We start from the raw sequence: 57671 nt of genomic DNA on the forward strand, positions 1-57671 counted from the left end.
TTCCATACACGGCTACGCGAAATCTGTGAGATCGTCGGGGATCTCTCAGTCAGCGCGGAAGTTATTGCGCTCGACGCAGCGGGTATGGTGGAAGAAGGAAAGGAACTTGCGGCCATCGCGCCGAATATTACTGTCAAGGTACCGATGACGCCAGCAGGGATGGAAGCGGTCAATACGTTTTCACAGCTCGGCATCAAGACGAACGTGACGCTCATCTTTAACGCCAACCAAGCGCTACTCGCGGCTCGGGCCGGCGCGTCATACGTCTCGCCATTCATCGGTCGGTTGGATGATATCGGTCAAGATGGTCTCGACCTCGTTGAGACGATTGCCAATATCTTTGCCATCCATGGCATCGATACAGAAATCATCGCAGCTTCCGTTCGCCATCCGGTCCACGCGACGAAGGCGGCTCTCCTTGGAGCCGACATCGCCACGGTACCATACAAAGTCATCGAACAGATGATGAAACATCCGCTCACTGACAAAGGGATCGAGCAATTCTTAGCGGATTGGAACAACGCTCAATCCAAATAAGTTTGTCGCAGAAAGGTTTGATCTTCGTGGAAATTCTCCATATCGTAGGACAGCAAAAACTTGAAGGAACAGTTGACATCAGCGGTGCCAAACAGAGCGCCTTGCCTTGTCTCGTCGCAGCACTGTTGACGGAAGAACCGGTGACGATTGAAAACGTCCCCGTCATCGAGGACGTCGAAGTGATGCTCAGTCTATTACAAGAACTCGGCGTCGCGATTGAACGTGACGGGGAGCGGATGACGCTTCATGCGAAAGATGCCGTCGCCATGCCGCTACTCGGCTCAGAAACGCGTAAAGTCCGAGCCGCTGTCTATTTGCTCGGGGTGTTCGCGGCTCGTTTTGGGAAAGGGGCCGTCGGGCTTCCCGGTGGATATGCGATTGGTCCACGACCGATCGATTTACATTTGAAGGCGCTCGAACGTCTCGGGATTAAAGTCGAGAACGAGTCGGGCTTGTATCATGTGAACGCCGAAAAGCTGGAAGGAAATCGCATCTATCTCGATCTCCGTTCGTTCGGTGCGACGGTGAGCGCCATGCTCGCGGCCGTGCTCGCTGATGGGACGACCGTCATCGAGAACGCAGCCATCGACCCGGAAATCGTCGACGTCGCGACGATGCTCACTTCGATGGGGGCCCACGTCATCGGGGCAGGTACCGACGAGATTCGCATCAAAGGGGTCGACAAGCTCCATGGTTGTACACACACGCTCATTCCGGATCGGTTAGAGGCTGGGACGTTCATGATTTATGGCGCGGTCGCAGGCGAAGTGACGGTTCGGAACGTCATTCCGACGCACTTAGAAGGCGTCATTCAAAAACTATTGGATTACGGGGCCGACGTCGAAGTCGGGGAAGAGACAATCACGGTGCGGGCGAACGCCTTTAAACCAATCGATATCCGTGTCTTCCACTATTCGGGGTATCCAACCGATTTGCAGCCGATCATGTCGGCCGCACTGTTGAAAGCAAACGGGACGAGTATCGTCACCGATAAGCTGTATGCCCAACGATTCCGCCATATCGCGGAAATGCGGCGCATGAACGCGCAAATCACGCTCGAGGACGCTTCGGCCGTCATTCGCGGTGGGACAACGCTCGCCAATGCGGAAATGGAATGTGCAGACGCACGGAGTGGGGCAGCCCTCACCTTAGCTGGGCTTCAAGCGAACGGCGAATCCACGGTGATCCATGCGGAAAAACTGAACGATTCATATGTCGACTTCGTCGGCAAATTAAAACAACTCGGCGCGCTCGTCTGGGTCGATGAGGTGTCCGAGTAAAAAAGGGGAGAATTCGGGTGGAACGTAGTTTATCAATGGAATTGGTCCGAGTCACAGAAGCGGCAGCGCTATCTTCGGCTCGTTGGATGGGTAAAGGCTTGAAAGAAGAGGCAGATGACGCGGCAACGACCGCGATGCGTGAAGTGTTCGATACGATTCCGATGAAAGGAGTCGTCGTCATCGGCGAAGGTGAGATGGACGAGGCACCGATGCTTTATATCGGTGAGAAAGTTGGGAACGGCTATGGCTCACGCCTCGACGTCGCTGTCGATCCGCTCGAAGGGACGAGCATCGTCGCAACGGGGACGTGGGGAGCGCTTGCTGTTCTCGCTGTCGCTGACGCCGGTGACCTTCTTCACGCGCCGGACATGTATATGGACAAGATTGCCGTCGGTCCTGAAGCGGCCGGATTGATCAGTCTCGACAATTCGATTGAAGAGAATATCGCCATCGTCGCCAAAGCGAAGAACAAGAACGTCGAAGACGTCGTCGTCACGATTTTGCATCGTGACCGTCATGAAGAGATGATTCAACGCGTCCGTGCGACGGGTGCCCGCATCAAGTTGATTCCTGATGGAGACGTGGCCGCGGCCATCAACACAGCGTTCCCCAAAACGGGTGTCGATTTGTTGCTCGGCTCTGGCGGTGCGCCGGAAGGCGTCATCGCGGCCGTCGCCATGAAGTGTCTCGGCGGTGACTTCCAAGGTCGCCTGCTTCCTGAAGACGAAGCCCAAGAGAAGCGTTGCCAAGACATGGGCATCGCCGATACGGGCCGCATCCTCTTGTTGGATGATCTCGTCAAAGGCGAGGACTGCATCTTCGCAGCGACGGGCGTGACGGACGGGGAGCTCCTCCGCGGTGTCCAGTTCACCGGACAGGGCGGTCAGACGCACTCGGTCGTCATGCGTGCCAAGTCAGGGACGGTCCGCTTCGTCGAAGGCATCCACTCATTGAAGAAAAAACCGAAAATGGTCATGAAACCTTAATTCTCTCGAGCTGTGGACATCGCGTCCACAGCTTTTTTGATGTGTTCCTACATATTTAATATATGGCTAGAACGGGAATGGAAAGTCAGGAGGTGTGTGTGATGATTGAAGTGGAATCGCTCGTCAAAACGTTCGGGGACGTTCCTGCCGTCGATGGGATTTCGTTTTCGGTGCAAGAAGGGGAGATTTTCGCCTTCCTTGGACCGAACGGGGCCGGCAAATCGACGACGGTGCAAATGTTGACGACGCTCGTCCGTCCGACTGAGGGCAAGGCGCGGGTGAACGGGTTCGATGTCGTCAAACAAGAGAAAGACGTCCGGCTGTCGATTGGCGTCGCCCTGCAAGAGACCGGCATCGATAAAGTGTTGACCGGTCGAGAACTGCTCGTCCTGCAAGGTCGGTTATTCAAGATGACAAAACAAGAGGCGGAGACGCGCGCCGAGGAACTGCTCCGTGTCGTCTCGCTCACGGAAGCGGCTGACCGGAGAAGCGGTACGTATTCGGGCGGGATGCGGCGTCGGCTCGATTTGGCGCTCACGCTCGTCCATCGACCGACCGTCTTGTTTTTAGATGAACCGACGACCGGACTCGACCCGGCGAGCCGCATCGAGATTTGGAACGAAGTGAGACGGCTCAACGAGGAGTTCGGCACGACGATTTTTTTGACGACCCAGTACTTAGAAGAAGCGGATGAACTGGCCGACCGGATTGCCATCATCAATCATGGGAAAATCGTCAGTGAAGGGACGGCCGAGGCGTTGAAACGGCTCGTTGGCGGCGAGACGATTGCGATGACGTTCCACAGTAATCAAGAAGCGGCCGCAGCCGCTGCGCTGTTCGGTCATGCGGCGACCGGGCAAGACGTGGCGTTCGAGCTCGTCGACCATACGTTGATGGAAGTCGTGCGCCAGCTCGATGAACGGTCGCTCCAGCCGGAACGCCTGACCGTGAAACAGCCGTCGCTCGATGACGTCTTTTTGAAAGTGACCGGCGAATCATACGAAGGAGGTGTGCCTGATGTGGACTGAGACATGGCTCTTCACGAAGCGGAGCCTCGTCACGACGATTCGAAATCCGTTTTCGTTCATCCCGAACTTGATTATTTCGGTTTTCTTTTTACTCGTTTACACCAGCGGATTGTCGAGCGTCGCCTCGCTTCCTCAGTTTGAGGGAAGCGCATATTTGAACTTCATCTTGCCCGTCTCAATCGTGTCCGGTGCGGTCGGGGGCGCCGGGGGGACCGGTCAAGCGCTCGTCCGGGATATCGAGAGCGGGTATTTCGCTCGATTGCTCCTGACGCCGGCGACGCGAACGGCGATCGTGCTCGGCCCGATGATTGCCGGGATGCTGCAACTGCTCGTCCAGACGCTCCTCATCTTTGGCGTGGCGTTCTTGCTCGGCTTGTCAATCCCGGTCGGTCTGCCTGGCTTCTTGTTCACAGTGTTGCTCGCCATCGGGTTCGGGCTCGGTTTTGCCGGCTACTCGGTCGGTGTCGCGTTGAAGACACGTAACGCGCAAGCGGCTCAAGCCGGGACACTATTGTTCTTCCCGCTCATCTTCTTGTCGACGACGTTCGTCCCGAAAGAGTTGATTGAGGCGGAGTGGCTCAAAGTGGCGGCGACGTTCAATCCGACGACGTATATTTTTGAAGGGATGCGTGCCGTCTTGACGCAACCAACGATTGACTGGGGTGCGTTATCGGCCGGACTTGCCGTCGCCGGGGCGATGAGCGTCATCATGGTCGTGTTCGCGGCGACGAACGCGCGTGGTGCTTTGAAACAAAAATGACGAGCGGAATCATACCCGCTCGTCCTGGTCGATCATAAATGTGACAATCAAAAAGAGAACAAAACTGATTAACGAGACCGTGCCCCCGATGATGAAATAGACGAGAGTGACGGTCTCATTCCATTGGAACGGGTTCATCGTGTAGAACCACATCCCGCTCGTCAATCCGATTGATCCGATGACGGCTGTCCATCCGTGCATCGTGACGAGTAATTGGTTCCGGACCGCATATAAACGATAGAAGACGCCCCAGGCGAAGATCGATAACCAACCGGCAAGCAGAATATGGGCGTGAATTGGGCGAAAGGCATAACTGCCGGCACCCGACATATGCGACCCGAGCGCCGTCCCGATGACACCGAACAGCGCGGCGAGGCGAATCAAACGAAGACTCCAAATCTTTTCCATGGCATAGCACAACCCCTTCAACGTGATGACTTTATCGTATCGAAGCCAGATGAACGGAAGATGAACGAACACACAAAAAAACGACCCGGTTCCGATGAACCGGGTCGTTTGATCGTTTGAATTAAAGGTATGATCCTGCACCGACATAACGTGGTGCCCAGTAACCTGATGTGAAGCTTGCGTACTTAACGCCGCCTGTTTCAGAGTTGATCATTTGTGTTTTGCTGAGTGCCATTCCAACGTGTTGGATCGTGCTTCCGTTGTGTGAGAAGAACACGAGGTCGCCGGCTTGAATCGCTGACTTCGAAACTTTTTTCGAGTTCGCGTATTGCGAGCGTGAATCACGTGGGATCGATTTGTTGATGGCTTTCTTGTAAACGTGACCTGTGTAGCCTGAGCAGTCAAAACCAGAAGTTGTTGTTCCGCCGTAACGGTAAGGTGTACCAAGGTACTTCTTCGACTCAGCGACAAGTTTTGTACGAGCGCTTGATGCAGAAGCAGTTGTTACTTTCTTCGCAGTCGCTGTCTTCGTGTTTGCTTTCAAGTACGTGTAAGTAGATGAAGCTGAGATATAACGGTGAGTCCCTTTGTAGTTGATTTTGTAGAACGAACCAACTTTACCAAGGTATGTATAGCGTTGGCCTTTGTTCATCGTTGTCGTGACTTTCGAGCTGAGCGACGGTGCTGTGCGGATGTTCAAGCCGTTAACTTTCGAGTAAGCGAATTTTCCGGTAGCGGCTTCTGCTTGTTCACCTGTTGTGAAAGCAAGACCCGAGAAAGCGAGAGTGGCAGCGACAATGATAGATGCGAAACGCTTTAACATAGTGTATTTCCCTCCGTTTTTTAAAATAAAACCCTAAGTGGCTGTATATGATCGATGTGTGTTAACAAGATTAGAGCACAAGTTGCGGATATTACCCGGTTTCCTGTGCAAATAAACTATATCATGCGCAAGACCGATGGCATTTTTCAATCACAAGACAAAAACAGTTTTCTTGTAACATATTTGAAACAATATGCGAGAATAGAGACTTGTTTGTTACATACATCGCGAAAAGGCTGTTATGTTTTCAACAACAGGGGAATAGACTGACATGAAGCCGTTTTTCAAACAGTGACGGTTTGACAGAAGTGTGATTAGATGAATGAGGATTGAACGTTTGTTTTTGAAATATAGAATCATGAAAGACAGGTGACTTGAATGAGTCAAACGACTGAACCGGCTAAAAACTATACGCTTCGAGAACTCGAGACGAAGACGTTGAAAGAGTTATATGAAATCGCGAAAGAAGTGAACGTGCCTCAATATCGCGAGGCACGTAAGCGTGAACTCATGTTCCGGATATTGAAATCCCAGGCAGAATCAAAAGATCTTTATTTCCTAGAAGGAATCCTTGAGATTATTCCGCCCAACCCACAGTCGCAAAACGATGGCGGTTTTGGCTTCCTACGCCCCATCAATTACTCGCAATCGTCTGAAGACATTTATATCGCGGCTTCGCAAATCCGCCGCTTCAATCTCCGCAACGGCGACCTCGTGACGGGGAAAGTCCGGAAGCCGAAAGAGAATGAACGGTTCCAAGGGCTTCTCAGCGTCGAAGCGGTCAACGGAGAGACGACGGATTCGACGCGCAACCGGGACTACTTCCCGGCGCTCACGCCGATTTACCCGGAACAACAGATGGTGCTCGAGACGGAGCCGAACCATTTGTCGGTCCGTGTCATGGACATGATTGCTCCCGTCGGCTTCGGGCAGCGAGGGTTGATTGTCGCGCCGCCTAAGGCAGGGAAGACATCCCTCTTAAAAGAGATTGCCAATTCGATTACGACGAACCATCCGAACGTCGAGTTGATTATTCTGTTGATTGATGAGCGGCCGGAAGAAGTGACGGATATCCAACGTTCGGTGCCGGGCGCAGACGTCGCCTACTCGACGTTTGACGAGACACCGGAGAACCATGCCCGCATCTCAGAACTCGTTCTCGAACGGGCGATGCGCCTCGTCGAACACAAGAAAGACGTCGTCATCTTGCTCGACTCAATCACGCGTCTGACGCGGGCGTACAACTTGTCCGTCCCGCCGAGCGGACGGACGCTCTCCGGCGGGATTGACCCGGCCGCGTTCCATAAACCGAAGAAATTCTTCGGGGCGGCTCGTAATATCGAGGACGGCGGCAGTTTGACGATTCTTGGCACGGCACTCGTCGACACGGGTTCGCGCATGGATGACGTCATCTATGAAGAGTTCAAAGGAACAGGCAACATGGAGCTGCACCTCGACCGCAAACTGGCAGAACGCCGGATTTTCCCGGCCATCGACATTCGTCGCTCGGGAACGCGCAAGGAAGAATTGTTGCTCGGCAAAGGCGAACTCGATTCGCTTTGGACGATTCGTCGCACGATGAACGAGTCGCCAGACTTCGTCGATCAGTTCTTGCGCCGTGTCCGCGAAACGAAAACGAACCTCGACTTTTTTGCGGCGCTTGAAGCCGATAAGAAAAAGAGTCGACGCCCGGTGAAAAAAACGAAAACGGACTTGTAAATCCGTGAACCGGGTGCTATTATATTCTAGTGAACTTTCTCTAGGTTGAAAGAATACTTAGGGCAGAAGGAGTTGAAAAGCAATGAAACAAGGAATCCACCCAGAATACCGTAAAGTCGTATTCATGGACTCGACGACTGAGTTCAAATTCATCTCTGGTTCGACTCGTTACTCTAACGAGACAATCACGATGGAAGATGGTAACGAATACCCACTCATCCGTGTCGATGTATCTTCTGACTCGCACCCGTTCTACACAGGTCGCCAGAAATTCGCATCTGCGGACGGTCGTATCGAGCGCTTCAACAAGAAGTACCAACGTTAATCGTCAACTTGTATGCACACCGCCTAGGGATTGCCCTTGGCGGTTTTTATTTTTTCTAGATAGAAGTCAACCCTTTTTCTTCGAGAAAAAGATGGGTATAATCGGGAAGCGATTAACGAAGGAGAGGGCGAAGTAGAATGATGCATGTGACGAACCGTTACGGTTGGATAGAAGTGATTTGTGGGAGTATGTTTTCTGGGAAATCGGAGGAACTGATCCGCCGTGTCCGTCGGGCGCACTACGGGAAAATCCCTGTCCAAGTGTTTAAACCGGCAATCGACGATCGGTACCACGAAGAGAACGTCGTTTCCCACAGTGGCAACTCGGTCGTGGCTGTGCCGATTCAATCAAGTCAAGACTTATACGATGCGGTACGTGAAGAGACGCAAGTCATCGCCATCGACGAGGTTCAGTTTTTCGACGAAGGGATCGTCGACGTAATCGAGCAATTGGCGTCAGAAGACAAACGTGTCATCTGCGCAGGCCTCGACATGGACTTCCGAGGTGAGCCGTTCACGATGATGCCAGAGCTGTTGTCGCGTGCCGAATTTGTCACGAAGCTGCAGGCCATCTGTCTATCATGCGGGGCGCCAGCTTCTCGGACACAACGATTGATTGACGGTGAACCGGCGCGTTTCGAAGACCCGGTCATCCTGGTCGGCGCTTCCGAGTCGTACGAACCGCGTTGCCGTCATTGCCACGACGTCCCGAATAAACCACGCCCAGTCCGCCATACAGTGGCCGACTGACGTTAACGGACCGCCCTTGGCGGTTCGTTTTTTGCTATAATGAAGACAGTTCGATTTGACGGAGAAAGGACGGATCATCATGTTTGACCGTTTGAGCGTATTAGAAGAACGCTATATGCAATTAAATGAGATGCTCGCTGACCCTGAAGTGCTCAGCGACGCGAATAAATTACGACAATATTCAAAAGAACAGTCGCAACTCGAAGAAACGGTGCAGGCGTACCGTCACTATAAAGAGACGAGCACGGCGTATAAAGAAGCAAAAGCGATGCTTGAGGACCGCACGCTCGATGCCGATATGCGCGAGCTCGCCAAAGAAGAGATGTCACTCCTCGAGCCGGAAGTGAAGGCGCTCGAGGCGAAATTACGCGTCTTGCTGTTACCGAAAGACCCGAATGACGACAAGAACGTCATCGTCGAGATTCGTGGGGCGGCCGGCGGGGACGAGGCGGCACTGTTCGCGGTCGATTTGTACAAGATGTACACGCGGTTCGCCGAACGCCAGAACTGGAAGGCCGAATTGATTGACGCCAACTATACAGAACTCGGCGGTTTCAAAGAAGTGACGTTCCTCATCAACGGGACGGGTGCCTATTCGAAACTGAAGTTTGAGAACGGGGCGCATCGGGTCCAACGTGTCCCATCGACCGAGTCGGGCGGACGCATCCATACGTCGACGGCGACCGTCGCCGTGTTGCCAGAAGCAGAGGACGTCGAAGTGCACATCGACATGAAAGACGTCCGTGTCGACACGTTCACATCATCGGGACCGGGCGGCCAGTCGGTCAACACGACCCAATCGGCCGTGCGCTTGACGCACATCCCATCGGGGCTCGTCGTCTCGTGTCAGGACGAGAAGTCGCAACATAAAAACAAAGACAAGGCGCTCAAAGTACTCCGAGCCCGCCTGTATGACAAGATGCAAAGCGAACACCTACAAGAACTGTCGGCGCAACGCAAATCGGCCGTCGGGACGGGAGACCGCTCAGAGCGGATTCGGACGTATAACTTCCCGCAGAGCCGTGTGACCGACCACCGCATCGGGCTGACACTCCAAAAGCTCGACCGCGTCCTCGCCGGGGAACTTGAAGATATCATCGACGCCCTCGTCATGGACGAACAGGCCCGTCTGATGGAGGATGTCGATTGATGCGGATCGCGGCGAGGCTGAAACAAGCAGAACGGGAGCTCGCGCTCTCGGGTCGCGACGTCTCGATGGCGGAGTGGTGGCTCATGCACGTCCTTGACGTCGATCGGACGGAACTACTCATCCGTTTGTCCGATGAATTGACGACGGAAGAGGCGAAGTCGTTTGACGCCGGGTTCGAGCGTCTCTTGGCAGGTGAACCGGTCCAACACTTGATTGGTCACGCCCCGTTTTATGGACGGATGTTCGAGGTCAATCGTGACGTCTTGATTCCGCGTCCGGAAACGGAAGAATTGATTGAATGGGTCGTCGAGCATGTGCATAATGTCTCCGACGATGAGATCGTCGACATCGGGACGGGCAGCGGCGCAATCGCCGTCACACTCAGTCTCGAGCTAGGTGTCCGTGTCCAAACTGTCGATATTTCCCGGGAAGCAATCGCTGTCGCCGAGCGTAATGCAGCGGCCCTCGGGGCGGATGTGTCCTTCCATGAAGGAGATTGCCTCGCGCCGATTGCCGACAACTCGATTCGCGTCCTCGTCTCAAATCCGCCTTATATCGAGGCGGACGAACTGCTCGATGAGACGGTAGCGGGCTTCGAGCCTCACCTCGCCTTGTTCGGCGGAGCGGACGGGCTCGACTTTTATCGAACGATCATCGCCGACTCGATGCGCGTCCTGTGTGCCGATTGGCAATTGATTGCATTTGAAATCGGGTATAATCAAGGACAAGTTGTGAAATCGTACCTGTCCGAACGTTATCCTGAAGCAGAAACGGGTATTTTAAAAGATATAAACGGCAAAGACCGAATCGTCTACGCCGTGAGGGAAGGGATTGCGCATGGAAACGAAATGGATCAAGCCGACAGAAGTTGAGGAAGGGGTACGTCTCTTGAAGGCTGGCGAGGTGATTGCCATCCCGACGGAGACTGTCTACGGACTCGCCGGAGATGCGACGAACGATGTCGCCATCAAAAAGATTTTCGAGGCGAAAGGAAGACCGTCGGATAACCCGCTCATCGTCCACGTCGCCACGGTCGAACAGGCCGAACATTTCGCGCAAACCATCCCGCCGGTCGCGAGACGCTTGATGGAAGCGTTTTGGCCCGGTGCCTTGACCATCATCTTACCGTCGAACGGTCGGGCGTCGTCACTCGTAACGGCTGGTCTGGATTCGATTGGATTGCGGATGCCGGACCATCCGGCCGCACTTGACTTGATCCGCACGTCCGGTCTTGGACTGGCAGCACCAAGTGCGAACCGTTCGGGACGTCCATCACCGACGTCGGCCCGGCACGTGGCAGATGATTTGACCGGTCGGATCGCGGGTATTATGGATGGGGGACCGACAGGCATCGGCGTCGAGTCGACCGTAATCGATTGCACGGCAGAACCGGCGACGATTTTACGTCCGGGCGGCGTGACGAAAGAAGCGATTGAAGCGGTTATTGGCCCGGTCATTCTCGATGCCAACTTGAGCGATGAAACAGCTGCGCCACGATCACCAGGAATGAAGTACACCCATTACGCCCCGAGCGCACCCCTGTATTTAGTCGAAGGGGGACGTGAAGACCTCGTCCGTGTCGTCATGGCGCGGCAGGAAGCGGGCAAGCGAGTTGGCGCACTCGTGTTCGATGAAGCGACGACCCCGGCTGACGTCACCCTCTCTCTCGGCACTTCGATGGAGACGGCGGCCCAGCGTCTATACGAGGCGTTGCGTAAATTTGATGAGACGGATGTAGAAGAGATTTACGTGAATCGGATTGAACCGACGGGAGTCGCTCTTGCCGTTTATAACCGCCTCTACAAGGCGGCCGGCGGTAAAGTCATCCGTCCATAGGAAGAGGCTTAAGGACATAGAGGAGGATCACGCGATGTCGATGAAACGCGTATTATTCATATGTAGTGGGAACACATGCCGAAGCCCGATGGCGATGGCCCTGCTCCGTTCGAAAGTGACGGGGGACGAGTTCGATATTCGTTCAGCCGGACTTCGGACGATGCAAGGGTTTGACGCATCAGAAAATGCACTCCAAGTGTTGCGTGAACGAGGAATTGAGCTCGAGCACGTGACGCAAACGTTTGACGACGTCCTCGGACGCTGGTCGGACGTCATCTTGACGATGACACGGGCGCATCGTGAACAGATTCGGGATACGTATCCGGATTTGGCCGATCGCACATTCACATTATATGAGTTCGTCACGGGACTCGAGCGCGATATTAACGACCCGTTCGGAGGGTCGATGAACGTCTACCGCCAAGTCCGAAACGAACTCGAACCACTCGTGAATCGACTTGTGCTAAAATTGACGAATGACGGGTCAAAGGTGACGAAACCACCGAGACGCCTACCAAAGAAGACGGGGGAATGACGGAATGAAAATCGCAATCGGCGCCGATCATGGCGGATTCAATTTGAAGAAAGACATCATCGGATTATTGGAAGAGCTTGGACACGAGTATAAGGACTTCGGGACACACTCGGCCGAGTCAATCGATTATCCGGACGTAGCCATTCCAGTCGCCGAAGCAGTCGCGGCTGGTGAGTTCGACCGTGGCATCTTGATTTGCGGGACTGGAATCGGCATCGGCATTGCCGCCAACAAAGTGAAAGGCATCCGGGCGGCACTCGTACACGATTCGTTCAGCGCAAAAGCGACACGTCAACATAACGACTCGAACATCATGACGATGGGCGAGCGCGTCATCGGACCGGGTCTTGCACTCGACTTAGTGGCGACATGGCTCGATACGGACTTCGAAGGCGGACGCCACTCGAACCGTGTCGACAAGATGAGCGCTTACGAAACGAAGTGACGACGATGAAGGCGGAGCTTTTGAACTTATTGACGGAGTTGCATGAACGGTTTCCGTTAGATGAGGAAAAGATGCTCGTCATCGGTTGTTCGACGAGCGAGGTCGTCGGCAAGACGATCGGGAAAGCGGGTTCGATTGATGTGGCGTCGGATTTGATCGAGGCGTTCCTTGCGTTTCGGGACAAGACCGGCGTCCATCTCGCCTTTCAAGGCTGCGAACATATCAATCGCGCCCTTACGATCGAGCGACGGACCTTGAAACAGTTCGGGTTGACGGAAGTGACGGTCGTCCCGGTCCGCGCGGCGGGCGGGGCGATGGCCGAGAAGGCGTACGAGCGTTTCGACGCCCCGTGCGTCGTCGAATCGATTCAAGCGGACGCCGGCATCGATATTGGATCGACGCTGATCGGCATGCATTTGAAGCCGGTCGCGATCCCGGTCCGGTTGTCGGCGAAGCAGCTCGGTGAGGCGTACGTCACGTTCGCCATCACGCGACCGAAATTGATTGGCGGCCCACGGGCCCACTACCCAGCAAAATAAAGAAAGCCGGTCTGCGCGACCGGCTTTCTTTTGCGTTATAACTCTTCACTGAACAAATATGAGATGACCATCGGGAACCGATCGCGCCAAGCGAGCTCGTTATGGACACCTTCCTCGATGACCTCGAAGCGGATATGTTCGACCTTGTCGCGCAACAGGGCGTAGACACGCTCGCTCGACTCGAGATACATCTCGTTCGTCGGACCGTCCGCTGACGGCTGTTCGACTTCTTTGCGGCCGACGTCCATATACAGACGTTCGACGCCGTTCAAATCACTCGCGTCGATCAATTGCTCAAGCTCGGTCTGGTTGAACCAGAACGCCGAGGACAATGAAGCCACGCGCTTGAAGACGTCGGGATAGACGCAAGCGGCGTAAATCGAAATCAAGCCGCCCATCGAGCTGCCCATCATCGCCGTCTCGTCCGGCTTCGTCCGATAGTTCGCGTCAATCATCGGCTTCAACTCTTGGGCGATGTATTCAATGTAGGCTGATCCTTGTCCGCCGAGCGTCACGTCTTGACCGAGCAAGCTCTCGCCGATGTACGGGTTCTCCCACGGACCGTACTCGTCGAGTCGCATCTCGCCGGGGGCGCTGTCGATGCCGACGATGATGATGTCGCGCTTCGAGGCGTCCATATACTCACCGGCGCGCCAGCTCATCTTATAGCTCGCGTCCTCGTCGGCGAACACGTTCTGTCCGTCATGCATATAGAGCACGGGATAACGTTTATCCGACATGTCGTAATCGGCCGGCGTATAAATCCGAATCGTCCGCTCGCGCTCGAACGGGGTGATGGTAATTTGTTTTGTCTCAATCATAAGTAGCCTCCTCTGATCGTCTTCTTTCATATGATACCCGACTTGCCCGTGGATTAGACGATACCCAAAAAAAGAAGCATATGTTACGATGGGGGTGTTGATTTTTAGACATTCAGAGGGGGTTTCAACATGGTAAACACGACGAAGTTGAAAGTACAGGATGCGGAATTGTTTGAAGCGATGCAACACGAGCTCGGTCGCCAACGCGAGAACATCGAACTCATTGCCTCGGAGAATTTTGTCTCAGAAGCAGTCATGGAAGCGCAAGGCGGCGTGCTCACGAACAAGTACGCGGAAGGTTATCCAGGCCGTCGCTACTACGGCGGTTGTGAGTTCGTCGACGTGGCCGAGAACTTGGCCCGCGACCGCGCCAAGGAGCTGTTCGGTGCAGAACACGCTAACGTTCAGCCGCACTCGGGTGCCCAAGCGAACATGGCCGTTTACTTCACAGTCCTTGAAGCCGGTGACACGGTGCTCGGCATGAACTTGTCGCACGGTGGCCATTTGACGCACGGAAGTCCGGTCAACTTCTCAGGCGTTCAGTACAATTTCGTCGAATACGGTGTGGACAAAGAGACAGAACACATCGATTATGACGTTGTCGCAGCCCTCGCGAAAGAACATAAACCAAAACTCATCGTCGCTGGTGCATCGGCGTACCCGCGGACGATCGACTTCGCTAAGTTCCGTGAAATCGCCGATAGCGTCGGTGCCTACCTCATGGTCGACATGGCCCACATCGCGGGTCTCGTCGCGGCCGGTCTTCATCCGAACCCGGTCGAGCACGCGCATTTCGTGACGACGACGACGCACAAGACACTTCGCGGTCCACGCGGCGGCATGATTCTCTGTAAAGAAGAGTTCGCCAAGGCGATCGACAAGTCGATTTTCCCAGGGATTCAAGGTGGTCCGCTCATGCATGTCATCGCGGCGAAGGCCGTGGCGTTCGGGGAAGCGCTCCAACCTGAGTTCAAAGAGTATCAGGCACAAGTCATCAAGAACGCACAGGTGCTCGCGCAAGGGTTAGAAGAGGAAGGGCTCCGCATCGTATCGGGCGGTACGGATAACCACCTTCTCCTCGTCGACCTCCGCGGCATCGACATCACCGGGAAAGCGGCCGAGCATGCGCTCGACGCAGCCGGCATCACGGTCAACAAGAACACGATTCCATTCGATCCGGCATCACCGTTCGTCACGAGTGGGATTCGTCTCGGGACGGCCGCGATGACGACGCGCGGATTGAAAGAGGACGATATGCGTGAAGTCGCTCGCTTGATCGGACGCGTCTTGACGAACCATGAAGATGAAGCAGTGCTCGCGGAAGCGCACGAAGCAGTTCGCGCGTTGACGTCGAAGTTCTCGCTCTATCCTGAACGAGGCTGACGAATGGACGTACGGACACTCGCAGATCGGGAACTTGCGGAACTGCCGCTCATCGATATGACGGAATGGCTCGTCCGAAAAGGCGAGCATGACCCGACGTTTCGCCTCGTCGCGAACGAGTTCGGGGTCGTGACGACGCTACTCGACCACGGGTATTATATCGAGGCAAGTGAACGGATTGTACCGCTTCTCGGAATGAAAGTGCCGGCGGCGTTTCATCGGCTCGGGCTTGCGCTCGAAGTGAAGGCGAACGGAAAGAAGGCGGCCAAGCGCCGCTTTCGTTCGTTCTCGCCGGCTGTCACCGGTCATGCGGACTTGTCGGCTTGGCGTAACGCCTTCAAATGGAACAAATCGTGGCTCGGTCTGCCGCTCGTCGTTGGTCTCGGTCTAGTCGCACTCCTCTTTTGGCCGGATTCGAAGCCGCCGCCCGTGACGCCGACCGCATCAAACGAACGGGTCGAAACGGTGACGGAGGACGAGGCGCTCGCGAAACGGTTAGAAGAGCTCGAACAAGAAGTTGCTCGACTCGAGGAAGCGAACGAGGCGCTCCAAACCGAGGACGAGACGACCGAAGCTCCTGAGGCACCGGCCGTCATCCCGCTCGGTGAAGTCGAGACGCTCGTCTCGGACAAACGGTACGAGGAAGCCGATGCGCTCCTCGTCGGCAAGGCGAAAGCCGGTCAGGAACAGGCCGTCGGGTTTTATCGGTTGCTCGTCGACAATAAACTCGGCGAAGCGGACATCGTCGATTATGCCGCCTATGTCGAGACGTACCCAGAATCGGGATATAAAGCTGACGTCTTATGGATGAAAGGCATCGCCGAGAAGAAGGCTGGGGACGACACGTACCGGACGACGCTCGCCGAAGTCGCCGCCATGGACGGGACGTATTGGGCTCCGATTGCCAAATCGGTGCTCGAGGAAGAATGAGGTCGCAGCGCGCTGTGACCTTTTTTCTCATCAAATTTTAATCTGTTTCACCGCACTTTCTCAGCTCGCTCCCGTACAGTAAAGAAAAAGGATAAGGGAGAGGGACATATGCGCTCAACTAGCAGAGGAAAGATTGGAAGATTGATTCGAGGAGTGGCCGTCGGTGCGCTCGCATTAACACTCATGGCGGCAGGTGTCGCCGGGTTCTTATTATTCACCTTGACCGGCAACGCGTGGCTCGACCAAATCGCACAAGTCGGGACTGATTTGGCGTTTCAGGCGGAAGGGATTGAAACGACGTTTGACCGGATGGGCGATTCACTCGAATTGCGCATCGAACAAGCGATTCCAGAAGCAGTTCGTCCGTTTTTTGACTGAGGAATCCGGGAACACATAAATGATGCGTCGGGCGGACTGCTCGGCGTTTTTTTGAGAAAGGATGAATGGAATGCCTACGATTCTCGTCGTTGAAGACGATGCTAAAATTGCCAGATTACTCGAACTTGAACTCATGCATGCCGGTTATCAAGTCGAGGTCGCCCATGACGGGCGGGCCGGGCTCGACCGGGCACTCACTGGTGGGATTGACCTCATGTTGCTCGATGTCATGCTGCCGCAGATGAGCGGTCTTGAAGTCGTGCGTCGCGTCAAAGAAGAGCAGCCGCTTCTCCCGGTATTGATGGTGACGGCACGCGGGGACCGCTACGACAAAGTGAGCGGTCTCGACCTCGGGGCCGACGATTACATCACGAAACCGTTCGAGATGGAAGAGTTGCTTGCGCGGATTCGGGCGTTCTTGCGGATGCGGCAACACGTCCAAGTCGATACGAGCGAACGGGTCTTATCTTATGAAGGGTTGACCGTCGACGTCAATCGTCATGAAGTGATCTGCGAGGGGCAAAAAGTCGACTTGACCCGACGTGAGTTCGATTTGCTCGTCTATCTGCTCGAACATCCCGAACGCGTGCTCACACGCGACCAACTCGTCGAGCACGTCTGGGGCTTCGATTATTACGGGGACACGAACGTCGTCGATGTGTACGTCCGCTATGTCCGGAAGAAACTCGGCGGTTCTTGGATTCAGACGGTCCGAGGCGTCGGCTATATGTTGAAGCGTGGTGAATAAGATGAAGCTACGGACGAAGATTGCCTTGGCGATGGCGGGGTTCATGTTGTTCCTCTTAATCACCTCGTTCGGTGTCGCCTGGCTCGTCTCGCGTCAACAGATCGTCGACGCCCGCTATGATGTCTTGCGCCAAGCACTCAGCTTGCTCGAGGAAGACGAGCGGAACCAACAAGCCGTCTTGTCGTTACACGAGGACAGTGTCGTGCTCGAACGGCAAGCGAACGGCGATTGGGGCATCATCGGCGGACAGGCCGAAGAGAGTTTACGTTTTCCCGTCAACTTCGGAGAACCGGCGCTCGTCGATGATTGGTTCGTCATCGCGACGTCGAACGGGCTCGGCTACGCGTTTCAAGACGCGGCCGTGAGCGAGACGCTCCAGACGCTGGCCACGATTTTTCTCATCATTTTCTTGATTGCGGTGGCGATGACGTTCCTCGGTAGCCTATGGATCGTCAGGCAAGGGCTCGATCCACTCCGCCGTCTCGAGTCGACGATGGAACGGATCACCGAGTCGGGTACGCTCGAGACGATTGATGTCGGGACGAACCGAGACGAGGTCTCGACGCTCGCGACCGGCTTCAACCAGATGATTGACCGGGTCGAAGGGTCGATGGAGCAACAGCGCCGCTTCGTCGCCGATGTTTCACATGAACTGAAGACGCCGCTCACCGTCATCGAAGGGTACGCCAAACTGCTCCGGCGCTGGGGACAGAGCGACCCGGCCGTTCGTGACGAGGCCATCGACCACATCTTGACCGAATCGCGGCAAATGCGCGAGGACTTGATTGAACCGATGCTCGAATTGAGCCGTTTCTCTTCGCTCAAAGAAGTGGAGACCGAGGCGATCGGGTTGACTGAGCTGGCCGAACAATTGACCGAACGGTTCGAACGATCGCACGGTATCCACGTACCGATCGAGGCGATGGGTGAGTGGCACGGTCATCGTGATTCGTTGCAACGGCTTGTCGTCATCTTCATCGATAACAGCTTGAAGTATGCGACTGACACACGCGTGACGATGACGCCGGACCGCATCGAAGTACGCGACCATGGGACGACGCTCAATGAGGAGGAACGGGCACGGTTATTTGACCGGTTCTATCGACTCGATGAGGCACGGGACCGGAGCGGCAGCGGACTTGGTCTTGCTATCGCCAAAGAAGTGGCGGATTTGAACGGTTGGACGGTCGGCAGTTATGCGAACGCGCCGGACGGCAGCGTCTTCTACGTCACAAAATGACAAAACTTTCGCAGATTCTCATCATTTTCTAATGGAATCCTCGTGGTGCTCTAAGGTCACCGTTCTATGATGAAGATGTAGAACAAGTTCACCACATGAAACGAGGAGGAAACATCATGAAACTAATCGGATGGATTTTAGGAGTCGGGTTGGCGGTACTAGCCGTCGCCGGGATTGGGTTGTATGTCGCGAACGACAAGACGGACACGGTCATCGTCCCGCGCGCGGTCGATAGCGTGAACAGCGGAACCGATGATGCCGCAGACGATGCGCAAGATGATGCGAGTCAAGAAGCAGCCACTTCGTCAGAAGGATCAGTATCGAACGATACGCCGGTCCGTTCGGTCGATGACGATGATTATGAATTGTATGGTACCCTCGTCAGCCTATCAGACCGTGACGTGACGATCAGCTTCAGCGGTAAAGAATCGACGTATCCGCTCGCGGCCCGTCATGAGATTGACGACGACACACCGAAAGCCGGTGACCGCGTCAAACTCGAATTCAATCAAAACGAAGAAGTGAAGGAAGTCGACCGTGAAAGTGACGACTTCGACATCTATGGCACGTTCGTCAGCCTGTCGGATCGTGACGTGACCATCGAACGTGAGGGCAAGTCAGAGACGTTCAAACTCGCGAGCCGCTACGAGCTTGACGACGAGGCGCCAAAAGCCGGTGACCGGGTCAAACTCGAGTTGAACCTTCAACAGCAAGTGAAAGAGATTGAACGCGACGATGACCGGGATGACCAAGACGATCAAGATGATCAAAACGACGATCAAAATGATGACGACCAAGATGACGACCGTGACGATGATCAAGATGATGATCGCGACGACGACTAAAAAAATGCCACGCAAGTGGCATTTTTTGTTTATTCTTCTAACAAGAGTCGTAAATATTATTGTATGATAAGGTGAAAATGAAAATTTTAGGCGATTCAAACCAAATAAATGTGAAAGGAGGGGACGGGATGAAAAACGTCATCGGACTGATGAGTATAGCCGTCATACTGTTAAGTGGATGCGGGACGAATGAAATCAATGCGCTCAATTTACGACCGCTGTCGACGTATGCGATTCAACAAGACCAAGACATTCCGTTGACGTCTGCGTTGAAGACGCGACTGTTGAATTACTGTGAGCGGCAACCGACAGACGTGTTGCCGACGCGTCGGGCCGAATTGGCGGCCATCACATTCCGCCACCCCTTCTATGACGAATTAGGTAGCAAGACCGTCAAATATTGGCGGAGCGGGGACGAGCGTTACGTCTCTTGTTTGAACAGCAACGAACAAAATGAGCGCGTCTTCCGTACCGATGGAATCGAGGCGTTCGAGTCCGCGGCCGGTTCAGGGCCGAGGGAGGTCGATGTCGGGAGCACGTTATCGTTCATTCCTGAACCAGACATCACGACCGTGGCGCGCGCCTTCGCGGTCAACGAGACGCATGAGACGATTGTTCCGGGTTCGGTCTTCCGGTATCACACACCGGACCGTGGTGCGCTTCATGTCACCTATCACGTCTATCAAGACGGTGCCGAGACGGGACAGTTGATTGAACCGGGACTGTTCGTCTTCGAGAGCGGTAAGAATGAAGGCGTGGCGTTCTTGACCCAGTTGGCCGATCAACGGATCACCCTCCAGATGGGTACAGAACAGGCGTGGGACCGAACCGTATTACCCAGTTCGCTGTCGAGTGAGTACGTGCAAATTGACTCGATGGAAGCTGTCTTCAATTTAGATGCCGAAGGACGTAGGCTCTTGAAACGAATCGTGCTCGCGGATGAGCCGATCGAGGACGTCTCGGAGCAGGACTCGGCCGTCTTATCGACTCGTTATGATACCGTGATCGAGGTATGGGGGACCGTCCAACGACCAGGCGCCGGTGAATTGACGATCACATCGGAGCAAAAAGAGGCGATGCGGTTGGCGACGTACGAGACGGAGACGAAGACGGCCCACCTCGGCGGCCCGAACACGCACGAACTGTTCGAGCTGTTGTCCCGCGTGAAGACGACGAGTGCCGCACCGACGGGCGAACGACGTGGGACGCTCGCGTTATATGAGCAGTTGACCGAGCAACGGTTCGACGTTTGGACCGAGGAAGGGAAAGATACCCTTCAACTGATGGACGTCGAGACGAAGCGGGTCTATTTGATTGATCAACTGGAATTAGAGGAATTATTGGACACCTACATATAAGCTAAAAACTAATCCTTTTCCCGTTTCATGACACTTTCATGTCGTGAGACGGGTTTTTGTTGTCAAATTGACACTATGTTTTCGTAAAAAACTATCCTATAATTTTTTTTGCGAAGGTTCAACATTACATACACGAATCCGATACATCCATAAAACACACAGCACTAACCTTCTCGTCATTTGAATATAAGAAAAGGGGGAGCAACGAGACACAACTCCATTCAACCATCATCGTCCGTCACCACGTTTTGTCAGTCATCAGGAGAGGAATAGGTAGTGAAATTGAAAAAGTTAATTATGTCTCTAACGGTAGTGTTGTTGATTGTTAGTCTGAACATGTCTAAAACGGGGGCACAAACCATGAACCCACTCGACGGTGTGAAGAACTATCAAGTGTATTATGGCCATCCAACGGCAGCGATTTTGAAAGATATGCAAAACTATGACCTCGTCATCATTGAACCGCTCCATTATACGAAAGCGCAAGTGGAGCAAATCAAAGCACGCGGGACAAAAGTACTCGGATATATTAGCGTCATGGAAGTCGCGACATGGAACACGGGTCTCATGTCAAAACTTCAGTCAGGTGACTTCTTTACGCGTAACGGACAACGTGTCCATTACTCGGAATGGGATTCGTACTTGACGAACATCGCCTCACCGCACTTCCAAGGGTTGCTCCTCACGGAAATCCAGAACCAAGTCGTCGCCAAAGGCATCGATGGCGTATTCATGGATACGGTCGGTGATATCGATAACGAACATTTGAACAATCCGACCGTGCTCAAGCAGCAACGTGACGGACTCGTCAACTTCTTGAAGCAAGCACGGGCCCGCTATGGTGAGATCGCCATGGTCCAAAACTGGGGCTTTGACACGTTGGAAACGTCAACGGCACCTTACGTCGACGGCATCATGTGGGAGAGTTTCAACGCCGACACGATCAAGAGCGACGCTTGGTCACAAAACATGATTAAGAAATTACAAGCGGTCGACGCGAAGCATTCAGTTAAGACGCTCACGATTTCGACACGTCTTAGCGCGGACAGCCACAAGCTCGCCAAAGATTCTGGATTCATCCACTTCCACGAAGCGGATGCTTACGTGAACTGGAACGCAGGTCTCGTGACGCGCACACAGGATACGGCACCGGTCGCAGTAGCACCGACGACGAAGCCAGCTACGACGACAACGACGAAGCCAGCTACGACGACAACGACGAAGCCATCTACGACGACAACGACGAAGCCAGCTGCGACGACAACGACGAAGCCAGCTGAAACGATAACGACGAAGCCAGCTGAAACGACAACGACGAAGCCAGCTGAAACGACAGCAACGAAACCGGCTGCGACGACAGCAACGAAACCGGCTGCGACGACAACGACGAAACCTGTGACAGAAACGGCGACAAAGCCAGTCACAAAGCCAGTCTCAGCTCCGAAAGCAGATGCCTCGACGGACAAACCGACCGAGTCGAAACAAAAAGCAAAAACTGACTGGAAGCAAGAGAAGAAAGACAAAAAAGAGAAGAAGAAGGCGAAAAAGCATGCCAAAAAACATGCTAAAAAGCATGCCGCCAAGCACAGCTCGTCTAACGACCATCACGCCGCCAAAGGAAACATGTGCGGAAAAGTGAAACACAAAACGGCCGGTTTCCTAAACTTCTTCAAATTCTAAACCATGTGTCACCTGAACCCCGAGGGATCGATTTCGTTCCTTCGGGTTTCGTCTGACCTCTTAAAAAACAGAAGTTGACCCTACCTTTCTCAGAAAAGTTAGGGTACAATGCTCAAGAGAGATTGAGAGAGGAGTGAAGCATGATGGGCAAAGTACACGTTTATGACCACCCATTGATTCAGCACAAGATGACGATTATGCGTAAAGTAGAGACGGGGACGAAGCAGTTCCGTGAACTCGTAGACGAGGTTTCGTCACTCATGGCATATGAAATTACACGCGACCTTCCGCTTACTGATGTGGAAATCGAGACACCGGTCTCTGTATCGACACAGAAGATGATTGCCGGCAAGAAATTGGGAATCGTCCCAATTTTACGGGCAGGCCTCGGCATGGTGGATGGCTTCCTCAAAATGATGCCGAACGTCAAAGTCGGTCACATCGGTTTATACCGTGACCCAGAGACGCTCGAGCCGCACGAATACTATCTCAAGTTGCCGACGGACGTCACAGAACGTGACTTCATCGTCGTCGACCCGATGCTCGCGACAGGCGGTTCAGCAGCCGACGCGATTGCCGCGCTTAAAAAGCACGGTGCCAAGTCGATCAAGCTCGCTTGCCTCTGTGCAGCCCCTGAAGGTGTGGAACGTGTTCAAGCCGAACACCCGGACGTCGAAATCTATCTCGCCGCACTTGACGAGAAGTTGAACGACCACGGCTACATCGTACCAGGACTCGGTGACGCAGGTGACCGTCTGTTCGGAACGAAATAAGCATGAACCCGATGAGAGGATCCTGGTGATCCTCTCTTTTTTGTGGGAATGTGCACCAATCGATTCAAATTAGTTGAGACGATCGAAGAGACGGCCGATAGTAGAAGAGGAAGAGACCGTAAGTCGGTCCGATGTCGGGATAAGGGAAGAGACACGATGAAGACTAAATTCTCGCTACTGCAAAGATACTTACTCATCTCCTTGATGGCGTTGTTTTTAACGAGCGTCTGGAGCTATAGCGCGTTTCAGGACATCGAGCAGGAAAATCGACGAATTGTCGAGGAAGCCATCCCGATTTCGAACGCCGCCTCGGAGCTGTTTCGGTTACTGCTCGACCAAGAGCTATCGGTCCGGGGCTATACATATAACCAAGACACGCAGTCGCTCGAACAGTATGAGGCGACGAAACAATCATTGGAGGAGACGATTCGTATTATTCGTGAACTCGACGAGCGTCATCCGATCATGCAGGAATTGATTCAAGACGAGGCGTTGCCGCTCATTCAAAAAATGGAGGCGTTCCATGCGTCGCAAATCGAACTCATCGAGGCGGGGGACGTCATCGCCGCGAACGCGCGTCGCTATAGTGGCATCGATTATATCAACCAGTTCCGAGACGTCGATGCGGCCCTTCGTGAAGACATCGACAACATCATCCAACAAGCCACGCTTCGGAGTGAAACTGCCTCGAATTCAGCGAAATGGGTCATCTTCATCGTCGTCGGCATCGCATTGTTGCTGTTGATGACGTTCATGCATACGTTCCGGCTCGAGCGCAGCAAACAAGCGCTCATCCATCGCTCGCTCCATGACGCCTTGACCGGGATTTGGAATCGTCGAGCTTTTGACGAGAAGTTAGAACGGATGTGGGACGAAGCGACCGATACCGGAGACGTGCTTGCGCTCCTCTTGCTTGATATCGATGCGTTCAAGACGTATAACGACACATACGGCCATTTGGCCGGAGACGCTTGCCTCGAACGGGTGGCGAACGCGATTGACAAGGCGGTCGGGGAAGACGGCATGACGGCCCGCTATGGAGGCGAAGAGTTCGCGGTGCTCCTGCGGCCACGCCACGCGCGGCAACCGAAAGAAATCGCGGAACGGATTCGGCAGGCGGTGCTCAAACTGAACATCGCGCACGAAATGTACACCCCGTTGCGAAAAGTGAGTGTCAGCATCGGCGTCGCCGAACATGCGCCAACGCCAAGTGGCGATAAGACCGACTTGATTGAGGCGGCCGACCAAGCCCTCTATCAAGCAAAACAGAGTGGGCGCAACCGCGTCTCGGTCGGTCAGGCGACGAACGTAGGTTAAAATCGGCCACAGAAAAAAGACGACCTTCCCGATTCGAACGGGAGGGTCGTCTTTCGTATAGGTTTATTGTTCAATCAATCCTTCTTGGATAAGGAAGTCGCGGGCGACTTTCTCCGGACGTTGTTTCTCGACGTCAGCAAGATAATTGAGCTCTTGCATCGTCTCGTCCGTGATTTTCCCGCTCAGCAAGTTCAATACGTCCGCGAGCTCAGGATGCTCGGCGAGCGTCTCTTCGCTGACGATTGGGACCGCGTAATACGGCGGGAAGAACTGTTTGTCGTCCTCGAGGACGGTCAAATCAAAGCGTTTAAGCAAGCCGTCGGTCGAGAAGCTGTCGATGGCGTTACTCTCATTGTTCATGAGTGCCGTATAGCGGAGTCCGCCGTCGACCGGTTTCACGTCCTGGAAGTTGAATGGATACGCTTCTTTCAAGCCGAGGTATCCGTCTTCCCGGTTCGAGAACTCGATTGTCGGACCGAAGACGAGCTCGTCACTCACCGCAGCGAGATCTGAGACGGTCTTTAAACCGTATTTGTCGACGTCTTCTTGTTTGACGGCGATGGCGTAGGTGTTATTGAAGCCGATCGGGTCGAGCGTGCGGATATCGAAACGTTCGTTCACTTGTTTCACGACTTTGTCGTAGACGACGTCCGGGTCGTTCTCGACTTCTTGCTTCAATACATCGACGAACAACGTGCCCGTATATTCGACGTACGTATCAATCTCACCGGTCCGTAGGGCACTGAAAGCGACCTGGGTCCCGCCGAGGTTCAATTGACGTTTCACATCGAGGTCTGTCTTGTCTTCAATCAAGTCGGCGACCATGTTCCCGAGAATCAATTGCTCGGTAAAGTTTTTCGATCCGACGACAATCGTGTCGTCTTCACGGGTGAAGGCGTAAATTGAACCGGCGAGGAGTAGGACGAACGCCGTCGCGATGACGATGAGTGGTTTCGTGACTTTCTTCGCCGAACGACGCGTCTTTTTCTTCATCCGGCCATCCGCTAGGACGATGCCGTTCGGTGCGACCTTGTACTCGATGCGGCTGACGATGAAATCAATCAACAGTGCGAGCAGACCGGCCGGGATGGCACCGGCAAGGATTTGGTTGTTGTCAACGGTCTGAATCCCGGCGAAGACGAGATAGCCGAGACCACCGGCTCCGACGAACGCGGAGATGGTCATGAGTCCGACGGCCGTGACCGCCGAGATGCGAATCCCGGCCATGATGATCGGGAGCGCGAGCGGGAGCTGAATCTTACTCAAAATCTGACGGTCGGTTAGGCCGATCCCTTTAGCTGACTCGAGCGTATCACCCGGGATGCTCGAGAGGCCCGTGTACGTGTTCTTCACGATCGGGAGGAGCGAGTATAAGACGACCATGATGATGGCCGGCGTCGACCCGATTCCGATGAACGGGATGAGGAAACCGAGGAGCGCCAAACTTGGTACGGCTTGGACAACGCTCGTCAGCCCGAGAATCGGTTTCGCGAGGCGCGGAATCCGTAAGATGAGAATCCCGAGCGGTACCCCTAACAGCACCGCGAGTGAGACGGCGAACACCGTCAGTTGTAAGTGTTCGAGCAAGAGCGTCCCGATTTGATCGGTGTTGCTCGTGAAGTAATCGAAAAATGATTGAATGGCGTTCATAGCGTTTCCTCCTCTTGCATGAATTGCTCACTGAGGACGGAAAGCAAACTGCTGCGTGTAATCAAGCCGTGAAGTATTGAACCGTCGACGACAGGGAGGTACCCTTGGTCGCTCGTGTTCATGACGTCTAAAATGTCGAGAAGCGAGTCCTCGATTGAGACGAAGGCGTAATTCGTATTCATGACTTCCTCGAGTCGCTTCGTCTTGTCTTGGATGCTGTGGACGTCCTTCAATTTGATGAGTCCTTGGAGGACGCGATCACGGTCGGTGATCAACAGGCTGTCGACTTTGCGTGAACGCATGATTTCAATCGCTTGAAGCACTGTCCGTTTCCCGCTGATGGATACCGGATCGGTGATCATGATATCTTTCGCTTTGATGAATTCAGGACTGTTCCAAATTCGATTTTTCCCGATGAACGATTCGACGTACTCGTCTTTCGGGTTCCGAAGGATTTGTTCCGGGGTATCGAACTGGACGATTTCCCCGTCGCGCATGATACAAATGCGATCGGCCAGCTTGATCGCCTCATCCATATCATGGGTGACGAATACAATCGTCTTTTTCACTTCTTCTTGCAGGTTGAACAGCTCTTCTTGGAGGTCGTTTCGCGTGACAGGATCAAGGGCGCTGAACGGTTCATCCATCAAAATGACTTCGGGATCGTTCATGAGGGCACGGGCGAAACCGATGCGTTGTTGTTGCCCACCGCTCAATTCGCTCGGATAGCGATCGATGAACTGATCCGGGTCGAGACCGACCATACGGAGAAGGTGTTCGGTGCGTGCGTCCATGTCTTGTTCGGCATGTCCTTCGAGGCTCGCAATCAATTGAATGTTTTCACGAATCGTCATATGCGGAAAGAGGCCGGTCTGTTGAATGACGTAGCCCATCTGGCGCCGCAATTCGATCGGATCCATTTTTCGTGTGTCTTGGCCGTTGACGATAATCGTGCCTTCTGTCGGCTCGATCAAGCGGTTAATCATTTTCAATGAGGTCGTCTTCCCACAGCCGGACGGGCCGATAAAGACGACGAGCTCACCTTTGTTGATCGTGAGATTCATCTCTTTCAAGACGGTCGTTTGTTTGAACGTTTTCTTGACTTGTTTAAACTCAATCATGCAGTCACCCTTTTCAGTAATTATTTTCACATAACCTTATATGCCCGTTGTTAGATGATTGTAAACATTTTTTTCGAAAAAAGCGTTTGAACCTTTGATAAAGCGGGGATTATTATTATCTTTTTTATTCGAAATGAAAAAGAGAGGAGGACACGTGTAGCCAGTGTCTTCCTCTCAATACGTTAGTTTGCATGATTGTCCATCGCCTCGACGAGTAAATCTGCCAAATGGACAGCTCGCATCGAGTCGGTCCCGTGTTCTTGAATGCCGAGTTGCATCTGCATGTGGCAGCCCGGGTTCGATGTCACGATCGTTTGTGCCGCCGTGGCGTTCACGTGACCCATCTTCATCTCGAGGATGTCGTTCGCGATCACCGGTTGCAATAGATTGTAGACGCCGGCCGAGCCACAGCAGTGATCGGCATGCTTCTGTTCGATATAGACGGCGCCTTCGATTGCCTGGAGCAATACCCGCGGGGCGAGTGCCCCTTTTTGTACGTTGCGGAGGTGGCACGAGTCTTGGTACGTGATGAGTTGCTCCGGTAGGGAGAGCGGTACGCGGTCGAGGAAGCCGACCTCAATCAAAATCGAGGCGAAGTCTTTAATCTTGGCCGTGAACCGTTCCGCGCGTTCGGCCCATTCCGGGTCGTGCTTTAACAGATGGTCATAGCCGACGAGGAACGCACCGCAACCGCCGGCGTTCGTGATGATGTAATCGACGTCCTCGGCCTCGAACGCTGCGATATTCTGCTTGGCGAGCGTGATGGCACCCGTCTGTTCACCGGCATGACCATGTAAGGCCCCGCAACACTGTTGCGTTTTCGGGATGACAATGTCGCAGCCCGCCGCTTGGAGCAGTTTAATCGTGTTGGCATTCGTCTCATAGAACATCGTGTCCATCAAACAGCCGCTGAAGAAGGCGACACGGGCCGTTGTCGCTCCCGTCGCCGGGATTCGCTCCGGGCGTCGACGTCGCTCCGTCTTCGGCGGGACCGTCGGTAAAATCGTCTCCATCTTCTGGAGCTGGTCCGGGAACCAATCGAGGATGCGGAGCTTGTGAGTGAGCGTCTGGACGCCAGACTGTTGATAGAAGCGGAGAAAGCCCGTCGCCGTCTCCATCTTCGCCTTATTCAAGAACAGCCCGTCAAAGACGACTTTCCGGACGAGCCGCTCGCGGACCGGCATTTGTCCCGTCGCACGTTTATGTTCGGTGATGGCGGCGCGTGCGTCCTCGAGCAGGACGCTATAGCGTACCCCGGCCGGACATGCCGGCTCACAGGCGAGACAACCGAGACATTCGTTGAGCGTCTTTTCGACGCCCTCGTCCGGTTCAATCAATCCGTCGACGACACCTTTCATGATGGCGATGCGACCGCGCGGGGAGGCGGACTCGTCTTTCGAGCGGATATACGTCGGGCACGTCGGCAGGCAAAAACCGCAACGCATGCAGCCGAGCATCTCTTCATAGTCGAGCTTCTCGGTCATGCGGGTGGCGAGTTCGGGCGTCTGTTTCATGATTTACCTCCTTGGACGATGCGTTTTTTCGCCGCTTTGGCGAACATCTTCTGCGGATTCATGATGCCGTGCGGGTCGAAGGCGAGCTTGATGCCTTTCATGACGTCTATCCCGGCCGGACCGAGCTTCCATTCGAGATACGGTGCTTTCATCGCCCCGACCCCATGCTCGCCGGTGATCGTCCCTCCGAGGTCGAGCGCGGCAGCGAAAATATCGGCGAACGCCGCCTCGACACGTTCCATCTCCTCATGATTCCGGGCATCGGTCGCGACCGTCGGATGCAGGTTGCCGTCCCCGGCATGACCGAACGTGGCGATTTGAATGTCATACGCCCGTCCAATCGCTTCGATGCGCCGGACCATCTCGGCAATCTCGCTCCGTGGCACGGTCGCATCCTCTAAAATCGTCGTCGGGCTGAGTCGGGCGAGGGCGGACAAGGCGATGCGCCGGGCGTAGCGGAGCGTCTCGGCATGCGCCTCGTCTCGGGCCACTTCGACCGACAAGGCACCTTCTTCTAAGCAGACGGCATGCATCGCTTCGATATCTTGTCGGACGACGTCACGCGGGCCGTCCTGTTCTAATAGAAGGAGAGCGCCGACGTCAGTCGGCAATCCGATGTTCGCATACGCCTCGACGACCTCGATTGTCTTCTTGTCCATGAACTCGAGCGTCGCCGGGATGACGCGATTCTCGATGATGCGGCTCACTGTTCGGGCCGCGCTGTCCAAGTCCTCGAAATAAGCGAGCATCGTCTGTTTTGTCTCGGGGAGCGGGATGAGCTTGAGTGTCGCTTGCGTAATGACGGCGAGTGTCCCTTCCGAGCCGACGAGGAGACGCGTCAAATCGTACCCGGCCACGTCCTTGGCGAGCTTGCCGCCCGTATGGAGGACATCCCCGTTCGGGAGCACCGCCTCGAGCGCGAGCACGTAATCGGCCGTCACACCGTATTTCAATCCGCGTAACCCACCTGAGTTCTCGCTGATGTTGCCGCCAATCGTCGAGATTTTCATCGAGCTCGGATCCGGTGGATAGAACAGTCCTTTCGCCTCGACGGCTTGCGCTAGATGGGCAGTGATGCAACCCGGCTCGACCGTCACCGTCAAATTCTTCTCATCAATCTCGAGGATGCGGTCCATATGGCGGAAATCCATGACGACACCACCAGAAAGCGGCGTCGTCCCGCCAGCAAGGTTCGTCGCCGACCCACGGGGGACGACCGGGATGCGGTATGTATGGCAAAGTCGTAGCACAGCCTGAACATGCTCGGTCGAGCGGGGGGCGACAATGGCGTCGGGCATCGCCTGATAGTTCGGTGTCGCGTCAAACGAATAGGCGAGTCGAGTCGTCGGGTCCGTGAAGACGACGTCGGCACCGATTTCCTCACGTAATTGATTCATCCAGTCCATGGTAGTTCCTCCTCACACGCATCAAAATTTTCATGATGCGGGCGTCGGTTTCGAAAGTCACAAAATCGACACATTTTTAGATAGCGCTTACATCGTAATCGTAGCCATTCGAACTGGTATTGTCCACCCATTTCGGCTTGATGGGAAGGGATTTCCAGACGTGTGGCCGATAAAAATCGCCCTGTGAGATTCATCACTACAAATTCGTCAGAACCCCTCGACATGACAAAAAGATAATCGGTATACTGATACAGGACGATGAAAACGATTTCAAAATCGGGTCAACGTCCGTTTCAAAACCTTTTGTGAACGTAAGCCGTTTGTCATTGTGTTTTCCAAAACGTGGAGGTATAACTGAACTATTCTTCATCTGATTCGCAATGTGAAATGTTATAAAGTCAACATTTTTATTTCACCGTTTCTTCATACTTTTTTAAAATTTAGCGATTTTAATTTAGTTTGTGAACTGCGTAAAAGCCTTGATACACCTTGATTTAAAGCGCTTTTATAATTGTGAAATTCATTGACTTCTTATGCCATTTCCAGTACTCTGAACTTGTGTGACTTTTGATGGTCACGCGAGTGTGAATTCGATGGAGAAGACGGAAAGCTCGGCAGCTCGAAAGGAGGATCAGGATGACGAAAAAAGACAATCGTTACCTATCCTACGCCTCGCTCGCCTCTCAAATTTCGACCGCGCTCGCTGGACCGATCGTCATCGGTTATCTCGTTGGCCAATACGGGGCGAGACGTGAGTTTTGGGGCACGTTTGGTTGGAATGTGTCGGTGTTTCTGGGGATGGCTCTCGGAATCACGGCGCTTGTTCTCACCCTTCGAAGTTTACTGACAGGAGAGGACGAATGAAGCTAGAACAAACGGAACTACAACAAGTGCAAGCAGACAGAAAAGCACAAAAGCAGTTGATGAAACGCTATACGAAGTGGTTTATCGGATGGTTCGCCATTCTCCTCATCGGAGCGCTCATCGTCCCTATGTACAAACCGGTATTTCTCGGCTTGTTCCTAGGTGGGGTCGCCAGTCTCATTATTCTACATATGCAGAATCGAAGCGTCATTCGTATGTTTGACGTCATCGAACATGGACGACGCCCAAAGTCGCACGGGACTGTTTCAAGAATGGCAGTCGGTGCACTAGCCGTGATAGTCGGTCTCTTTTATGAGGATCGAGTATCGCTGATTGCGGTGGTAACTGGTCTAATCGCCGGCCACATCATACAATTTGGCGAGTTCACACTTGCCCAGCTCAGCAGGAAAAGAGGTGAATACTAATGGGTCATGAGTTTCCCACATATTCTCTACAACTCGGAGATTATACGTTATATGGGAGCTGGACGAACGTCATTACGGTGCTGATCGCATCACTACTCGTATTTACGTTTGCCGTTTGGGGAACGCGACGCTTGGCTATGAAGCCGACTGGTAAGCAGAACTTAATGGAATTCTTCGCAGAATTCACACGCGGGATTATCTCGAGTGCGATGGACTGGAAGACTGGGGGCCGTTTCATCGGGTTTGGAATGACGTTGATTTTGTTCATTCTCTTCTCGAACTTGATGGGTCTACCGTTTAACGTCATTTCTGGTCACTATCTATGGTTCAACTCACCGACGGCCGATCCTTACGTCACGTTGGCATTGTCGACACTCGTCGTTGCAATGTCGCACTATTACGGCGTGAAGCTACACGGTTTGAAGCACTACTCGGCGGAATTCGTGAAGCCGGTCTGGTTCTTATTGCCGATCAAGCTCATCGAGGAGTTCGCGAACACCTTGACGCTCGGTCTGCGTCTTTACGGTAACATCTTTGCCGGTGAAATCATGATTACCATCATCTTGGGACTCGCAATTACCGCAGAAGGGGCACTTAACCCACTCGGTGCTGTGTTCGCAATTCTCCCAATGATTTTATGGCAAGGCTTCTCAATCTTTATCGGGGTTATCCAATCCTACATTTTCCTGACGCTTGCAATGGTGTACATCGGGCATAAAGCTTCTGCCGAGCATTAATTCGGGCAGGTCTCGCCAAAGCGTTGAACAAAAAAACTATTTACTTAACTTTTAGGAGGAATATACACAATGGAACAAATGAATCTTCTCGCAACAGCACTCGTTATCGGTCTTGGAGCACTCGCGGCTGGTATCGGTAACGGTCTCATCGTATACGGAACAGTACAAGGACAAGCACGTCAGCCAGAACTCAAAAACGAACTTCGTCAAACAATGTTCATCGGTATCGGTTTGGTTGAAGCCCTCCCGATCATCGGTGTGGCTGTCGGTTTCCTTCTCCTCAACTCTTGATTACGAGTTAACGAGAACAACGTAAGAGGGAGCGTGTCTCCCTCACTTATTTAGTCAAGAGGAGGGTATGCATGGATACGATGATGATTGCAGCTGGTGCTGGTGGCGAAGGCCTCCGCATCCTGGATATGATCTTTACACTTTTCACATTCCTCGTACTCTTGGCCCTGTTGAAGAAATTTGCTTGGGGACCACTCCTTGGAATGATGAGACAGCGTGAAGAGTATGTAGCGAACGAAATTGAGCTCGCTGAAAAGAGCCGCAAAGATGCGGAAACATATGTAGTCGAACAACGTGACGCATTAAGTGCAGCACGTACAGAATCGAAAGAAATGCTTGATTCAAGCCGTCGTCAAGCAGAAGCGGAACAAGCACGCTTGGTGGAGCAGGCGCGTTTGGAAGCCGAACAAATCAAGATCGAGGCGGGTAAAGCGATCGAACGTGAGCGTGAGCTCGCGAAACAATCGCTCCAGACCGAAGTCGTCACACAGGCGCTCTCGGCCGCACGCCACGTCCTTCAGTCAGACCTTAAAGGCGACGAAGTGAAACAACGTGCCCTCGTTACAGACTTCCTGTCTAAAGCGAAAGGTGCTAACTGATGAACACATCGTTAGCAAAACGCTATGCCAAAGCGCTCTTCGACTTAGCGCGGGAACAAGGCACGCTCGACCAAGTCGAAGCGGAAGTGCGTCTGCTCGATGAAGTGCTCCACGCGACTCCTGAACTCACGGATCTCTTAACGAATCCGGCAATCAGTGACAGCGAGCTTGCACAGCTTTTAACACATAGCTTTGGTGACATGACAGATATCGTGCTCAACACACTTCTCGTCATGGTCGAAAACGACCGTGCGAGCGAAGTTCGCGGCTTGTCGCGCTACGTCCTTGATTACATCAACGACTACCGTGGCATCGCCGAAGGGTTCGTCACGAGTGCTTACCCGTTGTCGGCAACAGAGTTGAAAGAAGTCGAACTCGTCTTCGGTCAGAAGATGAACAAGACGCTTCAATTGAAGAACGTCGTCGATGAAGACGTCATCGGTGGACTCCGTGTCCAGATCGGCTACACGACGTATGATGACACAATCGAAAACAAACTAACACGCCTCGAGCGTGAATTGTTGAATGCGTAAGAAATAGGGGTGAATTCAATGACGATCAAAGCTGAAGAAATCAGCGCCCTGCTAAAAGAGCGGATCGCTTCGTACGGTTCTGAAATCGAAGTCAGTGAGACAGGTACAGTCATTCAAGTAGGTGACGGTATCGCTCGTGCATACGGACTCGATAACGTTATGGCGGGGGAACTCGTAGAGTTCTCTAACGGCGTAATGGGCTTGGCGCAAAACTTAGAAGAAGGTAACGTCGGGATTATCATCCTTGGCGACTACAAAGGCATCAAAGAAGGCGACTCGGTAAAACGTACGGGCCGCATCATGGAAGTTCCAGTCGGTGAAGCGCTCCTCGGACGCGTCGTCAACCCACTCGGACAACCAATCGACGGTCTCGGACCGATCGTGACGGACACATACAACCCGATCGAGCGTAAAGCTTACGGCGTTATGGCCCGTAAGTCAGTTCACGAACCGCTCCAAACTGGGATTAAGGCGATTGACGCCCTCGTACCAATCGGTCGCGGACAACGTGAGCTCATCATCGGTGACCGTCAAACTGGTAAGACTTCGCTCGCAATCGATGCGATCATCAACCAAAAAGAAGAAAACATGGTCTGTATCTACGTCGCAATCGGTCAGAAAGAATCGACTGTCCGTGGCGTAGTTGAGACGCTCCGTCAAAACGGCGCCCTCGATTACACGATCGTTGTTTCGGCATCGGCTTCACAGCCAGCCCCACTTCTTTACCTCGCACCATTCGCTGGGGTATCGATGGGTGAGTACTTCATGGACCGCGGACAACACGTCCTCGTCGTATATGATGACCTCTCGAAACAAGCGGCAGCTTATCGTGAGCTCTCGCTTCTTCTCCGTCGTCCTCCAGGCCGCGAAGCCTACCCAGGGGATGTCTTCTACCTCCACTCACGCCTTCTTGAGCGTGCGGCGAAGTTGAACGACGAACTCGGCGGCGGTTCATTGACAGCACTTCCGTTCATCGAGACACAAGCGTCGGATATCTCGGCTTACATCCCGACGAACGTTATCTCGATCACAGACGGTCAAATCTTCCTTCAGTCGGACCTCTTCTTCTCAGGGGTACGTCCTGCGATTAACGCCGGTCTCTCGGTATCGCGTGTTGGTGGTTCGGCTCAAGTGAAAGCGATGAAGAAAGTTGCCGGTACGCTCCGTCTTGACCTCGCGTCATACCGTGAGCTCGAAGCGTTCGCCCAGTTCGGGTCGGATCTCGACAAAGCGACACAAGCGAAGCTCAACCGTGGACAACGTACCGTTGAAGTCTTGAAACAAGACTTGAACGCACCGCTCTCGGTCGACAAGCAAGTCATCATCATCTACGCTCTCACGAAAGGTCATCTCGATGACGTCCCAGTCGAAGACATCCGTCGTTTCGAAAAAGAAATGAACGCATGGCTCGACCAAAACCGTGCGGACCTCTGCCGTGAAATCCGTCAAACAGGAAACCTTCCTGCTGACGAGGCGATGGTCGATGCACTTACGGAATTCAAAAAGACGTTCTCGCCATCGGTTTAATCCGGTGACGAGCGTCTATTAAGGTGGTGAATCGAAATGGCATCATTACGTGAGATCCAGATGCGGATCACCTCGACCCAAAGCACGAAGCAAATCACGAAAGCGATGAACATGGTGTCGGCCTCGAAATTGAACCGCGCTCAAGGGAGCAACGCCAACTTCAAGCCGTACATGACCAAGTTGCAGGAAGTCATCTCGTCGATTGCCGGCGGTACTTCAGGCGCAACACACCCGATGCTTCAAGTCCGTCCCGTCAAACGGACCGGCTATATCGTCATCACGTCAGACCGCGGACTTGCTGGTGGATACAACGCCAGCGTCCTTCGTGACGTGTATCGCGAGTTGAAAGCCAAACACGGTTCAACAGACGAGTATCGTCTGTACGTGATCGGGAAGGTCGGCGTTCAGTTCTTCAAGGCACGTAACATTCCGGTGTACAGTGCCATGACAGGACTCAACGACCAGCCATCATTCGTTGAAGTCGCAGAGATCGTCAAACAGACGGTCGGCGCGTTCAGTGAAGGCGAGATTGATGAATTGAAGCTTTGCTACAACTCATTCATCTCTGTCATCAGCCAAGAAGTGAAGATTGATCGATTGCTTCCGCTTGGGAATATCGAACAGACCGCATCTAATGTGATGTATGAATACGAACCAGAAGAAGAAACGATCTTAGCAGCGCTTCTCCCGCGTTACGCGGAAGGACTCATCTACGGCGCGCTCCTCGATGCGAAAGTATCGGAGCACGCGGCTCGGATGACGGCGATGTCGAACGCGACAGACAACGCGGATGAACTCATCCGTGGACTCAAGCTCAAGTTCAACCGCGCGCGTCAAGCGGCGATCACACAAGAAATCACAGAGATTGTCGGAGGTGCGGCTGCGCTTGAATAAGCGCACGCCCTCTAGATTGTAGGAGGCTAACACGATGAACGAATACGGCATGAAAGGCCGCGTAGTCGCAGTCATGGGCCCAGTTATCGACGTTAAGTTCGACAACCACTTACCGAACATCTATAACGCCCTTAAAGTCACGCACGTGGCTGAATCGGCACAAGATGTCAGTGTCGACTTGACGCTCGAGGTGGCGATTCACCTTGGGGATGACACGGTCCGTACGATTGCGATGGACTCAACGGACGGCGTTCGCCGCGGCATGGAAGTACTTGACTTAGGTTCACCGATTTCAGTACCGGTCGGAGAAGAGACGCTCGGTCGTGTCTTCAACGTACTTGGTAACCCGATTGACGATAAAGAAGTGTCACCGACTGTCCGTCGGTCACCGATTCACCGTCTCGCACCGACGTTCGATGAGTTGTCGACAAAAGTTGAGATCTTGGAAACAGGAATCAAAGTCGTCGACCTTCTCGCACCATACATCAAAGGTGGTAAAATCGGCCTCTTCGGTGGTGCCGGTGTAGGTAAAACCGTTCTCATTCAGGAACTCATCAACAACATCGCGCAAGAGCACAGCGGGATTTCTGTATTTGCAGGAGTCGGTGAGCGTACGCGTGAAGGAAATGACTTGTTCCACGAGATGACGGACTCAGGCGTTATCAAGCAAACGGCGATGGTCTTCGGTCAGATGAACGAGCCGCCTGGCGCGCGTCTTCGCGTAGCCTTGACGGGTCTTACAATGGCAGAATACTTCCGCGATGAGCAAGGACAAGACGTTCTTCTCTTCGTCGATAACATCTTCCGTTTCACACAGGCAGGTTCGGAAGTATCGGCCCTTCTCGGTCGGATGCCATCTGCCGTAGGTTACCAGCCAACACTCGCAACGGAAATGGGTATGCTTCAAGAGCGAATCACGTCAACAGCTAAAGGATCGGTCACATCGATTCAAGCGGTTTACGTACCAGCCGATGACTATACTGACCCGGCTCCAGCGACAACGTTCGCTCACCTTGATGCAACGACTAACTTGGAGCGTCGTCTTTCGGAGATGGGGATTTACCCAGCCGTTGACCCGCTCGCATCGACTTCACGTGCCCTCTCGCCTGACATCGTCGGACCTGAGCACTACGAAGTAGCCCGTAACGTCCAGCAGACGCTTCAGCGTTACAAAGAGCTTCAAGATATCATTGCAATCCTCGGTATGGACGAGTTGTCTGAAGACGATAAGCTCACGGTTCACCGTGCCCGTCGTATTCAGTTCTTCTTGTCACAAAACTTCCACGTGGCTGAGCAGTTCACAGGCCAAAAAGGTTCGTACGTACCAGTTAAAGAGACAGTTCGCGGCTTCAAAGAGATCCTCGATGGTAAACACGACGATCTTCCAGAAGATGCATTCCGTCTCGTTGGTCCAATCGAAGACGTCATCGAAAAAGCGAAGACGTTGGTCTAAGACCTACACGGAAGGGGGAAACTAGACGATGAATACTCTTCACGTCAACGTCGTCACCCCGGATGGTGCAGCCTATGAGGGCGAGGCACGGATGGTCGTCGCCAAATCGGTGACCGGTGAACTCGGTATCTTACCGAAACACATCCCGATGGTGACACCGCTCGATATCTCAGTTCTCAAACTGCGCCACGAAGATGGTGGACGCACGCTGATCGCACTCAGCGGCGGTTTCATGGAAGTTCGTCCCGACACGGTGACGATCTTAGCTGAAACAGCCGAAATGGCGGATAAAATCGACTACGACCGCGCTTCTGCGGCGAAAGTTCGTGCCGAGCGTCGTCTTCAAGACACGAAACTCTCGGACCTCGAATTCCGTCGTGCGGAGCTCGCGCTCAAAAAAGCGATTAACCGTTTGAGCATTCGCGATATCAAAGAATAACCGACATCTCTCCTGCAGCCGCAGGGGAGATTTTTTTGTGGATGGACCGAATGAATCACGTTCCTTCTATATATATAGGTCCAAAGCATCAAAAGTTTTACGCCCAAATAGTGGAAGACAGACATCTCTTATCCGATAATATAGGTGGGAACTACGGTAAAGGAGACAATGGGATGAAAGTTTATGTTGCGCGCCAACCGATCTTTGATCAAAAATTACGCGTCTGTGGCTATGAACTGTTATATCGCCGCAGCGAGAAAAATATATTTGAACATGTCGATGACGCACTTGCGACCGCCGACGTGATTCATAACGCCTATCTCGTGTTCAACTTCCGGGAGTTGACGGAAGGGACGAGGGCGTTCATCAACTTTCCGCAAAATTTGATTGAGAGCGAGGTCCCGGCTTTGTTGCCGCGGCAGACGCTCGTCGTCGAGGTACTCGAACACGTCGAACCGACGGAGAAAGTCTTGGCGGCGTTACGTTCGTTACGTCGGAAAGGCTATACGATCGCCCTCGACGACTTCGTGTTCGAAGAGAAGTATCGACCGCTCATCGGCCTTGCCGATATCATCAAAATCGACTACCAGGCGACACCGATCGACCAACAGAAACGGCTCATCGACGCCCTCGGTCATCGCGTCGAATTTCTAGCGGAGAAAATCGAGACACCGTTCGAATATGAGATTGCCAAGAAGCTCGGCTATCACATGTTTCAAGGCTATTTCTTCAGTCGGCCGACGGTCGTCCACGGCGCCGAGGTCCATCCGCTCCGGCATACGCTCGTCGAAGTGCTGAAGGAACTTGATAAGCCGGAACCGGACTTTCGGCGGATTGCGAGTCAAATCGAACGAAGCGTCGACTTGTCGTATAAGATGTTGCGCTCGGTCAACACGGTGTATCAAAAGGGACGTCACACGATTCAATCGATTGAACAGGCCGTCGCGCGCATCGGGCTCGATGAGATGCGGCGTTGGTCCTACTTGATGTTGTTGCGTGAGTTGCAGACGTCCGAATCGAAAGAATTGATTAAACAGAGTGTCATCCGCGGCAAGATGATGGAACTGATCGCGGCCGAGACGCTGCCGCACGTGACGGCGTTCGACGCGTTCATCACGGGTATCTTCTCGTCGCTTGACGTCATCTTGGACGAGACGATGCATACGCTCGTCTCGGAGCTTCCGGTCGAACCGGTCGTCAAAGCGGCGCTTCTCGGGGAAGACAACGAGTTGCGCGGTTTGCTCGATACGGTGCTCGCCTATGAGCAGTTGACGGTGGACGTCGATGAGACGATGCCGGACTTGTCTCGTTACTACGTCGAAGCCATCCGTTGGAGCCAAACTTATGATGCTGAAGTGAATAATGTTTGAAATGTTGAAGGGACGTCAATTACTGTACTAAGGCCATGCGCCGGTTGACGTTCCTTTTTTGTATGCGGTTTATGGAGAGAAAGCGAGTTGATCGGATGAACCCATTCAACCACTCACTTGAACGCTAAGTCTTTTTTTCTCTGACGCGTCATGCTATGATTAAAAATGGTACGAATTTTTGAAAAGAGGGGAATCGTCGATGCTGAACACCGTATTATCGCTCGTCATCTACGTCGTAGCGATCTACGTCGCTTGGTGGGCGCTCATGCCGGTCAAATGGGACCGCTTGCTCAATCAAGTGAGGAGTCCGCAAGCTGCTGTCTTGCGCGTCCTCGTGGCCGTCGTCTTCGGTTCACTGATCGCCCAGTTCTTTTTGGAGTATATCCGATTGGCTCAGGCACTCGCACCATTACAGTAGGCAGGGAAATGATTACTAAACTGTAATCCTGCTGTAACGTATCGTATATGTTTATCGTGATAGGATAAATTCGTCTGACATGACGAAATTTTTCATCAGAATTTTATGGTTGCTTTTATTATTATTTTTCTCTCTGATGAAGCGTCACGTAATACAAACCATCATAGTAATCGACACAACCACATCCGGTAACGGATATCGACGTATAAAACAAAAAATCAACGAAGTTGGAGGACAAAGAGAGATATGAAGGATTTGATTGTAGTCCGTGGAGGACGTAAATTGTCAGGTACTGTGCGTGTTGAAGGAGCTAAAAACGCCGTACTCAAAACATTGGTTGCCACTCTATTAGCAGGTGAAGGAAAATCGGTACTTCAAAACGTGCCACGCCTCGCTGATGTGTACACGATTAACAAAGTGCTTCGCCACCTCGGTGCAGAGGTTTCATTTGACGAAGCGAGTAATGAAGTCACTGTCGATGCGTCGGGCACAATCAAAGACGAGGCGCCACTCGAGTACGTACGTAAGATGCGTGCTTCAATCCTCGTCATGGGTCCTCTTCTCGCTCGCCTTGGCCACGCACGTGTTGCGATGCCGGGCGGATGCTCGATCGGCTCACGTCCGATTGACCTCCACTTAAAAGGCTTCGAGGCGATGGGTGCGAAGACGGTCATTGGCAACGGTTTCGTTGAAGCTTCAGTTGACGGTCGCTTGAAAGGTGCGAAGATCTACTTGGACTTCCCATCTGTCGGCGCGACAGAGAACATCATGATGGCTGCCGTCCTCGCAGAAGGCACGACGATCATCGAGAACGTCGCCAAAGAGCCTGAAATCGTTGACCTCGCCAACTTCTTGAACGGTATGGGCGCACACGTGCGCGGTGCCGGTACAGAAACGATTCGCATCGAAGGTGTCGATAAGCTTCATGGCGCTGAGCATTCAATCATTCCTGACCGCATCGAAGCCGGTACGTTCCTCGTCGCAGGAGCCATCACAGGCGGCGACATCGAAGTCATCGGCGCTGAGCGCGAGCACCTTCGTCCGCTCATCTCGAAGATGGAAGAAATGGGCGTCAAGTTCGAGGATACAGCAGAAGGCATGCGTGTCATCGCACCGGATGAGTTAAAGCCGGTCGACGTGAAGACGATGCCACACCCTGGTTTCCCGACAGACATCCAAGCCCAAATGATGGCGCTCGTCTTGAAAGCAGGCGGCACATCGGTCATCACCGAAACAGTGTTTGAGAATCGCTTCATGCACGTGGAAGAGTTCCGCCGCATGAACGCAGACATCAAAATCGAAGGCCGTTCGGCCATCATCAAAGGTGGCGTTCGCCTCCAAGGTGCTGAAGTCGTATCGACTGACCTTCGTGCCGGTGCTGCTCTCGTCCTCGCTGGACTCATCGCGGACGAAGAGACACGCGTGGGCGATCTCTACCACATCGACCGTGGCTACGTTGACTTCCACAAGAAATTGCAAGCTCTCGGTGCTGACATCGAGCGCATCCAAGGGAACGTCGAAGTTGCCGAAGAGATGGTTAAGAACTAATTAATAGACTCATAGGAGCGAGGAGAGACTCTTCTCGCTCTTTTCAATGAAGTAATGAACGGAGGAACCTACACACCATGTTTTCAAAAGATATCGGGATTGATTTAGGAACAGCAAACGTCGTCATCCACGTCAAAGGTCGAGGCATCGTCCTCGACGAGCCATCGGTCGTTGCCATTAAGCGTTCGACAGGGAAAGTACTCGCTGTCGGGACAGAAGCGTATCAGATGGTCGGACGTACACCTGGTGACATCGTCGCCATCCGTCCACTCCGTGACGGCGTCATCGCCGACTTCGCGACAACCGAAGAGATGCTTCGTCACTTCGTCGAGAAGATTCAAGTCCGCGGTTTCTTTGGCGGCATCCGCATGCTCATCTGTACGCCGGCGAACGTGACACCGGTCGAAGCAAAAGCCATCCGTGAGGCGGCCGAGAAGGCCGGCGCGAAAGAGGTCTTCCTCGCCGTAGAACCGAAAGCGGCAGCCGTCGGTTCGGGCATGGACATCTGGAAGCCGGTCGGTCATATGATCGTCGACATCGGTGGCGGGACGACAGACGTTGCCATCCTCTCGATGGGCGATATCGTCTGCGGCGAAACGATTAAAATCGCCGGGGACCGGTTCGATACGGACATCCTCCGCGCCATCAAAGACAAGCATAAGCTCGTCATCGGTGAGCGGACGGCCGAGCAAATCAAGAAAGAGATTGCGACGGTCTTCCCAGGCGGACGTAACGAGACGATGGATATCCGAGGTCGTGACATGGTGCGTGGGCTTCCGCGTACGGTAACCATCACGTCGGAAGAACTCCGTGAAGCGATGGCCGAATCGGCAAATGAGATCGTCGAAGCAACGAAGCGCGTCCTCGAACAGACGCCTCCGGAACTTGCGGCCGATATCATCGACCGCGGCATCATCATGACAGGTGGCGGCTCGCTCCTCCACGGGATCGACCAGCTCGTCGCCGAGCGTGTCGGATTGCCGGTCATGATTGCCGAAGAGCCGACGCTCAGCGTCGCGCACGGCACGGGCATCATGCTCGAGCACTTGGATCGTTTGAAGTAAGATCATCTAAAGGCACGGCGTCAGTAGACGTCGTGCTTTTTTGCGTTCAACACTGTCCGAATTTCCTGGAAATGGATAGACTAAGGGAGGGAGGGCTACAGATGAATCCATTGATTGAGCGATTGACGGCGAAAGGAGTCGAGGTCACGGAGGTTGAAGACCGAGGTGAGGAAGCGCGTCAGACATGGGTGGCGCACTTCATCCGACCGGAACAGCGGACACGGCTTTCCCCTTATCTATGGGAGGATATTGGGGCAGAAACTGACGGCTGTCTCGTCGGAACGGCTGCTGAGCATGCGTTCGAACGGGCCGGGAAGTGGAAAGCGATGCTCTTTTTTCAACACTCGAACGATGTGCTCGAGCTCGATTTGACGCAAGCGCAACCACTTGCCAGGAAAGAGTTGATTGTCGAAACCATGGACTATGCGGACATCTATATCGTCGACCCGGCTTACACGTGGACGTATGTCATCCCGCACGAAGCGGACTGGGGGCCGTATTTTTTCACCAAATTAAGGACTAAAGGGGATCATTAAATGACACGACCACTCACACTCATTACCGGCGTCAGCCGGACGCAAGGCATCGGGGCAGCCATCGCGCGAAAACTCGCTACGTCAGGCCATGACTTGTATCTCACGCATTGGAGCCCGTTTGACGGCACGGAAGGCGTCGGAGCGGAACCGGACTTCATCGACGGCTTCGTCGACGAATTACGGGCATCAGGGGCCCGTGTCGCACACGAAGCGTATGATTTGGCGTCTGGAGACGCAGAAGGGCTACTCAACCGCGTCGAAGCGGCGCTCGGTACTCCGAGCCGTCTCATCAACAACGCGACGTATGAACGGCACGTGAGTGTCGATACGTTCACGACCGAGACACTTCGCCGGCATTATCTCGTCAACAATGAAGGGACGCTCGGTCTGACGTTCGCCTTCATCGAGCGATACAAACAGGCTGGGCATACGGACGGACGCATCCTGTTCATGGTGTCCGGGGGAGCGGATGCATCCAATTTGGCCTATATCGCCACGAAAGGCATGTTGATCGCCATCACGCCGGCACTGGCCAATGGGGCAGGTCAGTATGGAATCTCCGTGAACGCGCTCGACCCGGGCCCGACCGATTCGGGTTGGATTGATGACGCGCTTCGTCAACAACTCGTACCGCTATTCCCACATGGACGTGTCGGGACACCCGAGGACACGGCCCGCTATATCGCGTTCCTCATGGGGCCGGACGGGGCGTGGGTCAATGGCCAACATCTTCACGTCGACGGTGGCTTCGTCGGACGATAAAAAGAGCTTCTCCTAATTGAAGGGAGAAGCTCTTTTTAATGCCACGTATAGTCTTTGTCGACAAAGAGACGGGCGTTTAAATCAGTTTGTGGGAACGGCTTGCGCTTTGCGTCCAGCCAATCATGGTAATCGCATATACAGACGTCGTCCAAATGGAGCGAATAGCCGTTATTGATTGTCTGAACAGAGATGCTCAAATCATACTCGGCGAGCGTCTTCTTCAACCGGTAGACGAGGTTATAGACGTTATGGAGCGCCCGCTGCGGCTCGTCGATATCTGGATAAAGCGTCTCGGCGATCAGCCATTTGTTGACGACTTTATCGCGGTGGAAAATCAAGTAGGCGAACAGCTCCTCCGTCTTTTGTGTCGGCCATTTGACGAGGTCGCCGTCTTGCGTCTTGACCGAGAAGTGGTCGAGACATTGAATCGTACACGTCCTGTGATGCTCGGTTGATAGCGTCTCCGTGTATCGCTTCGAGACGCGCGGGATCAGGTCGTGAATCATCTGTTCGGTGATCGGCTTGAGCAGATAGTGCGTCGCTTGCAAGTTGAACGCATCGACCGCGTATTGGCTGTGCGCCGTCGTGAAAACAACTTGTGTCGTCTCGGGAAGGCGCTTGGCGAAATCGAGACCGTTCATCTGGGGCATTTCGATATCGAGAAACACGAGGTCGACTTCCTGGTTTGCTAAAAATTCAAGTGCTTGGAACGGATCGTGGAACGACCCCATCCATTTCAAGTTTGGTTCAGCTTGGATGAGGCGTTCCATCATCCTTAAAATATGGTGCTCGTCTTCAATCAAAATCGTGCGCATGTTGCTCGTTCATCCTCTCTCGTTTTGGGAGTCGGATATGCACATGCGTCCCGACCCCTGGTTCAGAATTTAATTTAAATGTGGCACCAGGCAAGAAGTCGATTCGATTCTTGACGTTCGAGATACCAATTCCAGTCGATTGTCTCAAGTGCGGACTCGGGTTGAACCCGATACCGTTGTCGGCAATCCGGATATCGATTGCATCATCTGAGGACTGGATCGACAACATGAGCCGTTTGATACCTGGTTGCTTCATCAACCCATGCTGGACCGCGTTCTCGACGAGCGGTTGCAATAACAGCGGTGGAATCGAGGCATTGAGGACGGATTCGTCGATATCTTTCGTGATAGTGAACGCATCATTGAAGCGAGTCTGCTCAATCATCAAATACGAGTCGATGACGTCGAGTTCTTGCTTGAGCGAGATATCGTTCTCGGTGCGCCCGTTCTCGAAGATGAAGCGGACATATGTGCTCAAATGACTGAGCAAACGCGCCGCCTCGGTCGGTGCCGTGTAACAGAGGGCGATGACGTTACCGAACGTGTTATACAAGAAGTGCGGTTTGATTTGCGCATTGAAGAATGAAATCTCACTTTGGTTGGCGAACGTCTGCACCTCACGCTTTTGCCGTTTATCCGTCGATAAGTGAATCGGGAGCAACGTGAACATGAGTAGGAAGTAAATGAGTGACATGACGCTCGTATACAGTTCTTGATTCGGGTGGTCAATCAGAACGTTAATCAACTGTCCGATATAGCCGATGATGAGCGAGATCGTGAATACGAGAAATTCGAACGGATAGCCGTCGTCTTTTCGTTCGAACAGCCAATTGATGTTCAGTCCGGTCCAGAAGAATGTGATGAACAGGACATACACCCAAGGAAATTGGTCGAATATCGCGTGTGCACCTTCAGGCAACACCAAGGCGATGAGGCTGAACGCATAGAGCGGGTAGGACGCATACTTCAAAAAGTGTCGAAACGGGACGCGTTCGAGACGTAACGCAAAGTTGATTAACATCGCGACGCTCAGTAATGCTGTAATCAAATTTAATTTATGGGCTAAAACGTAAGACATCATAGGGACGATTTCGAATACGATCATTTGATCACTCGTCATAAGCGAGACGCTGACGAGGAAAAAGAAAGCAGCTCCATATAGATAGAGTGATTCTTTGCGATGGAACAGCCAAACGATCGCATAGAAAGAAAAAATGAGGAGCGAGATGAGGATGATCACGAACTCATAACTGAAGTATTGATTATGATAGGTCATCATATTGCTCGTTGGACCGATGAGCAGGCTATCGGAAATACCAGTCGAGAGCTCATTTGTCTCAGCCGTTTGAATCGTCAAACGAAACGTCGGCGTCTGCGTATCTAACAGAACGAGATAGGCATGCCTACGGTCTTGATCTGTCGATGCGTAGACGGGCGAGACAGCTTCTCCATCAATGAGGAGGTTGACATGTGGGTGGTTACGCGGGACACGCAAAGCGTATTGTCCCGAGGGCAGTGAGATGTCGGTTTCATAAGTCGCCGTCTTGTGCGGCGTTACATGCGGGAGTTGTCGATACGATTCGCGGTCGACTCGTTCGAGCAGGCTCGATTGAAAGCGCCACGTCCCATCGAGACGCATGAGTTGGTCGGTCACACGAGAATCGGTCAAATCGGCCGTTCCTTGTGTGACGGTGACTGAGTCGTCGATTGTCTGTCCACGCGTCAAGGCGAAGCCGCCAGCGAGCGCGAAGATGATAATCAATACGACCAGTCCAATCGATTTAGGGGTCATCTGCATATTCCCTTCGTGATTTGTGAGTTTCTTGTGAGAAACGAACGATATACTGAAACTAATCGTTCACGTATAAAGTGACGAATGTTTTCTTATCGTACACGAAACTGACTTTTTTGAATAGCCGAACATACGAAACTACCCAATCCGATTAATCATCAATATGAAAGAAGGCTATATATGAAACGCTGGATTGAACAACGAATTAGCCGCCAAGTCCTCACCGTGTTTTATGTATTAATCGCCTTAATCACGTTGACGTCACTCGGCACATACTTTTATACCCAGCAGGCAATCCGCGAAACAACGGTCGAGCTTGAACGTATCAGTGAACAGCGATCGCGGGCGACTGATTTGTTCGAGACATGGCAGTCGATGCAATACGAGATGCGCGGCCACGTCTTACTTGGGGAGGATGCATTGCTCGCGGAAGTCAAGCAAGCCCAAGACCGAATCGACGGCCAGACGAGCTGGTTTGAACAGAACACCGAGACGAACGAAGAGACGACGTTCGCGGAAGAGGCGCGCCTGCTCTTTACCATCTATACGACGCGCGTCATGCCTGGTCTCGAACGGTACGTTGTCGCCAAGGCGAACGGGGAAGTCGATGAGCCGTTCTTACAGATGGCGACCGTCGGCCAGCTTATGCCGAAAAATGCATCGTCGAATCAGACACGATTCAAATTTAATTCAAATAGTGCGGCCGATATGAGTGCGAGCATCGTCGACATGGAATCGGTATTCACGGACTATCGCTCCGAGCTCGACTTTCAAGAGTCGGGCCTCCGGGAAGAACTGTCGGAGCAGCTCGCCAAAGCCCAATGGATGTGGCTGCTTATTTTGCTCGGCGCGTTGTTCATCCTCTTCGTTAGCCTACAACCATATATTGTGCGGTTGACGAAACAGCTTGAGGCGCTCATCACGAACAGTGAACGGCTGGCCGTCGATCCGCATGCCACGCTTATTCCGATCAATCCAATGAAAAACGAGGTCGGTCAACTATCGAAATCATTCACGGAGATGTCGAGCTCGTTGATTCATCAACATACTGAACTCGAGAAAGAGCGCGAGAAGACGGCTCGGATTCTCCATACGATGCGCGACGCGATTGTCTTTGTCGAGGTGGACACAAATCAACGCTTCGCCAATGAGGCGCTGTTCGAACTGTATGAGCAGCCGTTCCCGTTCGGCGACCGTCAGAGCTTGTATCCGATTGACGCATTTTATGAGCCGTTCATGGACCAAATCGATGATCAGGACGGTCTCAATCGCTTCACACACCGGGCTAAAAACTGTGGAATCTTCGATGAAACGTTTACGTATTCGATGCAAGGGGGAAGACGTATCATACGGATGTACGCCGAACCGATTGAACTGCAGGACGAACGTTTCGGCGTGATGTTTGTGTCGCGGGACATTACGAAAGAGATTGAGATTGATCGCTTGAAGACGGAACTCGTCGCGACGGTCTCTCACGAACTTCGGACCCCGCTCACATCCATTCTCGGTTTTACCGAACTGCTTGAACATCGTCACGTCGACGAAGAGAAGCGAAAACGCTACTTGAGCATGATTCATAGCGAGACGACCCGGCTCGAGCGGCTCGTCAGCAATTTGCTCGATGTGCAAAAGATGGAAGCTGGTAAAACGGAGCAAGACTTCAAAGTCGAGAGTTTGTTCGAACTATTGTCTGATGTCCTTGAGATTCATGCCGGTTCGACTGAGTTGCATGCGTTTCATTTCGATTGTGATGAAACGCTTCGCGTCTCCGGGGACCCGGCGCAACTGCGTCAAGTGTTTTCGAACATCTTGAATAACGCCATTAAATATTCACCCGACGGCGGCAATATCGCCGTCAACGTCTCGTGTGATGACGATGTCATCCGGATCGCCATCGAAGACGAAGGCATGGGTGTGGCACCCGCAGATACTGAACGACTGTTTGAGAAGTTCTACCGTGTGCAGAACGAACAGAGTCGCAATATTGGAGGCACCGGCCTTGGACTTGCAATCTGTAAGGAGATTATTGAATCGCACGGCGGAACGATCAGCGTTCGTTCTGAACTCGGAAACGGGACGATTATGACGGTCGAACTCCCGATTGTCGCTTGATGAAAACCACTTCATACTACGAAGTGGTTTTTTTAGTTTTTTTCAAAAAACGGTGAATGAAACGTTCCTTTGGTACGATATAGAAAGTGAAGACTTTGAACGATGAAAGGAAGACGAACCATGCTACGCGGATTATATACGGCGGCGGGCGCGATGAACGCGCTCCAGCGTCAACAAGAGATTTTGAGCAATAACCTTGGAAACGTCCGGACACCTGGATTCAAGGCATCGAACGGCGTCGTCCGCTCGTTCCCAGAAATGTTGCTTGCCCAAGTGAGCCACCCTGGGAATGCGCGCTCACGCGTGCAAGGCGAAGTCGGCACGTTGTCGACGGGCGTATATCTACAAGAGACGATGCCGCGTTTCTCGACGGGAAGCATCTCCGAGACGGGCAGCCCGACCGACGTATATATGAAGGTACCGGCTGACGCGACGGGTGCCGCTATGTTCGCCGTCGAACAGAACGGTGAGACGCTCTATACGACGAACGGACGCTTCGCGGTCGATGAGGAACGCTTCTTGCGTTCGGCAGATGGCGGGTATATCCTCTCAGACGCCGGCGAACGGATTCAATTGCCGTCAAGTGAGTTCACGTTATCAGGTGACGGACAAATCACGTCACTTGGGCAGAACGTGGCGACGCTCGGTGCCGTCCAAATCGATGACTTGGCGACACTCGAGCAAGTCGGGAACGACTATCGGGTCAATGGAGACGCCCCGCCTGCTGCGAACGTTCAGTTCCAACAAGGATTTATCGAAGAGGCGAACGTCGATCTCGATCGGACGATGGCCGATTTGATGACGACGTACCGTCAATTCGAGGCGAACCAAAAAGTTGTCCAAGCGTATGACAAGAGTGCTGAGCGGGCTATTGAAATCGCTCGGATTCGTTAAGGAGGAAGCTTATGCAATCGATTTATAACTCGGTCTCTTCGCTCACGCAGCTTCAGCGCCAGCTCGATGTGACCGGTCACAACATTGCCAACGTCGACACGGCCGGATATAAGCGGGAACAGACCCACTTCGCCTCGCTCTTGTCGCAGGCGTATGACAATCAACCACGCGCCGAGCTCGAGGTCGGGCGCGATACGCCGAACGGGATTCGAATCGGTGTTGGCGGTCACGTCGCCGATATTAGCCAACAGTTCAATATCGGCCAGATTCGCAAGACGGACCGTGGCCTTGATGTATTCTTGAAAGCGAGCCGCCAGTTCTTCGCCGTCGAGACGGAGAACGGTGTCGGATTGACTCGGAGCGGGAATATGCAGCTGTCGGTCGGTGAGACGACAACGCTCGTCGATGTGAACGGAAACGCCCTCCTGGGTGCGGACGGGAACCCGATCGTCATGCCGAACGAAGCGACGGCGCATCGTGTCCGTCAAGATGGGATGGTCGTCGCCAGTGTGAACGGTGTCGAGCAAGAGTTCGGCCGTCTCGATATCGTCGAGGTGCGCAACACGTCAGCGCTCCAACCGCTCGGCAACAACGTCTATGCGGCTGATTTGGCGGCGGACGTTGACCGTCCGCTCGGCAATCTGTTGATCGAAGGGACGCTTGAATCGTCGAACGTCGATTTGACGAAAGAGATGACCGACATGACGATTACGCAACGTGCCTACCAGATGAATTCACGGGCGTTGTCGATGAGTGACCAGATGATGGGACTCGTCACGTCACTCCGTTAATCACAGACCGTTCTTCCTCGGAAGGGCGGTTTTTGCGTTACACTTAATAGGAGGAGGGATGGACATGCGGATTGTCGTGGCGATGGATTCGTTCAAAGGGTCGTTGACGAGCGTGGAAGCGAATCGGGCGGTTTGTCGGGCACTCGCTGGACACGATGTCATCGAGGTGCCGATTTCAGACGGAGGCGAAGGATTTTTAGATGCGTGGCTCCTGACACATCCACATGCCGAGACCATCACGCAAGACGTCATGTCGCTTGACGGGACGATGCGACAAGCGCGGTACGGTTGGTTAGAACTGACGCGAGAAGCAGTCATCGAAGTCGCCGAGGCGTCTGGGCTCACACTTGTCGATACACTCGACCCGTGGCGCTACAGCTCCTATGGGACGGGGCTGCAAATTCGGCATGCGCTCGAGCGCGGGGCAAAACGCATCACCGTCGGCCTCGGCGGGAGTGCGACCGTCGACGGAGGCAAAGGTCTGCTCGAGGCGCTCGGCGTCCGCTTCTTCGATGAGTTTGGACAGATCATTGGGCCGTTCCCACATCAACTCGAGCACGTCGCTCAAGTCGATTGGACAGGATTCCTCCCGGAAGCGAGTCAAGTCGAGTGGCGGATCGCCTCGGACGTGACGAACCCGTTGCTCGGACCAATGGGGGCGGCGGCCGTGTTCGGACCACAGAAGGGACTGGCCAAACAAGACGTCGTTAGCTACGAGAAAGGACTTTCCTCATACGCCCGTTGTTTCGAGTCTGATATGACAGAACGACCTGGAGCGGGCGCGGCCGGCGGGATCGGCTTCGCGCTCTATCAGCTCGGGGCCGTGTATGTGAGCGGGATTGAGGACGTCGTGCGGTGGTCGAATCTAGAGGAGACGTTACGGACGGCTGACTGGTTGATCACGGGGGAAGGTCGCTTCGATGAGCAGTCGCTTCACGGGAAAGCGCCGTACGGGTTGGCGCGTCTTGCCCATGCGTACGACGTACCGACGCTCGTCTTCGCCGGACAATCAGAACTGATTGCCGTCCCGGACGTCGGGATTCAGGCCGTCTTCCCGATTGTTTCCCGGGTGATGACGCTCGAGGAGGCGATGCAGCAAGCGGCACCGCTCTTGACGGACGCCGTCAGCCGAGCGTTCCGTTTAATCGACAAAGACGCCTGAACCAACTTCGGTTCAGGCGTCTTTGGGTCACGAACGTTCTTTTAATAGGTCACGAATCTCCGAGAGAAGCTGTTCTTCACGCGACAGTTCCGGCTCCGGTGTCTCTTCGACCGCTTTTTCTCGCTTCAGACGGTTCAATACTTTGACCATCATGAACAAGGCGAAGGCGATGAGGACGAACTTGACGATTTCTTGCAGGAAGTTGCCATACGTCACGTTCACGCCGAACACCGACACCGCGAGCGTCGAGAAATCGATGCCGCCGATAAGGATGCCGAGGAACGGCATGAAGATGTCGTTGACGAGCGACGTGACGATGGCCGTGAAGGCGGCCCCGAGGATGAAGGCGACGGCCAGGTCGATCACATTGCCTTTAATCGCAAACTCTTTGAATTCTTTCCACATAAAAATAAACCCTCCTAAATGATGAATACTCTTACGGTAGCACAGCATAGGTGGAAGCGGGCAGTATTTTTCACAGAAGCGTCGCCCTTGCCCTAGGCCGGGCGCTTGTTCGACGTATGGTAGATACGTTACACTTATATAGAACTCATGCAATAGTTTTAATACCAGGTACTAATATGTTATGATTAATTCAGCTGAAAGGATGTATGGACGTGGCGAACGAAGAACAGAACGGCTCGGAACAGACCGAGTCCAAAGAGCGGACGGAGCGGAAGCGATTATCGAACCATCGACGTTTCCCGATCTTGTTACGCGTCATCGTTGTCCTGCTGTTGGCTTTCGTGATGCTTGCGATTGGGGCCATCATTGGGTACAGCGTGATTGGCGGAGGCGAGTGGAAGGACGTGTTCAACATCGACACGTGGCGCCATATCACCGATTTTTGGCTAACATCATAAGGGTGGTGGAACCATGTACACGATTGAACAGATTAAAGAAGTGATCCCGCATCGGTACCCGTTTTTGCTCATCGACCGAATTCTTGAAGTCGAAGAAGGCAAACGGGCCGTTGGATTAAAGAATGTGACGGCGAATGAAGAGTTCTTCAATGGACATTTCCCGGACTATAACGTCATGCCTGGCGTCTTGATCGTCGAAGCGCTCGCGCAAGTAGGCGCGTTCGCGATGCTCAAGCAAGAGTCGAACCGCGGCAAGCTCGCGTTCTTCGCAGGCATCGACGGATGTCGCTTCAAACGTCAAGTCGTCCCGGGCGATCAATTGCGCCTCGAGGTCGAAATCTTGAAAGTGCGCGGACCGATCGGTAAAGGACGCGCCGTGGCGACAGTCGATGGAGAAGTTGCTTGTGAAGCGGAACTCACTTTCGCCTTGAAGTGAGGAGAGAACGAGATGCGCGTATTGGTGATTGCCTTGATTCTCGGATTGGCGACCATCGTCGGTTGCCAACAAGTGCAAGATGATCCGGTCGAGGAGAACGTCGTGTTCGAACAGGACGTCGATGATGCGATGATCGACAAGCGAGCCGGCCAATCGGAATCGATTGCGGTCTCGCTCGAGCGGACGAACAGCTCAACGATGTTGTTCACGATTCGGATGCTCGAAGACCGTCGCCTCGATCCAACGACGATCATTAGTTATGAAGTCGACGGCACGCGTGTCCCGATTCCGTTCGGTGAACTCGTCGCGGAACGCGAAGGGGATGTGCGAACTTACGTCTATCAAGCGGATTTGAACCCCGACCTATTCGTCACCGAGACGCTGCCTCTCTTCCATATCGGAGAAGAGGGCGAGGCTGAGGTGTCGATGCCACTCGAGGTAGTAGATTCGACAAATGAATGAACGAACGGATGATTTTTGTCGAAAATCATCCGTTTTTTTGTGCAGTTTTTTCGGAAATCGTCCGATACATACAGTAAGGACGAATGGAGGGAATCACATGAAACGAAATAAACCACAATCGCTACAGACGCGGATTTTGGCGATGATGTTGGCATTCATCACGCTACTCATCGTCACATTCGGCGTGTTGCAGTACGTCAGTACGAAGCATACGGTACAGAGCTCGATGCAAGCGGTCCTGTTGGCGGACGGGGCCCGGATCAGCGAGGCGATCGACGCGGAAGCGTATGCGGCATTTTTACAGAACCCTGCGAAAGATGAACGGTTCGAGCAGTTTCGGGAACAGCTCGACACGTATCGGACGCAAATCGGGGCCATGTATGTGTACACACTCGCAGCCGACGGCGAAGAGCTTCAAATCATCGTCGATGGGATGAGCGCGGCCGACGCGGTCGATATCGGAACGCCGACGACGGCGACATCGTTTGCGGACGCGAGAGCGGCGTTTGAAGGGGGGACCGTCACGACACCGATTGTCGAGGACCCAGAGTACGGGGACTATATGACGGTGCTCGTTCCGATCAAACAAGGCGGGGACGTCATCGGTGTACTTGGAATCGACAAAGGGGCGAGTGATGTCGCAGCGGTGACGGAAGACGTGTTGCAAGAGAGCTTGCCGCCGATTCTCATCGGACTCGTCGTCTTGCTTGGGATTGCCTCGGTCATCATCTGGCGCTACCTTGGCTGGAAACTTCGTCCGCTCCGGGAGCTCGAGCGTGTCGCGACCCATATCGCGAGCGGGGATTTGGCGACGGCGGCTCGTGAGATGGACAACATCCAGTTGAAAGCGAACGATGAGATCAAGCGGCTTACCGCCTCGATGGATCAGATGACGAAAATGCTCCGCGACTTGATTTCCGGATTACAAACGTCCGCTCAGACGGTGCGCGATGAGAGCGGCAACGTGGCGAGCATCTCGGAAGAAGTGAACGATGCCTCGCGTCAAATCGCGTTCACGATGGAAGAAATCGCGGGCGGTGTCGAGAATCAGAGCGTGCTCACGATGAAACTGTACGGACATATGAATGAGTTCTCGGGACTTGTCGACCAGACGGCGCACGACGGGAACGGCGTGAGCGAACAAGCGGAAGTCGTCAGTCGTGTGACGGCAGAAGGGCTCGAACTGATGGAGGATGCCGTCGGCAAGATGACGAACATCCATCTGCAAGTGCGCGAGTCGCAAGGCCAGGTGAAGGACTTCGAGCAACAGGCGGACGAAGTGACGGCGCTCGTCACGATGATCCGTCAAATCTCTGAGCAGACGAACTTGCTCGCCTTGAACGCGGCCATCGAGGCGGCTCGTGCCGGGGAGCATGGAAAAGGATTCGCCGTCGTCGCTTCTGAGATTCGCAAGTTATCCGACAGCGTTGCGCGGTCGGTCAGTGAGATTTCGGAAATCGTTGGCAGCGTCAAACGAAACTCGATTGCGCTCGGCGAGACGTTCACGGACAGCATGCACGCTGCCGAGGACGGCAAGCGGACGCTCGAGGAGACGAAGCGCGCCTTCAATGAGATTGAACAGAGCGTGCGGGAGATGCAACGCCTGACGAACTCGATGCAAGGGCAGCTCGGACGCGTCAAGACGAACCAAGACGACATCAAACGTGGTCTTTCTGACATCGCGTCGATTTCTGAAGAGAGTACGGCTGGTAACGAGGAAGTGGCCGCCTCGACCGAACAGATGTCGGCGACGAGCGAGACGATGAACCGGCTCGTTAAAGATTTGTCGCACACGGCCGAGGACATGCAACGCATGAGCCGACAGTTCAAGTTGTAAACAGTCTCAAGTCAGACATACCTCCGTTGCGTCCGTTATACTAGGCGCAAGGGAGGTTTTTTCATGCAACGCGTCTCAAGTGAACTCACACAATTCCGCGGCAGTCACTATGACTTTGGCCGCTTTCAAGGACAATACATCAAGCGTAGCAAACTGCTCGAGAATCGGACCGACCAGTGGAAGCTCCGCGTCCCGCGCTTTGAGATTGACGAGCGCGAGGCGAAGCAGGCGTTCGACCGGTTCGCCCCAAAGATTTGGGAAGAACTGCTCGGTCTGCAGGACGAGCTCGAGTTGACGCTCGCCGACACGCTCCTTCACTTCGGTCATTTCCGGGTCAATAATCCGGTCAGCGGCTGTTCGATTTTGACGGGGGACAACTTCCTCGTCCGCAACTATGACTATCACCCGATGACGTACGATGGACGCTATAACGTGTTCCAGCCAGATGAGGGTTACGCCGTTATCGGTCCCGTCTCACGTGTCACCGGCCGGATGGACGGGATGAACGAGAAAGGGCTCGCCATGGGTTATAACTTCATCAACCGCCGGCGCCCGGGGGATGGGTTCGTCTGTCAGATGATTGGCCGAATGATTCTCGAGACGTGCGCCACGGTCGAGGAGGCGGTCGATCTGCTTCAAGAGATTCCGCACCGTGGCTCGTTCACGTATGTCGTCCACGACAAGTCGTCGAAGACGCGTGTCATCGAAGCGACACCGCGCGACATTCGCGTCCGCGAGTCGAATATCTGTACGAACCATTTCGAGTTGCTACAACACGAGAACCGTTACCATCTTGATGATTCAACACGCCGGATGATGGAAATCAAGATGTATCAACATATCGTCCAGGACGCCGAGAGTGCGTTCCGGCTCATGAACGACTCGGACAAAGGCGTCTTCTCGGAGCTGTACAAGAGCTGGGCCGGCACGATTCACACGGCGGCTTACTTCCCGGAGACGCTCGAGACGTGGTTCGCCCTCGGTGGCGACCGCGACCCGGTCATCTTCGATTTTCAGGAGTGGCTCGACGGCAAAGATTTCGATTTACATGCCCTCGATGGGGAAATCGAGACCGACATCGAGTTCGCGAACACGGTCCAACTTTGGCGGTAACGAAAAACAAGCAGCGACTCATGATGAGTCGCTGCTTGTTTTCGTTCGTCTGGCGCACGTTAGGCCGTACTGAATTCTTTAAAACCGGGAATACTACAAGCAGGAGGGATTCATTATGAAACGAATCGGATTGTTAGCCATCATGCTCAGTTTGATGCTCGTCCTCGGCGGCTGTGTGCCGGGCGACGGGACGTACACGACCGACCCGGCCGGCTTCTTTTGGGGCGTCTGGCACGGGTGGATCGCACCGGTGTCACTCATTTTAGGATTGTTCAATGACACGTATCGCGTCTATGAGGTGAACAACACCGGCTGGTTCTATGATTTAGGTTTCTATATTGCCATCATCAGCGGGTTCGGCGGGATTGCCGTAACGCGCAAGAGTCGGGGCTAAACTAGACGAGACATCGTCTAGTTTTTTTATTGACCCACTTTAGCAAAAACTGAATTTGCATATAAAAAATCATGCTATATTTTTTAAGGTTAATCAGATATTTCCAAAAGGAGACAGAAAGATGTTTATAAAAGTAAAAAAAAGTTGTGCGATTTTAATCGCGATGATGTTACTGGGAGCAATCATTTCACCTCTGCCTATACAAGCCGTAAACGTATCGGAAACGACCGCAGATTTGCGTGTTATAGAAGGAACTACGGATCAACCCAATCAGCATGTCACGATTGTCGCTGATGAAAAACTTGTCGAAACCACAAGTGATGCGAATAAAAAGTTTACATATACGTTTCCGAAATCACCAGTAGGAAGAATTGCCATTTATCAGCGGAATAGCGATGGTTTTGATCAGGTCATTCAAATGGTTGAGCGAAGTGAACCTAAACCTCAAATGAAACCTGCAGCTCCGCAAGAAGTGACATACCTCGGGATGATTGATAACGAGTTCGTGTTCATTACACACCCAACTCATACAATCCATGCGACATATGAGGGACGAGCAAAAGAAGGAATGGGTACGTTAAGAATACCAAAAAATCAAGCGGACTCTGTTAGTGTCTATGTGAGTAGTCCGGAAAAGGCATCGACCCCGATCAAAACATATAAAGAAACAGCTGCGAAGACGGATATCATTCGTTTAGACGCTGCCCCACATGAGACGCTACGCGTATCTGGGACGACGTTGCCTTATGTGAAAGTAGTCGTGAAAATAGGCTATGATGAAGAAATTGTACAAGCCGATGGGACGGGTAAATTCGATTTCCCATTCATAGGTTGGGAAATATGGGCCTATCAAGAACAGGGATACTCGATTCAACCGGCACATTTGATGAATAAAATGCTTGGTGGAATTCACGGATTCACAATGCCCGCTTTCAAAGCAACGCCAGATCGTCCCTTATTTATCATCGAAGAGTCATTCACGCAATTTCGGGGAGTGACGTTCCCAGGTGCAGTGATTTTAATTGATGGCGATGGGTGTGGCATCAGTTATGAACAAGGGCAGTTTGATTGTTATTACCCACAAAACGATCGAGTCGATCGGACGCTTACGATTGAAAAAGATGGCCAGACCATTTTCACGAAGCAAGTAAAAGTTAAACGTAAAGTCGAAACAATCAAATTTGAAACACAATCGTTTGATCTCGCAGAAGCACGATTGATCGGTAAAGCGACACCAAACCAAAAGTTTGTCGTGG

General features: G+C 53.3%; 61 protein-coding genes (2 of these 61 cut by a window edge). 51 read left to right on the top strand and 10 right to left on the bottom strand.

All coding sequences use genetic code 11. From position 1 onward, the window contains the following. From fsa to M467_RS20905, 5 genes are all read left to right on the top strand, one after another. Positions 1-537, top strand: the 3' portion of a protein-coding gene (fsa, locus tag M467_RS20885) for a fructose-6-phosphate aldolase (protein ID WP_021066101.1). The gene continues 114 nt to the left of window position 1, outside the view; only the last 537 of its 651 coding nucleotides appear in the window; its start codon lies beyond the left edge, outside the window; the stop codon is at positions 535-537. Between the two features lie 26 nt (positions 538-563). Next, positions 564-1817 carry a UDP-N-acetylglucosamine 1-carboxyvinyltransferase gene (murA, locus tag M467_RS20890; RefSeq protein WP_021066102.1) on the top strand — a complete coding sequence of 418 codons (1254 nt, stop codon included), beginning with the start codon at positions 564-566 and terminating at the stop codon, positions 1815-1817. A 17-nt stretch (positions 1818-1834) separates the two neighbouring features. Continuing rightward, positions 1835-2803: a class II fructose-bisphosphatase gene (gene glpX, locus M467_RS20895; protein WP_029594665.1), complete on the top strand. Its 969-nt coding sequence runs from the start codon at positions 1835-1837 to the stop codon at positions 2801-2803. A 101-nt stretch (positions 2804-2904) separates the two neighbouring features. Further along, positions 2905-3831 (top strand): daunorubicin resistance protein DrrA family ABC transporter ATP-binding protein, encoded by a 927-nt coding sequence (locus M467_RS20900; protein ID WP_021066104.1) that lies wholly within the window; start codon positions 2905-2907, stop codon positions 3829-3831. Next, on the top strand, positions 3821-4591 hold the full coding sequence (locus M467_RS20905) for an ABC transporter permease (RefSeq protein WP_021066105.1): 771 nt from the start codon (positions 3821-3823) through the stop codon (positions 4589-4591). The genes M467_RS20900 and M467_RS20905 overlap by 11 nt, the downstream gene beginning before the upstream one ends. A gap of 9 nt (positions 4592-4600) precedes the next feature. Here M467_RS20905 and M467_RS20910 read toward each other — a convergent pair whose 3' ends face one another. Next, positions 4601-4999 carry a hypothetical protein gene (locus M467_RS20910; protein WP_021066106.1) on the bottom strand — a complete coding sequence of 133 codons (399 nt, stop codon included), beginning with the start codon at positions 4997-4999 and terminating at the stop codon, positions 4601-4603. Positions 5000-5120: 121 nt separating this feature from the next. Beyond that, entirely contained in the window at positions 5121-5822 is a 702-nt protein-coding gene (locus M467_RS20915; RefSeq protein ID WP_021066107.1) for a C40 family peptidase, read from the bottom strand. 378 nt (positions 5823-6200) lie between these two features. Between M467_RS20915 and rho the strand changes: the two genes are divergently transcribed. The 9 genes from rho to M467_RS20960 all read left to right on the top strand — a co-directional run bounded on the left by rho (position 6201) and on the right by M467_RS20960 (position 13120). Then, the gene (gene rho / locus M467_RS20920) at positions 6201-7541 is read left to right on the top strand and encodes a transcription termination factor Rho (protein WP_021066108.1); all 1341 of its coding nucleotides are present in this window, start codon (positions 6201-6203) and stop codon (positions 7539-7541) included. Between the two features lie 82 nt (positions 7542-7623). Continuing rightward, positions 7624-7866 (top strand): type B 50S ribosomal protein L31, encoded by a 243-nt coding sequence (locus M467_RS20925; RefSeq protein ID WP_021066109.1) that lies wholly within the window; start codon positions 7624-7626, stop codon positions 7864-7866. A gap of 137 nt (positions 7867-8003) precedes the next feature. Continuing rightward, the gene (locus M467_RS20930) at positions 8004-8615 is read left to right on the top strand and encodes a thymidine kinase (protein WP_021066110.1); all 612 of its coding nucleotides are present in this window, start codon (positions 8004-8006) and stop codon (positions 8613-8615) included. 79 nt (positions 8616-8694) lie between these two features. Next, positions 8695-9765 carry a peptide chain release factor 1 gene (gene prfA, locus M467_RS20935; RefSeq protein ID WP_029594669.1) on the top strand — a complete coding sequence of 357 codons (1071 nt, stop codon included), beginning with the start codon at positions 8695-8697 and terminating at the stop codon, positions 9763-9765. Beyond that, positions 9765-10637, top strand: a complete 873-nt coding sequence (gene prmC, locus M467_RS20940) for a peptide chain release factor N(5)-glutamine methyltransferase (RefSeq protein ID WP_021066112.1) — start codon at positions 9765-9767, stop codon at positions 10635-10637. Before prfA ends, prmC begins: the two co-directional genes overlap by 1 nt. Beyond that, positions 10603-11601 (top strand): L-threonylcarbamoyladenylate synthase, encoded by a 999-nt coding sequence (locus M467_RS20945; RefSeq protein ID WP_021066113.1) that lies wholly within the window; start codon positions 10603-10605, stop codon positions 11599-11601. Before prmC ends, M467_RS20945 begins: the two co-directional genes overlap by 35 nt. Positions 11602-11635: 34 nt before the next feature. Then, positions 11636-12136 (top strand): low molecular weight protein arginine phosphatase, encoded by a 501-nt coding sequence (locus M467_RS20950; RefSeq protein WP_021066114.1) that lies wholly within the window; start codon positions 11636-11638, stop codon positions 12134-12136. Positions 12137-12140: 4 nt separating this feature from the next. Then, positions 12141-12581, top strand: a complete 441-nt coding sequence (rpiB, locus tag M467_RS20955; RefSeq protein WP_021066115.1) for a ribose 5-phosphate isomerase B — start codon at positions 12141-12143, stop codon at positions 12579-12581. After that, positions 12578-13120, top strand: a complete 543-nt coding sequence (locus tag M467_RS20960) for a TIGR01440 family protein (protein ID WP_087576458.1) — start codon at positions 12578-12580, stop codon at positions 13118-13120. Before rpiB ends, M467_RS20960 begins: the two co-directional genes overlap by 4 nt. A gap of 35 nt (positions 13121-13155) precedes the next feature. Here M467_RS20960 and M467_RS20965 read toward each other — a convergent pair whose 3' ends face one another. Then, positions 13156-13941 (bottom strand): alpha/beta hydrolase, encoded by a 786-nt coding sequence (locus M467_RS20965; protein ID WP_021066117.1) that lies wholly within the window; start codon positions 13939-13941, stop codon positions 13156-13158. A gap of 129 nt (positions 13942-14070) precedes the next feature. On the opposite strand from M467_RS20965, the gene glyA reads away from it, so the two are divergent. The 10 genes from glyA to M467_RS21010 all read left to right on the top strand — a co-directional run bounded on the left by glyA (position 14071) and on the right by M467_RS21010 (position 24593). Continuing rightward, positions 14071-15324, top strand: a complete 1254-nt coding sequence (glyA, locus tag M467_RS20970; protein WP_021066118.1) for a serine hydroxymethyltransferase — start codon at positions 14071-14073, stop codon at positions 15322-15324. Between the two features lie 3 nt (positions 15325-15327). Beyond that, a complete protein-coding gene (locus M467_RS20975; protein ID WP_021066119.1) occupies positions 15328-16254 on the top strand; it encodes a hypothetical protein in 927 nt (308 codons plus the stop codon). A 108-nt stretch (positions 16255-16362) separates the two neighbouring features. Beyond that, positions 16363-16632, top strand: coding sequence for a hypothetical protein (locus M467_RS20980; RefSeq protein WP_144060654.1), 270 nt, complete (start codon positions 16363-16365; stop codon positions 16630-16632). Between the two features lie 70 nt (positions 16633-16702). Further along, entirely contained in the window at positions 16703-17380 is a 678-nt protein-coding gene (locus M467_RS20985) for a response regulator transcription factor (RefSeq protein ID WP_021066121.1), read from the top strand. Position 17381: 1 nt separating this feature from the next. Beyond that, on the top strand, positions 17382-18620 hold the full coding sequence (locus tag M467_RS20990) for a sensor histidine kinase (RefSeq protein WP_021066122.1): 1239 nt from the start codon (positions 17382-17384) through the stop codon (positions 18618-18620). A 116-nt stretch (positions 18621-18736) separates the two neighbouring features. After that, entirely contained in the window at positions 18737-19465 is a 729-nt protein-coding gene (locus M467_RS20995; protein ID WP_021066123.1) for a hypothetical protein, read from the top strand. A 128-nt stretch (positions 19466-19593) separates the two neighbouring features. After that, positions 19594-20823, top strand: a complete 1230-nt coding sequence (locus M467_RS21000; RefSeq protein ID WP_021066124.1) for a hypothetical protein — start codon at positions 19594-19596, stop codon at positions 20821-20823. A 360-nt stretch (positions 20824-21183) separates the two neighbouring features. Continuing rightward, complete coding sequence (locus M467_RS31420; protein ID WP_021066125.1) at positions 21184-22503, top strand: glycoside hydrolase family 191 protein; 1320 nt, start codon at positions 21184-21186, stop codon at positions 22501-22503. A 143-nt stretch (positions 22504-22646) separates the two neighbouring features. Continuing rightward, positions 22647-23276, top strand: coding sequence for a uracil phosphoribosyltransferase (gene upp / locus M467_RS21005; protein WP_021066126.1), 630 nt, complete (start codon positions 22647-22649; stop codon positions 23274-23276). A 156-nt stretch (positions 23277-23432) separates the two neighbouring features. Beyond that, positions 23433-24593 (top strand): GGDEF domain-containing protein, encoded by a 1161-nt coding sequence (locus M467_RS21010; RefSeq protein ID WP_021066127.1) that lies wholly within the window; start codon positions 23433-23435, stop codon positions 24591-24593. Positions 24594-24656: 63 nt separating this feature from the next. Here the strand turns inward: M467_RS21010 and M467_RS21015 are convergent, their stop codons facing one another. From M467_RS21015 to M467_RS21030, 4 genes are all read right to left on the bottom strand, one after another. Next, the gene (locus M467_RS21015) at positions 24657-26243 is read right to left on the bottom strand and encodes an ABC transporter permease/substrate-binding protein (RefSeq protein ID WP_021066128.1); all 1587 of its coding nucleotides are present in this window, start codon (positions 26241-26243) and stop codon (positions 24657-24659) included. Further along, entirely contained in the window at positions 26240-27364 is a 1125-nt protein-coding gene (locus M467_RS21020) for an ABC transporter ATP-binding protein (protein WP_021066129.1), read from the bottom strand. The genes M467_RS21015 and M467_RS21020 overlap by 4 nt, the downstream gene beginning before the upstream one ends. A 182-nt stretch (positions 27365-27546) precedes the next feature. Then, entirely contained in the window at positions 27547-28878 is a 1332-nt protein-coding gene (locus M467_RS21025; protein ID WP_021066130.1) for a (Fe-S)-binding protein, read from the bottom strand. Further along, positions 28875-30275, bottom strand: a complete 1401-nt coding sequence (locus tag M467_RS21030; protein ID WP_052013668.1) for an FAD-binding oxidoreductase — start codon at positions 30273-30275, stop codon at positions 28875-28877. Before M467_RS21030 ends, M467_RS21025 begins: the two co-directional genes overlap by 4 nt. Before the next feature lie 645 nt (positions 30276-30920). Here M467_RS21030 and M467_RS21035 point away from each other — a divergent pair. From M467_RS21035 to M467_RS21105, 16 genes are all read left to right on the top strand, one after another. Then, positions 30921-31148 (top strand): hypothetical protein, encoded by a 228-nt coding sequence (locus M467_RS21035; protein ID WP_021066132.1) that lies wholly within the window; start codon positions 30921-30923, stop codon positions 31146-31148. Beyond that, positions 31145-31573: an ATP synthase subunit I gene (locus M467_RS21040; protein ID WP_021066133.1), complete on the top strand. Its 429-nt coding sequence runs from the start codon at positions 31145-31147 to the stop codon at positions 31571-31573. The genes M467_RS21035 and M467_RS21040 overlap by 4 nt, the downstream gene beginning before the upstream one ends. Next, a complete protein-coding gene (gene atpB, locus M467_RS21045) occupies positions 31573-32310 on the top strand; it encodes a F0F1 ATP synthase subunit A (protein ID WP_021066134.1) in 738 nt (245 codons plus the stop codon). The genes M467_RS21040 and atpB overlap by 1 nt, the downstream gene beginning before the upstream one ends. 78 nt (positions 32311-32388) lie before the next feature. Further along, a complete protein-coding gene (gene atpE, locus M467_RS21050) occupies positions 32389-32601 on the top strand; it encodes a F0F1 ATP synthase subunit C (protein ID WP_024370837.1) in 213 nt (70 codons plus the stop codon). A gap of 71 nt (positions 32602-32672) precedes the next feature. Further along, positions 32673-33200, top strand: a complete 528-nt coding sequence (gene atpF / locus M467_RS21055; protein ID WP_021066136.1) for a F0F1 ATP synthase subunit B — start codon at positions 32673-32675, stop codon at positions 33198-33200. Next, positions 33200-33733 carry a F0F1 ATP synthase subunit delta gene (locus tag M467_RS21060; protein WP_021066137.1) on the top strand — a complete coding sequence of 178 codons (534 nt, stop codon included), beginning with the start codon at positions 33200-33202 and terminating at the stop codon, positions 33731-33733. The genes atpF and M467_RS21060 overlap by 1 nt, the downstream gene beginning before the upstream one ends. A gap of 18 nt (positions 33734-33751) precedes the next feature. Further along, a complete protein-coding gene (atpA, locus tag M467_RS21065) occupies positions 33752-35260 on the top strand; it encodes a F0F1 ATP synthase subunit alpha (RefSeq protein ID WP_021066138.1) in 1509 nt (502 codons plus the stop codon). Positions 35261-35296: 36 nt separating this feature from the next. Then, positions 35297-36154, top strand: coding sequence for an ATP synthase F1 subunit gamma (gene atpG / locus M467_RS21070; RefSeq protein WP_021066139.1), 858 nt, complete (start codon positions 35297-35299; stop codon positions 36152-36154). A 34-nt stretch (positions 36155-36188) separates the two neighbouring features. After that, on the top strand, positions 36189-37607 hold the full coding sequence (atpD, locus tag M467_RS21075; protein ID WP_021066140.1) for a F0F1 ATP synthase subunit beta: 1419 nt from the start codon (positions 36189-36191) through the stop codon (positions 37605-37607). A gap of 28 nt (positions 37608-37635) precedes the next feature. Continuing rightward, positions 37636-38046, top strand: coding sequence for a F0F1 ATP synthase subunit epsilon (locus tag M467_RS21080; RefSeq protein ID WP_021066141.1), 411 nt, complete (start codon positions 37636-37638; stop codon positions 38044-38046). Between the two features lie 173 nt (positions 38047-38219). After that, complete coding sequence (locus M467_RS21085; protein ID WP_021066142.1) at positions 38220-39416, top strand: EAL and HDOD domain-containing protein; 1197 nt, start codon at positions 38220-38222, stop codon at positions 39414-39416. A gap of 199 nt (positions 39417-39615) precedes the next feature. Then, entirely contained in the window at positions 39616-39834 is a 219-nt protein-coding gene (locus M467_RS21090; protein ID WP_021066143.1) for a DUF1146 family protein, read from the top strand. A 246-nt stretch (positions 39835-40080) separates the two neighbouring features. After that, on the top strand, positions 40081-41382 hold the full coding sequence (gene murA, locus M467_RS21095; RefSeq protein WP_021066144.1) for a UDP-N-acetylglucosamine 1-carboxyvinyltransferase: 1302 nt from the start codon (positions 40081-40083) through the stop codon (positions 41380-41382). Between the two features lie 77 nt (positions 41383-41459). After that, complete coding sequence (gene mreB / locus M467_RS21100) at positions 41460-42446, top strand: rod shape-determining protein (protein WP_021066145.1); 987 nt, start codon at positions 41460-41462, stop codon at positions 42444-42446. Between the two features lie 101 nt (positions 42447-42547). Next, positions 42548-42982, top strand: a complete 435-nt coding sequence (locus tag M467_RS31425; protein WP_021066146.1) for a DUF4275 family protein — start codon at positions 42548-42550, stop codon at positions 42980-42982. Continuing rightward, positions 42983-43744, top strand: a complete 762-nt coding sequence (locus M467_RS21105) for an SDR family oxidoreductase (protein WP_021066147.1) — start codon at positions 42983-42985, stop codon at positions 43742-43744. Positions 43745-43779: 35 nt separating this feature from the next. On the opposite strand, the gene M467_RS21110 is transcribed toward M467_RS21105, so the two are convergent. Both M467_RS21110 and M467_RS21115 read right to left on the bottom strand, forming a co-directional pair. Next, positions 43780-44559 carry a response regulator gene (locus tag M467_RS21110; protein WP_021066148.1) on the bottom strand — a complete coding sequence of 260 codons (780 nt, stop codon included), beginning with the start codon at positions 44557-44559 and terminating at the stop codon, positions 43780-43782. After that, complete coding sequence (locus M467_RS21115) at positions 44540-46351, bottom strand: sensor histidine kinase (protein WP_021066149.1); 1812 nt, start codon at positions 46349-46351, stop codon at positions 44540-44542. Before M467_RS21115 ends, M467_RS21110 begins: the two co-directional genes overlap by 20 nt. 180 nt (positions 46352-46531) lie before the next feature. On the opposite strand from M467_RS21115, the gene M467_RS21120 reads away from it, so the two are divergent. The 4 genes from M467_RS21120 (at position 46532) to M467_RS21135 (ending at position 51310) form a co-directional block, all read left to right on the top strand. After that, positions 46532-48463, top strand: coding sequence for a sensor histidine kinase (locus tag M467_RS21120; protein ID WP_021066150.1), 1932 nt, complete (start codon positions 46532-46534; stop codon positions 48461-48463). A 120-nt stretch (positions 48464-48583) separates the two neighbouring features. After that, complete coding sequence (locus M467_RS21125) at positions 48584-49357, top strand: flagellar hook-basal body protein (protein ID WP_021066151.1); 774 nt, start codon at positions 48584-48586, stop codon at positions 49355-49357. Between the two features lie 11 nt (positions 49358-49368). Continuing rightward, on the top strand, positions 49369-50148 hold the full coding sequence (locus M467_RS21130) for a flagellar hook-basal body protein (RefSeq protein ID WP_021066152.1): 780 nt from the start codon (positions 49369-49371) through the stop codon (positions 50146-50148). A gap of 64 nt (positions 50149-50212) precedes the next feature. Continuing rightward, the gene (locus M467_RS21135; protein WP_021066153.1) at positions 50213-51310 is read left to right on the top strand and encodes a glycerate kinase; all 1098 of its coding nucleotides are present in this window, start codon (positions 50213-50215) and stop codon (positions 51308-51310) included. Between the two features lie 27 nt (positions 51311-51337). On the opposite strand, the gene mscL is transcribed toward M467_RS21135, so the two are convergent. Next, positions 51338-51715 (bottom strand): large-conductance mechanosensitive channel protein MscL, encoded by a 378-nt coding sequence (mscL, locus tag M467_RS21140; RefSeq protein ID WP_021066154.1) that lies wholly within the window; start codon positions 51713-51715, stop codon positions 51338-51340. 206 nt (positions 51716-51921) lie between these two features. Here mscL and M467_RS21145 point away from each other — a divergent pair, with 206 nt between their 5' ends. The 7 genes from M467_RS21145 to M467_RS21175 form a co-directional block, all read left to right on the top strand. Next, positions 51922-52173, top strand: a complete 252-nt coding sequence (locus tag M467_RS21145) for a DNA-directed RNA polymerase subunit beta (protein ID WP_029594701.1) — start codon at positions 51922-51924, stop codon at positions 52171-52173. A gap of 13 nt (positions 52174-52186) precedes the next feature. Continuing rightward, positions 52187-52609 (top strand): 3-hydroxyacyl-ACP dehydratase FabZ, encoded by a 423-nt coding sequence (gene fabZ / locus M467_RS21150; protein WP_021066156.1) that lies wholly within the window; start codon positions 52187-52189, stop codon positions 52607-52609. A gap of 12 nt (positions 52610-52621) precedes the next feature. Beyond that, positions 52622-53071, top strand: a complete 450-nt coding sequence (locus M467_RS21155) for a hypothetical protein (protein ID WP_021066157.1) — start codon at positions 52622-52624, stop codon at positions 53069-53071. A 97-nt stretch (positions 53072-53168) separates the two neighbouring features. Then, positions 53169-54908, top strand: a complete 1740-nt coding sequence (locus tag M467_RS21160; protein ID WP_021066158.1) for a methyl-accepting chemotaxis protein — start codon at positions 53169-53171, stop codon at positions 54906-54908. A 63-nt stretch (positions 54909-54971) separates the two neighbouring features. Then, on the top strand, positions 54972-56021 hold the full coding sequence (locus M467_RS21165) for a C45 family autoproteolytic acyltransferase/hydrolase (RefSeq protein ID WP_021066159.1): 1050 nt from the start codon (positions 54972-54974) through the stop codon (positions 56019-56021). A 115-nt stretch (positions 56022-56136) separates the two neighbouring features. Next, positions 56137-56415: a hypothetical protein gene (locus tag M467_RS21170; protein WP_021066160.1), complete on the top strand. Its 279-nt coding sequence runs from the start codon at positions 56137-56139 to the stop codon at positions 56413-56415. Between the two features lie 121 nt (positions 56416-56536). Continuing rightward, positions 56537-57671, top strand: partial view of an Ig-like domain-containing protein gene (locus tag M467_RS21175; protein ID WP_021066161.1) — the start only. 2192 nt of this gene lie beyond the right edge of the window; 1135 of the gene's 3327 nt are visible here — the first part of the coding sequence; its start codon is at positions 56537-56539; its stop codon lies beyond the right edge, outside the window.

Origin of the sequence: Exiguobacterium chiriqhucha RW-2 (genome assembly GCF_000416965.1) — a bacterium.
GTDB lineage: Bacteria > Bacillota > Bacilli > Exiguobacteriales > Exiguobacteriaceae > Exiguobacterium > Exiguobacterium chiriqhucha.

Coding starts and splice junctions, on each gene's coding strand:
- M467_RS20900 (WP_021066104.1), top strand. CDS start 2,905: ATGATTGAAGTGGAATCGCTCGTCAAAACGTTCGGGGACGTTCCTGCC.
- M467_RS20905 (WP_021066105.1), top strand. CDS start 3,821: ATGTGGACTGAGACATGGCTCTTCACGAAGCGGAGCCTCGTCACGACG.
- M467_RS20910 (WP_021066106.1), bottom strand. CDS start 4,999: ATGGAAAAGATTTGGAGTCTTCGTTTGATTCGCCTCGCCGCGCTGTTC.
- M467_RS20915 (WP_021066107.1), bottom strand. CDS start 5,822: ATGTTAAAGCGTTTCGCATCTATCATTGTCGCTGCCACTCTCGCTTTC.
- rho (WP_021066108.1), top strand. CDS start 6,201: ATGAGTCAAACGACTGAACCGGCTAAAAACTATACGCTTCGAGAACTC.
- M467_RS20925 (WP_021066109.1), top strand. CDS start 7,624: ATGAAACAAGGAATCCACCCAGAATACCGTAAAGTCGTATTCATGGAC.
- M467_RS20930 (WP_021066110.1), top strand. CDS start 8,004: ATGATGCATGTGACGAACCGTTACGGTTGGATAGAAGTGATTTGTGGG.
- prfA (WP_029594669.1), top strand. CDS start 8,695: ATGTTTGACCGTTTGAGCGTATTAGAAGAACGCTATATGCAATTAAAT.
- prmC (WP_021066112.1), top strand. CDS start 9,765: ATGCGGATCGCGGCGAGGCTGAAACAAGCAGAACGGGAGCTCGCGCTC.
- M467_RS20945 (WP_021066113.1), top strand. CDS start 10,603: ATGGAAACGAAATGGATCAAGCCGACAGAAGTTGAGGAAGGGGTACGT.
- M467_RS20950 (WP_021066114.1), top strand. CDS start 11,636: ATGTCGATGAAACGCGTATTATTCATATGTAGTGGGAACACATGCCGA.
- rpiB (WP_021066115.1), top strand. CDS start 12,141: ATGAAAATCGCAATCGGCGCCGATCATGGCGGATTCAATTTGAAGAAA.
- M467_RS20965 (WP_021066117.1), bottom strand. CDS start 13,941: ATGATTGAGACAAAACAAATTACCATCACCCCGTTCGAGCGCGAGCGG.
- glyA (WP_021066118.1), top strand. CDS start 14,071: ATGGTAAACACGACGAAGTTGAAAGTACAGGATGCGGAATTGTTTGAA.
- M467_RS20975 (WP_021066119.1), top strand. CDS start 15,328: ATGGACGTACGGACACTCGCAGATCGGGAACTTGCGGAACTGCCGCTC.
- M467_RS20980 (WP_144060654.1), top strand. CDS start 16,363: ATGCGCTCAACTAGCAGAGGAAAGATTGGAAGATTGATTCGAGGAGTG.
- M467_RS20985 (WP_021066121.1), top strand. CDS start 16,703: ATGCCTACGATTCTCGTCGTTGAAGACGATGCTAAAATTGCCAGATTA.
- M467_RS20990 (WP_021066122.1), top strand. CDS start 17,382: ATGAAGCTACGGACGAAGATTGCCTTGGCGATGGCGGGGTTCATGTTG.
- M467_RS20995 (WP_021066123.1), top strand. CDS start 18,737: ATGAAACTAATCGGATGGATTTTAGGAGTCGGGTTGGCGGTACTAGCC.
- M467_RS21000 (WP_021066124.1), top strand. CDS start 19,594: ATGAAAAACGTCATCGGACTGATGAGTATAGCCGTCATACTGTTAAGT.
- M467_RS31420 (WP_021066125.1), top strand. CDS start 21,184: ATGAACCCACTCGACGGTGTGAAGAACTATCAAGTGTATTATGGCCAT.
- upp (WP_021066126.1), top strand. CDS start 22,647: ATGGGCAAAGTACACGTTTATGACCACCCATTGATTCAGCACAAGATG.
- M467_RS21010 (WP_021066127.1), top strand. CDS start 23,433: ATGAAGACTAAATTCTCGCTACTGCAAAGATACTTACTCATCTCCTTG.
- M467_RS21015 (WP_021066128.1), bottom strand. CDS start 26,243: ATGAACGCCATTCAATCATTTTTCGATTACTTCACGAGCAACACCGAT.
- M467_RS21020 (WP_021066129.1), bottom strand. CDS start 27,364: ATGATTGAGTTTAAACAAGTCAAGAAAACGTTCAAACAAACGACCGTC.
- M467_RS21025 (WP_021066130.1), bottom strand. CDS start 28,878: ATGAAACAGACGCCCGAACTCGCCACCCGCATGACCGAGAAGCTCGAC.
- M467_RS21030 (WP_052013668.1), bottom strand. CDS start 30,275: ATGAATCAATTACGTGAGGAAATCGGTGCCGACGTCGTCTTCACGGAC.
- M467_RS21035 (WP_021066132.1), top strand. CDS start 30,921: ATGACGAAAAAAGACAATCGTTACCTATCCTACGCCTCGCTCGCCTCT.
- M467_RS21040 (WP_021066133.1), top strand. CDS start 31,145: ATGAAGCTAGAACAAACGGAACTACAACAAGTGCAAGCAGACAGAAAA.
- atpB (WP_021066134.1), top strand. CDS start 31,573: ATGGGTCATGAGTTTCCCACATATTCTCTACAACTCGGAGATTATACG.
- atpE (WP_024370837.1), top strand. CDS start 32,389: ATGAATCTTCTCGCAACAGCACTCGTTATCGGTCTTGGAGCACTCGCG.
- atpF (WP_021066136.1), top strand. CDS start 32,673: ATGGATACGATGATGATTGCAGCTGGTGCTGGTGGCGAAGGCCTCCGC.
- M467_RS21060 (WP_021066137.1), top strand. CDS start 33,200: ATGAACACATCGTTAGCAAAACGCTATGCCAAAGCGCTCTTCGACTTA.
- atpA (WP_021066138.1), top strand. CDS start 33,752: ATGACGATCAAAGCTGAAGAAATCAGCGCCCTGCTAAAAGAGCGGATC.
- atpG (WP_021066139.1), top strand. CDS start 35,297: ATGGCATCATTACGTGAGATCCAGATGCGGATCACCTCGACCCAAAGC.
- atpD (WP_021066140.1), top strand. CDS start 36,189: ATGAACGAATACGGCATGAAAGGCCGCGTAGTCGCAGTCATGGGCCCA.
- M467_RS21080 (WP_021066141.1), top strand. CDS start 37,636: ATGAATACTCTTCACGTCAACGTCGTCACCCCGGATGGTGCAGCCTAT.
- M467_RS21085 (WP_021066142.1), top strand. CDS start 38,220: ATGAAAGTTTATGTTGCGCGCCAACCGATCTTTGATCAAAAATTACGC.
- M467_RS21090 (WP_021066143.1), top strand. CDS start 39,616: ATGCTGAACACCGTATTATCGCTCGTCATCTACGTCGTAGCGATCTAC.
- murA (WP_021066144.1), top strand. CDS start 40,081: ATGAAGGATTTGATTGTAGTCCGTGGAGGACGTAAATTGTCAGGTACT.
- mreB (WP_021066145.1), top strand. CDS start 41,460: ATGTTTTCAAAAGATATCGGGATTGATTTAGGAACAGCAAACGTCGTC.
- M467_RS31425 (WP_021066146.1), top strand. CDS start 42,548: ATGAATCCATTGATTGAGCGATTGACGGCGAAAGGAGTCGAGGTCACG.
- M467_RS21105 (WP_021066147.1), top strand. CDS start 42,983: ATGACACGACCACTCACACTCATTACCGGCGTCAGCCGGACGCAAGGC.
- M467_RS21110 (WP_021066148.1), bottom strand. CDS start 44,559: ATGCGCACGATTTTGATTGAAGACGAGCACCATATTTTAAGGATGATG.
- M467_RS21115 (WP_021066149.1), bottom strand. CDS start 46,351: ATGACCCCTAAATCGATTGGACTGGTCGTATTGATTATCATCTTCGCG.
- M467_RS21120 (WP_021066150.1), top strand. CDS start 46,532: ATGAAACGCTGGATTGAACAACGAATTAGCCGCCAAGTCCTCACCGTG.
- M467_RS21125 (WP_021066151.1), top strand. CDS start 48,584: ATGCTACGCGGATTATATACGGCGGCGGGCGCGATGAACGCGCTCCAG.
- M467_RS21130 (WP_021066152.1), top strand. CDS start 49,369: ATGCAATCGATTTATAACTCGGTCTCTTCGCTCACGCAGCTTCAGCGC.
- M467_RS21135 (WP_021066153.1), top strand. CDS start 50,213: ATGCGGATTGTCGTGGCGATGGATTCGTTCAAAGGGTCGTTGACGAGC.
- mscL (WP_021066154.1), bottom strand. CDS start 51,715: ATGTGGAAAGAATTCAAAGAGTTTGCGATTAAAGGCAATGTGATCGAC.
- M467_RS21145 (WP_029594701.1), top strand. CDS start 51,922: ATGGACGTGGCGAACGAAGAACAGAACGGCTCGGAACAGACCGAGTCC.
- fabZ (WP_021066156.1), top strand. CDS start 52,187: ATGTACACGATTGAACAGATTAAAGAAGTGATCCCGCATCGGTACCCG.
- M467_RS21155 (WP_021066157.1), top strand. CDS start 52,622: ATGCGCGTATTGGTGATTGCCTTGATTCTCGGATTGGCGACCATCGTC.
- M467_RS21160 (WP_021066158.1), top strand. CDS start 53,169: ATGAAACGAAATAAACCACAATCGCTACAGACGCGGATTTTGGCGATG.
- M467_RS21165 (WP_021066159.1), top strand. CDS start 54,972: ATGCAACGCGTCTCAAGTGAACTCACACAATTCCGCGGCAGTCACTAT.
- M467_RS21170 (WP_021066160.1), top strand. CDS start 56,137: ATGAAACGAATCGGATTGTTAGCCATCATGCTCAGTTTGATGCTCGTC.